The following is a 57143-nucleotide window of genomic DNA, read 5'->3' as shown; positions in this document are numbered from 1 at the left end:
CGATCCTGCCCTTCCAGCGCGCGCAGCACGTCGAGGTCGTGCATCTGCCGCTGGTCGGCGTCGAAGCTGGACGACATCACGTCTTCGTAATCGATCAGCCCCGACATGTGGCTGAGGATCTGCCGGATCGTGATCGCATCGGCCGACTTGGGCAACGAAGGCAGCCAACGCTTGATCGGATCGTCCAGGCTCAGCTTGCCGTCCTGCGCCAACAGCAGCACCGCCGCGGCGGTGAACTGCTTGGTCACCGAGGCCAGACGATAATTAGTCCGCGGCGTCGCCGCCTCGCCGGTTTCCAGCACCGCCAGGCCGTAACCCTTGCGCAACAACGGCTGGCCGTCGCGCAGCACCAGCACGCTGGCGCCGGGCGCCTTGCCCTGGTAGTCGGCCATCAGCGCGTCCACGCGCGCCTCGCCGCTGGCGGCCGGCGGTTGCGCGGCAGGCGGCGCGCTCGCGCAGCCGCTCAAGCCCATCGACACCGCCAGCACGAACACGCCCATCGTCGGCCGCCGTGGTGATCGCTTACCGGCCATCGTCGTCATCGCCTGCCTCCTGGGTCGAATGCTGCGGCCGGTCGCGCGCGTCGCGATTCACTCGACCGGGAAATCGAAAGCCGTCGCCGGGGTGGGTTCGGGCTTGTAGGTGTAGTGCCACCACTCCAGCGGATAATTCTCGAAACCTTCGCGCTGCATCGCCGCGCGCAGGCGCTGGCGATTGGCCCGCTGCGCCGCGGTGATGTCGGGCGAATCGGTATGCGCGCGTTTGTCGAAGTAGTCGAAGCCGGTGCCCATCTCGACGATGCGATCGCCGCCGGCGTGCGACTCCATCAATCCCAGGTCCACAGTCGCGCCGCGACTGTGGCCGGAGGTCGGCGAGATGTAGTCGCCCAGCAGCACGCGCTTGTCCAGCGCCGGGTAATAACGCGCCTTGGTCTTCTGATCGCTCAAGTCGCCGGCCCAGCGGACGAAATCGCGAACCGCGCGCACCGGTCGGTAGCAATCGTAGATATGCAGGCGCAGCCCCTGCGGCCGCAGTTCGCGCTCCACCCGCGCCAGGGCCTGGGCGACGTTGCGGTGCAGATAGCAACCGGCGCCGCGGTAGCCGTCCACCGGCCGGCCGACGAAGTTGTCGCTGCCGGCGTAGCGGATGTCCATCGACATGTCCGCCACCAGCGAGCGGATCTCGACCATTCCGGCCGAGGCCGCATCGGCGGCGTTCGACACCTGTGGCGCGGCCGGCGTCTGCGCGTCGGGCGAGCGCACCGCGGCGACGCAACCGATCAATACCAGCAGCGCGCAGGCCTCAACCGCAATCGCCGACGCGCGTGAACGCCAGGTCTTCGAAGTCGTAGCTGAAATCGGCATCGGGATCGACCTTGCTCATGACGAAGGTAGCGGCCTGGTCCGAGGCGGCGAAGTCGATCCAGGCCGGCGTATCGACTTCCTCGGCGTCCCAGTCGATCCGCAGGCGCGGGCCGGCCCGGACGATAGTACCCGTCAGCAACGGCGACTTGCGCGCGGACCAGCGCACCGACTGGCCGCGCGCGCACACGCTGACCTCGCCGAACCACGGGTCGCGATACACGCCCAGCCGCGCGCGCAGTTCAGCCGGCGTCGCGGCCTTGCGCCGCGAGGTGTCGGGCGCGCGCCCCGCGACCGGCGCCTGCGCGTCGGCGGCCAGCGCATCGGCATACCACGCCACTCCACGCTCGCGGTCGCGCTCGGCTTGCGCCGCAGTGAATTGCCGGGTCAGCATCTGATCGAACACGCTGCGCGCGTCGCCGGCATCGCCGTTGATCAACACCACGAAGCCGCTGCGGCGGTCGGGCAACAGCGTCACCAGCGAATACATGCCCATCAGCGTGCCGGTGTGCGAAACCTTGAACGCGCCGTCGGCGTCGGTCAGCCGCCAGCCGTAGCCGTAGGCGGCGAAATGGGTGTTGGCCCAATCGCGTTGCCGCGGCGAGACGTTCATCGGCATCTGCGCGCGCCACAACGCCTCGCGCTGCTCGCGCGACAGCCACGGTTTGCCGTCAGCGCCGCGGCGGTCGGGCGTCAGCCACGCGCGCAGCCAGATGATCATGTCGTTCAAACTGCAACGCACGCCACCGGCCGGGTCCATGGTGCTGGCGGCGATCCGCGCTTCGTCCTGGCGCACCGGCAGGTAACGGCCATCGCGGCGCGCGTGCGGCTGGGCGACATCGCCGACCGCGTCGCGATCCCAGGCGCCGATCTGGCAGCGCGACAAACCCAACGGCGCGAACACTTCGCGCTTGAGCACGTCCTCGTAAGGCGCGCCGCCGGCCTTGGCCGCCACTTCGCCGGCGACGATGTACAGCAGGTTGTCGTAGTCGTAGCGCGAACGGAAGCTGTGCACCGGCTTGAGATAACGCAGCCCGTGCAGGATGTCGGCGCGGGTGAACGTGTTCGGTTCCGGCCACAGCATCAGGTCGCCGGCGCCGGCGCGCAGGCCGCTGTTGTGGATGAGCAGATCGCGCACCTGCATCTCGCGCGTGACCCAGTCTTCGTGCATGCGGAAATCCGGCAAGTACTTCGTCACCGGGTCATCCCAGCGCAGCTTGCCGGCATCGACCAATCGCGCCAGCGCGGCGGTGGTCATGGATTTGCTGTTGGAGGCGATCTTGAACAGGCTGTCGGCGCCGATCTTGCGGCCGCTGCCGGCGATCAGCTCGCCTTCGCTGCGCCGGTACACCACCTCGCCGTTTTCGACCACGCCGACGGCGAAACCCGGCAAGCGATAGCGCGCCTGCACTTCATCGACGATGCGGTCCAGCGCCGCCGTGCGCGATTGATGCGCGCCGGTATTGCCGGTCGCCGCGAGCGCGGCGAAAAAAAGCAGGGCCGGCCACCGTGGAGAGTCGTGTCGCATCGGTGGAAAGCCCTGTCGAGGTAGACAAAGGGCGGCCCGTGTCGCCGGGCCGCCAAGGGGTCGAGGGAATGGCCGCGGTCAGAAATCCACGGACACGGTCAGCTGGGCGTAGCGCGGGGTTTGATAGCCGGTGCCGTAGCCGTAGAACTCGTTGACCACGCCGATGCCGGTTTCGTATTCGTCGTCCACTTCCATCTTGCGCTGCTGATTGAGCAGGTTGTAGACCGCGAGTTTGACCCGCAGATCGGCGCCGGTGAACTTGTGCTGATAGGTCACGCTGGCGCCGATGTCGAAGATCCACGGCAGGCGCCCGCCCGAACCGCGGCGTCGCAGCTCGTACACGCGCTGCGACGGCTCGCCGGTGCAATTGGCCACGCAGGTATAGAAGCTGTGATAGTTGGTGCTGTCGAACGGGTTGCCCTTGCCGAAAGCGTTGACCGGCCGGCCCGACTGCGCATTCAAGGTCGCGCCGACCGACCAGCTGTCGTTGAAGGCATACGCGCCGCGCAGCTTGATCTGATGACGGCGGTCGTTCGGCAGCGGGCCGTAACCGTTGAAGTTCACGAACGGGTCGTCGAAGGACTCGGTACGGCCGGTGTTGTCGAAGCCGAAGTCGGAGTTCGACGGCCCCTCGGCGTTGCCCTCGCTCTTGGACCAGGTATACGAGGCGTTGAACGCCCACTTGTCGTCCCAGGCGCGGTCGAGCATGAATTCCAGGGCGCGATAGGTGCGCTTGGGCTTTACCCAGCCGCGTTCGCCGACGTAATTGCCGTCGTCGTCGTACATCGCCCAACCGGCGCGCGAAGTGTCGATGTTGACGTAAGCGTCGTTGACGCCGTCGCAGTTGGTGTCGGTGTACAGCTTGACGCTCTTGCCCGGGTTGCCCATCACATAACCGATCTCGCCCGGCGTTCCGCCGCACAAAATGCCGTTGGAGGTGATGTTCATGTCGTCGATGGCATTGTGCAGACGGCGATAGATGCCGCGCACGCCCCACGACCAAGTCTCGTCGATCATGCTCTGGAAGCCGAGGATGGCTTCGTCCTGGTACACCGGATCGATATCGGCATCGACCTCGCTGCGCAGATCGCCGACGCTGCCGTCGCCCTGGCTGTTGTCCACCGGACCGATCTGCGGCCCCAGGATCGGACGCATATAGGTCTGGCCGTTGTAGACGAACGGCTCCAGGCCGTTGAATACGTAGAAGGTGCGCTCATCGAGGAAGGCGCCGGCCTGCTTGACGTTGATCTGGTTCACGATCGGCAGGAAATAGCGGCCGATGTTGCCGAAGATCTTCGAACGCCCGTCGCCTCGGAAATCCCACGAGAAGCCCAGGCGCGGCGCGATCATGTCGTCGATCTTGATGTAGGTGTTGCCCTCGCCGTTCTTGTTGTTGAAGCCTTCCACGCGCACGCCGGCGTTGAGCATGAAGTCCGGAGTGATCTGCCAGTTGTCTTCGATGTAATAGGCCGAGTTGATCGACTCGAAGCTGCCGCTGACTTCCTGCTGGCGCGCGCGCACGTAAGCGTTGACGCCGGCCGGCACGATGCCACCGTTCTCCAGCTGCGAGCCGGGGACGGTCGGATAGATCTGATAGAACTTGCGCGACGGGCCCGGATAGAAGCTCTCGTTGTCGGAGGTGTTGACCTCGCGGTCCAGGCCGAAGCGCAGCAGGTGATTGCCGAGTTGCCATTCGAAGTCCAGACGCGCGGCCTCGCGCTTGTCCAGGCCCTTTTCGATCTGCGCCGAGGACACGCAGCCGATCTGCGGCAGGCCGGCCACGCGCCGGTCCTGGACCGCGTCGCAGGCGATGTCGTTGAGGCTGCTGTTGATGCGGTCGCGCTTGTTCTGGCCGTACAGGGCCTTCATCGAGAAGTTCTCGGTGAGGTAGCCGGTGTAGGTCAGCGCCCAGTTGGTGCCGCCGGCCTCGCTGAACTGCGTGTTGGTGCGGTCGCCGCGACGGTCGGCGTCGAGGTCGTATTTGTAGTTGTCGGTGGTGGTGTCGTTCTTGTCCGAGAAGGCCAGGAATTCCAGCAGGTGCTGGTCGTTGATCTGCCAGTCCAGCTTGGTGCCCCAGAAGCCCTTGTCCGACTTGCCCTTGAAGAAGGTGCTGCCGCTGTCGTTGGTGCTTTCCGGACGGTAGTCGCGGAACTCGTACATCGCATAGAAGAACAGCTTGTCCTTGACGATCGGGCCGGACGCGTAGACGTTGAGGTTGGTGCGGTCGTACTTGTCCTTGCTGGAGATGCGGAACGGGTCGCCGTTGCGATCGTAGTGGTTCTTGCCGTCGGACTGCAGCGACGACGGCTCCCATACCAGTTCGGCGCCGTACTTGAATTCGTTCGTGCCCGACTGGGTCACCGCGTTGATCACACCGCCCGTGGTGCGTCCGAATTCCACCGAGTAGCCGCCGGTCTTGACCTGGAATTCCTTGAAGAACCCGAACGGCACCGAGGAGAAGCCCACGCGCTTGTAGAAGTCGGTGACATTCAGGCCGTTGATATAGACCGCGTTCTCGGACACCGACGAACCGCCGAAGGAGGCGCCGCCGTACTGGCCCTGGATCACGCCCGGCGCCAGCAAGGCCACCGATTGGGCATCGCGCCCGACCGGCACGCGTTCCAGCTCGGCCTTGGTGACGTTGGTCGCCGACTCGGTCGAGCGCACGTCCACCGGCGTGATCACGCGCGAGCCGATCACCTGTACCGCGGCCAGATCGGTCGCCCCACCGGCGCCGAGATTGACGTTGGCTTCGTTGCCCAGGCTGACCACGACATTGATCGGCGATCCGATCGCCGCGCCGTCCTTGCTGGCCTGCAATTGATAGGTTCCGATCGGCAGGAACGGGAAACGGTAGTTGCCGTTGGCGTCGGCTTTCACGGTGCGGGTGAAACCGGTATCGGCGCTGCGCACCGTCACCTGCGCGCCGGCGGCCACCCGCCCGGCGAGCGAGCCGTCGGTATTGGCCGCCAACGCCGGCATCACCATCGATGCAAGGCAGATCCCCATCGCCATGCACAGTCCGGACTTACGCAAGGTCTTGCCTTTCATGCCGCACATCCTCCCCAAAGTAGTGTTGAGCGGTGTCGCGCGCGCTTACTGCTTCGCCGCCTGCACCTGCGCGCTGTAGTGGTAGTCCCATTGGTCGAAGTAGAGATTTCCCCCTTCCCACTCGACCTCGCCGCGTTGCGAATCCACGGTCTCGGAGCGATCGAAACGCTTGGCCGGGACGAAGTCGCGGCCGTAGTCGTCGTTGTACGCGATGCGATAAGCGTCCAGGCCGCTGAAATAGAAATCGGCCAGTTGCGGATCGGGCGAATCCAGGCGCCCGCTGGTGACATCGACCGGCATCCAGCCGTAGGGGGCCAGATACATCCAGGCCCAGTCGTGCATGTTGGTGTAGCCGTCGTCGCCGTAGACCCAGCCCGACTGCCAGCGCGCCGGAATGCCGTTGAGGCGCAGCAGCGTCATCAACAGCAAGGTCTGCTGGCCGCAGTCGGCGTGGCCGGCGTGCAGGGCGTAGTCGGAGATGTTCGTGATCGTCGAGTACTCGCGCGCGCCGGCCCAGGGGATGCGATCGACCGCGGCGTAAAGCTTCTTCGCGATGCGGTACGGATTGGTTTCATCGCCCACCACCGCGCGCGAGAACTTGCGCAGGGCGTCGGTGTAGACGATGTGCGGCGGGCGTTCGCCCAGGTAGGGCCGGGTTTCGCTGTCGGCCGGCGCGGCCACTACCTTGTCCGGATCGATGCTGCGGTACTGGCCGAACACGGTCAGCTCATAGCTCACTTCGAATTTTGTCGCCTGTCCGGCTTTCGCGCTGCGCTCGAAGTAGACCGTGCGCTGCATCGCCGATGCCGGCGCGATGCGATGGGCCGCCGGGGTGCTGGCGATGAAACGAATGCCTTCCTGCTGATGCGGCAGTTCGCGCGGATACGGCAGCCACGCGCGCAAGGTCTTGCCGGCCGGCACCGCGTCGGCGTCGACGGTCAGCGACTGGGTGATGCGCACGCGCCGCGGCGCGCCGTAGCCGCTCGCGAGCGCGGCGTCGCGCACTTGCGCGTGATGGGCGTTGAAGCGCTCCATCGGCCCTTGGCTGAGCGGCTTGGCGTCGGCGCGGCGGCGCTTGAGCGCGGCGGCGTCGAGCCGGAACAGATTCGACGGCGCGCGCTGGAAATAGCGCTTGTCGCCGTCGATGGTCATCGATTCGAGCAGGCCGCGCCGGTCCCAGTCGTCGAATTCGTCCTCGCGCAGATCCGGAATCTGCACGCGCAGCTTGGCCTGGGCCTGGGCGCGGTCGAGGGTGAAGTCCAGGCCGATGCGGCGCATGCGTTCGCTCTGGAACTGCAGATCGCGGCGTTGGCTCTCGCTCAATTCCGGCTGCGCCAAGGCTTGCGCGATGCGCGCCTGCGCCTGCTTGAAACGGCCGCTGTCGATCATCGCCACGACCGCGGCCAGATGTTCGCCGGCTTCGCGCGTGCGCTGCTGGGCCTGCGCATAAGCCGGGCCCATCGATACGTTGACGCCCAGCATCAGCGCCGGCATCGAGAACATCATCCCCAACGCCAGCGCACGCACTCGCCAGCGCGCCGCGCAGGAGACGATGGCCCTCGCGCGGGGAGCGATAAACAGCAGGTCAGTCACGGGATCCATACCTGGTGTCACCCACGCGGGGCCATCGGTTCATGGCTGTGTAACATGAGCGGAGTACCCGGTCAATAAATTATTCTCTATCTATTTTCTCAAGGAAGTATGTATTCTGCGGTTCGACCCGACGGCGCCGCGGCGTGGCCGGGTCGGTGCCGGACGACCGGCATCGGGCCTGTGACCTCGCGCGGCCGAACCGCGCGCGTGCCGGAGCAAGATGCGATGCGAACCGCTAACCGCCGCCACCGCGCAGCAGCCCCTCGCGCCCGCCTTCGCGGCGCGCCCGTCGCCGCGTCGGCGCGCTGCATCGCAACATGCTTATTCGCCGTCGCCTTGGCGTGTTCGACGCCGGCAGCGGCGCGTAGCGCCGACGCCGCGCGTCCGGGTACACCGTCAACCGGCGTGGTTGGCATCGAGGAGGGGCAATTGAACGCCGACTACTGGGTCCGCCAGCAGGCCAGGCCCGACGCGACGATTCTGGATGCGAAGGCGATCGCGGCGCAGAACCGGCGCCTGCACGAACTCGACGCATCGGTGCACGACATCGAACACCTGCCGGCGCAGCTCACCCAGGCGCAGGTGCGCGGCTGGATCGAAGCGATGTCGCAGCCGCGCGAGGAAACCCTGTACGACGAACGCGGCGAGGAAATCGCCGCGGCGACGCTCACCGGGCTGAGCGCAGACCTCGCGCTGGACAACATCCCGGCGCGCCAGGACACCCGCTACGGCATGGTCGTACGCCGCGCCGATCTGCGCACCTTCCCGACCCGCCTGCGTGTGTTCAACTCGCGCGGCGACACCGACATCGACCGTTATCAGGAAAGCGCGCTGTTCCCGGGCACGCCGGTGGCGATCGCGCATGAAAGCCGCGACGGCAAGTACTGGTTCGTGGTCAGCCCGCTGTACGCGGCCTGGGTCGAGAAAGACCGCATCGCCGAAGGCGCCAAGGCGCCGATCTTCGCCTACACCCGCAAGACGCCGTACCTGGTGGTGACCGGCGCCAGCGCGCGCACCGTGCACACGCCCGAGCAGGCCGGCGTGTCGGACGTGCAACTGGAGATGGGCGTGCGCGTGCCGCTGCTGGCGGACTGGCCCAGCGACAAGCCGGTCAACGGCCAGCATCACTATGCTTCGCATGTGATCGAACTGCCGTATCGCGACGATAAAGGCCGCTTGCAGTTTTCGCCTGCGCTATTGCCGCGCAACGCGGATACCAGCGCGGATTATCTGCCGCTGACGCAGGCCAACCTGGTGCGCCAGGGCTTCAAGTTCTTCGGCGAGCGCTACGGCTGGGGCCACTCGTACAACACCCGCGATTGCAGCGGCTTCGTCTCGGAAATCTACCGCAGCTTCGGCGTGCAACTGCCGCGCAACACCCGCGACCAGGCGGTCAGCCCGGCCTACAACCGCATCGATCTGGCCGAAAGCCTGAGCCACGAAGAACGGCTGAAGATCGTCAAGAGTCTGGAAGTCGGCGACCTGATCTACATCCCCGGCCACGTGATGATGGTGGTCGGGCATGAGGACGGCTGGCCGTATGTGATCCACGACACCACCGGCATCACCTTCCGCGACCGCACCGGCGATCTCACCCGCGTTCACCTCAACGGGGTCTCGGTGACGCCGCTGGTGCCGCTGCTGTTCAACCGCGAACAGCCGACGGTGGACCGGATCACCAGCATTCAACGTATACGTCCATGAGGCGAGACTGCATGAGGTCTGTTGTGGGAGGGCCTTCAGGCCCGATGCTTTTGTTTCCGGTCGCCGCGATCGGAAACAAAAGCATCGGGCCTGAAGGCCCTCCCACAAAAGACTTCGCCGCTTTCGCCTCATCGGGCTGATTGAACTTAGCCCGCGCCGCGCACTCCCATCCTCGAACCACGACGAAACAAGCCAAGCCAACGACCACATGAAGATCACCGACATCCGATTCGGCATGCTGCGGGTACCGCTCAAGACCCCATTCAAGACCGCGCTGCGCACCGTCGATACGGTCGAGGACATCGTCGTCACCGTCCACACCGACACCGGCCACATCGGCTACGGCGAGGCGCCGGCGACCGCGGTGATCACCGGCGACACCCACGGCTCGATCGTCGAGGCGATCCGCAAGTTCATCTCGCCGCGCCTGATCGGCCAGGAGATCGCCAACCTCAACCGCATCACCGGCCTGATCCAGGGCGCGATCGAGAAGAACTCCAGCGCCAAGGCCGCGGTCGAGATCGCGGTCTACGACCTGTGGGGCCAGCTCTACGGCGCGCCGCTGTACAAGATGCTCGGCGGCGGCGATCCGGTCATCACCACCGACCTCACCATCAGCGTGGACTACATCGAGAAAATGGTCGCCGACTCGATCGCCGCGGTCGATCGCGGCTTCGAATCGCTGAAGATCAAGGTCGGCAAGGACATCGGCGTGGACATCGAGCGGGTCAAGGCCATCTATGCCGCGGTCGAAGGCCGCGCGCTGCTGCGCCTGGACGCCAACCAGGGCTGGACCGCCAAGCAGGCGGTGTACGCGCTGCAAACCCTGGAAGACGCCGGCGTGCGCCTGGAGCTGGTCGAGCAACCGGTGAAGGCGCAGGACCTGGACGGCATGAAGTACGTCACCGACCGCGTCCACACCCCGATCATGGCCGACGAAAGCGTGTTCGGCCCGGCCGAGGTCATCGACCTGATCCGCATGCGCGCGGCCGACATCATCAACATCAAGCTGATGAAGACCGGCGGGCTGTCCAAGGCCATCCAGATCGCGGACATCTGCGCCATGTACGGGGTCGAGTGCATGATCGGCTGCATGATCGAGACCTCCATCTCGGTCGCCGCCGCGGTGCACCTGGCGGTGGCCAAGTCCAACGTCATCACCAAGGTCGATCTGGACGGGCCCTCGCTGTGCGCGTTCAATCCGGTCGATGGCGGGGTGATCTTCAACGAGTCCGAGATCACCGTGACCGACGCCCCGGGCCTGGGCATCCGCGAAATCCGCGGCCTGGAGCCGTTGCACGCCTGAGCGCGCGGCCGGCCGCGAAGCCGGCTACGCTGTAGTCATCCGCCGTGCCCGGGATTGGACCCCTGCCGATGTCGCCACTGCTCAAGATCCGCTCCGAACGCGACCAGATGTCGGCGATCGAACGCCGCATCGCCGACTATCTGCTGGAGAACGCGCACCTGCTGCGCGACTACTCCTCGCAGCAGTTGGCCAACGCGCTGGGGATCAGCCAGTCCAGCGTGGTCAAGTTCAGCCAGAAGCTCGGCTTCAAGGGCTATCCGGACCTCAAGTATTCGATCGGCGAGGCGGTCGCGCGCGGCGACGGCCACGACGACGGCGCCGCCGCGGTGGCCGCGCCGACCGATCCGCACGCCGCCCTGGCCGACCGCCTGTGGCACGGCAAGGCCCGCGCCGAGGAAGAAACCCGGCTGATCAACCCGCGCGATCGCATCGACGCGATCGCCGAGCGCATCCAGGGCGCGCGCCGGGTCTTCATCATCGGCCTGGGCGAGGACGGCATTCCGGCGCGCGCGCTGGCGATGAAGCTGGCGATGATCGGCATCCTGAGCGTCCACCACTTCGACCCGGTGCTGATGGCCGCGAGCACCGCCACCGCGACCCAGGACGACGTGCTGCTGGTGTTTTCCGAACAGGGCAAGCAGACCGCGCTGTGCCATCTGGCGCGGACCTTCCGCGAAACCGGCGGCAAGGTGGTCTCGGTCACCCGCCACACGCCCAATCCGCTGCGCGCGCACGCGGATTTCTCGCTGCTGGTGTCGGCGCACGACGAGCGCGCGCACGTCGAGCCGCTGCTGTACCAGTCGGCGCTGCAGCATCTGCTGGACCTGATCTTCATTCTGCTGTGCGAACGCGGCCAGGGCCGGCTCAGCCAGCTCGACAGCAATGCCGAACGCATCCAGGACATGCTCGATACTTGAGCCCCGGCGGATCGGATGGACAGCGAGGGATGCATATGGGTGGGCAGTATGCGGTGGGATGTGGGAGCGATGCGGTCTGGGCGGAAAGCGTCGGGGCTGAAGCCCCTCCCACAAAAGACATCGGCGCTGCGGCCTGTGCTGGTGGAGCGGCCCGTTGGCCGCGCCGGGCGAAATCTGTTGTGGGAGGGGCTTCAGCCCCGACGCTCTCCGCCAAGATCGCGGCATGGCTTCGTTGCGCGGCCTTCACCATGATCGCCATCACTCTGACCGGCTGCGCCAGCACCCGCGCCGACCGCGCCGGCGACGGCACCACCCAGCTGCAGTTGGTGCTGGTCACCACCGCCGATTGGAACGCGACCCAGGGCCAACTGCGGCGTTACCTGTTCGACGGCCATCGCTGGCTGGCGGTCGGCGATCCGGCGCAGGTCACCATCGGCCGCAACGGCTCGGCCTGGGGCCGCGGCCTGCGCGCGGCGCCCGACGACGGCGGCCCGGTCAAGCGCGAAGGCGACGGTCGCGCGCCGGCGGGCATGTTCGGCATCGGCACCGCCTTCGGTTACGCGCAACGCGCCAGCACCGCCCTGCCCTATGCGGCGATGACGGCCTCGGACTACTGCATCGACGTCAGCGATTCGCCGCTGTACAACCAGATCGTCGATGCCCGCAAGGCCGATCCCGAAGCGGTGAAGGGCACGACCGAACCGATGCGTCGCGATCTGCATGCCGGCGGCGATCAGCGTTATCGCCAGGGCTTCGTGATCGAACACAACCCGGGCCGTCTTGCCGGCGCGGGCAGTTGCATCTTCGCCCATCTGTGGAAGGCGCCCGGGGAAACCACCGCGGGCTGCACGGCGATGGACGATGCCGCGATGACCGAGCTGCTGGCGTGGCTGCGGCCGCAGGCGCGGCCGGTGTTCGTGCTGTTGCCGCGGGCGCAGTACGCGCGGGTCTGGCGCGAGTGGGGGTTGCCTGCGCCTGAGAGTGCTCGCTAAAGGCAAATCCCCCCTGCCCCCCTTTTTCAAAGGGGGGAACGGCAACGGCAAAGGCAGAAACCCCAAGACGGGTTCCCCCCTTTGAAAAAGGGGGGCCAGGGGGGATTCGCTTTTGCTTCACCCAACCAAGCAGTCCCCTAAGACTTAGCCTTAGCCTTGGCCTTCTTCTCCGCCGCCTTACCCCGACTCTCCTCGATAAACCGATCCACCCGCTGCTCCAGCACCGGCAGCGGCACCGAGCCCAGCGCCAGGATCGCGTCGTGGAAAGCGCGGATGTCGAAATCCTCTCCCAGCGCCTGCTCGGCCTTCGCGCGCGAACGCACGATGCTCATCTCGCCCAGGTAATACGACAACGCCTGCCCCGGCCAGCCGATGTAGCGATCGACTTCGGTTTCGATCTCGTGATCGCTCAACGCCGTGTTGTCGTGCAAAAACGCCTGCGCCTGCTCGCGCGTCCAGCCCAGGTGATGGATGCCGGTATCCACGACCAACCGGCTCGCGCGCCACATCTGATAGGTCAGATAGCCGAAGTAGTCGTAGGGCGTGTCGTACATCCCCATCTCGATGCCGAGCTTCTCCGAGTACAAGGCCCAACCTTCGCCATACGCCGAGATATAGGTGTAACGACGGAAATCCGGCAGCCCCTCCTGCTCGGCCGCGAGCGAACCCTGCAGCGAATGGCCGGGCGAGGATTCGTGCAAGGTCAGCGCCGGCAGATTGAACAACGGACGCGAAGGCAGATCGTAGGTATTGAGCAGATACACATCGCGGCCGCCGCGGCCGGCGGTGTAGAACGGCGCCAGATCCGGCGGCACCGGACGGATCGCGAAACGCTGGCGCGGCAGCAGGCCGATGTAGTTGCCGATCTCGCCGTCCACGCGCTTGGCCAGCCACGACGCGCGCATCATCAGTTCGTCCGCGGTCTTGGGATAGAACTTCGGATCGGTGCGCAGGTAGTGCAGGAATTCGGGGAAGCTGCCCTTGAATCCGGTCTTGACGATGGTCTCGTCCATCTGCGCGCGGATCTTGGCCACTTCCTCCACGCCGATCTGATGAATCTGCGCCGGGGTCAGGTCCAGCGTGGTGAATTCGCGGATCTTCGCCTGGTACAGCGCTTCGCCGCCGGGCATGGATTCGGCCGCCAAGGTGGTGCGGGCCTGTTTCATGTATTCGTTGCGCATGAACGCCAACAGCTTGCGATACGCCGGCAGCACCGATTCGTCGATGGCCTTGGCCGCCTCGGCGCGCAGGCGCGTCTGCTCGGCGGCGGGAATGTTCGCCGGCATCTGCTTGAACGGCGTGTACAGCAGATTGTCTTCGAGCTTGGCGTCGGCGACTTCCTGGATCGACACGTCGCGCCCGGTCAGCGTCACCTGCGGCACGCTGAAACCGCGCTTGAGGCCGGCGCGCATGTTGCCGATCTGCTCGTCGAAGTACCGCGGAATATCGCGCAGCTGGCCGAGATAGCGCTGATAGCCGACGACATCGCGGATCGGCCGGCGCGCGGTGAAGCCCAGGTTGGTCCAGAACGCGCTGTCGCTGTTGAACGGCATCTCCCACTGGCGCACGCGCTGATTGGCCAGCAGGCTCTGGATCTGCTGGCGGAAGACTTCGTAGTTGACCGGGTCTTCGCCGCTGAGCTGCGACTTGTCGATCGCCGCAAGCTCGGTCGTCACCTGCGTCCAGTAACGCTCGCGCGCGGCCTGACTGGCCGGATCGACCCGCGGCAGATGCGCGGCGGGCTGGCCCTGCACGTCTTCATCGTCGCCGCCGGCGAACTGCGCCTGGCGCCACTTCCATTCGCGGGTGTACAGCGCCTTGAAGCGCTCACCGGTCGCGTTGGTCGCGGCGCGGGTGGCGGCGGCAGCGGCCGGTTCGGCGGCGAACGCCGGCGCCAGGCTCAGGCCGATCGACAGCGCGGCGGTCAACGCGGCCAGGGGCGCGCGCACGGACAAGGAACGGTTCGAAATCATCGCAAGGCTCGGATGGGTCGCGGACGGTGCCGGCCATCATGGGGCAAACCCCGGGCCGGGCCATGTGCCTGAAGTGTCTGTCGCCCGCATCGCGGCGGCCGATTCTTTGCCGCGGACCGCCTTTTTGCCGCAAGCAGCCGCTGAGCCGCGAGGTCTTTTGTAGGAGGGGCTTCAGCCCCGATGCTTTTCGATCAGACGTCGCGACCTGAGACAAGAGCATCGGGGCTGAAGCCCCTCCTACAACAGCTCCCGCCGCGGCTCAATCCGCGAACGGCCGATCGATCGCCACCGACGGCGGCGTGAACCACGCCGCGCCGTCGTCGGTGACATGGAAATGATCTTCCAGGCGCACGCCGAACTGCCGCGGTACCACGATCATCGGCTCGTTCGAACAGCAATTGCCGCTGTCCAATCCGAGCCGGTTGCCGCGCACCAGGTACGGCGCTTCGTGCACGCTCATGCCGCAGCCGTGGCCGGTGCGATGCGGCAAGCCGGGCAAACGGTAGTCCGGCCCCAGGCCGCCGCGTTCGAGCACCTCGCGCGCGGCGCGATCGACCGCTTCGCCGCTGACGCCGGGACGCACCGCGTCGAACGCGGCTTTCTGCGCGGCCAGCTCCAGGTCCCAGATGCGCGTCTGCGCATCGCTGGCGCGGCCGCAGATGTAGGTGCGGGTGATGTCGGACTGATAGCCCTGCACCGAGCAACCGGTGTCGATCAACACCAGTTCGCCTTCGCGCAGCGTCTGCTCGCCGGGAATGCCGTGCGGATACGCGGTGGCTTCGCCGAACTGGACGATGCAGAAGGTCGAGCCGTTGTCGGCGCCGAGCGCGCGATGGGCTTCGTCGATGAAACGGCGCAGCACGCCGGTGGTGACGCCCTCCTCGGCCAGCCCGGCGGCGAGGCGGTGCACGTGCAGGGTCATCGCCGTGGCCTGCTTCATCAACGCCAGCTCCGCCGCCGATTTGCGCGCGCGGCAGCCATCGACGATCGTACCGGCATCGCTCAGGTCCAGCCCCGGCGCGGCCGCGCGCAAGCCGGTGAAGATCGCGAACGCCGCGCCTGGGTCCAGCGCCAGCCGGCTGGCGCCGCGCGCGCGCAAGGTGTCGATCACCAGCGCGCAGGGATCTTCGTGTTCTTCCCACAGCCGCGTCTGGCTGGGAATGTTCACTACATGCGACAGCGATCCGGCCTCGAACGCCGGGCAGATCAGGGCCGGGTCGCCGTCCAGGGTCAGCAGCATCGCCACCAGCCGCTCGCTCGCTCCCCACGGCACGCCGGTGAAATAGCGCAGCGACGTGCCGGCGGTGATCAGCAACGCATCGCGTCCAGCCGCGCGCATGCATTCGCGCGCGCGTTCGATCCGGCGCTGGTATTCGGCCGCGTCGATCGCCGCGGCGCGCTCGCGCCACGGCGCCAGCTGTGCGCGCGCCTGCTCCAGGCTCACGCCGCCGATCTGTCGGGTGGAATAGTTCATGGCTGCGCTCCGATATCGTCCGTCGTCCAACGCCCGTCGATGCAACGCGCGATCCCGCCGGGATTGCGGTCGCGCAGTTCCGCCGGCAGCAGATTTTCTTCGATCTGATCGTAGCAATGCAGTGCGGCGAAGCGGCGGATCGCCGCCGGCAGGCCGACCGAGGTGAAGCCCGGATGGCCGGTGCTCGGGTACGGCCCGCCGTGGTTCATCGCCGCGCTTACCGCCACGCCGGTCGGCATGCGGTTGCCGATCAGCCGGCCGACCCGTGGCCGCAGTTGCGCGGCCAAAGCGCCCTGCGCATGGGCGTCGTCGGCCGCGGCGTAGATCGTCGCGGTCAGATTGCCTTCCAGCGCGCGCGCGATCGCGATCGTGTCGTGGTGGTCGTCGCGCGTGCGCACGATCAGGCTGGCCGGCCCGAACACTTCGCCGCGCAAACGCGCATCGGCGATGAACGGCTCGGCATCGACCGACCACAGCGCCGGCCGCACCCGATAACCTTCGCCGCTGGCGGCTTCGCCACCGCCGACCAACGTCGCGCCGGCTTCGCGCCAGCGCGCCGATGCATTTTGATAGTGATCGCGCCCGCCTTGCGAGAACAGCACGCCCTCGCCCGCCTGGGCGAACAACGCCGCCGCCGTTTCGACGAAGGCATCGCCGTGCGCGCTGCGCGGCACCACCACCACGCCGGGATTGGTGCAGAACTGGCCGGCGCCCATCGTGCACGAGGCGAAGAACTCCTGCGCCAGCGCCGCGCCGCGCTCGCGCAAGGCGCCGTCGAGCATGAACACCGGGTTGATGCTCGACAGTTCCAGATACGCCGGCACGCCCGCCGCATCGGCGGCCGCCTTCAGCGCCAGACCGGCGTTGCGACTGCCGGTGAACGCCAGCGCGCCCAATCGCGCATCGCCGGCCAGACTCAGGCCGAGCGCTGGATCGAGGTGATACAGCACCTGCAGCGCCGTCGCCGGCAGACCGGCCTCGACCAGCGCGCGATGCGCCAGTTCGGCCAGACGCTGACTGGTCGCTGGGTGCGAGGGATGGACCTTGGCGATCACCGGATTGCGCGCGGCGATCGCCGAAGCGAAATCGCTGCCGGCCACCGCGTTGAAGGCGAACGGGAAATTGTTCGGCCCGAAGATCAGCACCGGTTTGTGCAACGGCGCCAGATGCGAACGCAGCCCGGCGGCGGTGTCGATCACCGGCTGCGTCCACGAACGCTCGCGCACCGCGCGCGCGGCCTGGCGCAACTGGCCGGTGGTGCGCGGCAGCTCAACTTTGGCTAGCCGCGGCTCGATCGCCAGCGCGGTTTCCAGATGCGCCAGCGCGACCAGATCCGGCGCATCGTGCTCGATGCCCAGCGCGTAGGCATCGAGGAAATCCGCGATGCGCTCGGGGTCGCACGCCGCCAGCAGGTCGGCGGCCGCGCAGGCCGATGCCTGCGCGGCCTCGACGTCGCGCGCGCCGCTGATCGGAAACGCCGGGCCGAACGCGACCGCGCGGGTCGGATCGAAAGCGCGGAATTCGCCGCCCGAGTCGTGCGAGGCCTGCCAGCGGCCTTCGATCAATACCGGTTCGCGCGCGCCCATGTCAGCGGCCCGGACGCAGCGCGTTGGCGCGTTCGATCACCGCCAGCGCCGCTTCGCGCTCGCCGCCCTGCAGGCTCAGGCGCGGCGCGCGCACGTGCTCGCTGCCCAGATTCACCTGCGCCTGCACCAGCTTGATCAGCTGCACGAACTTGGGAACCGTGTCCAGGCGCAGCAGCGGCAGGAACCATGCGTACAGCTCGGCCGCGGCCGGCGCGCCGCCGTCGCGCGCGAGTTCGAACAAACGCACCGACTCGACCGGATACGCGTTGACCAGTCCGGCGATCCAGCCGGTGGCGCCCATCGCGACGCCTTCGACGATGGCGTCGTCCATGCCGACCAGCAGGTCCAGGCGCTCGCCGAGCAGCGCGCGGATCGCGGCGAAGCGGCGCACGTCGGCGGAGGATTCCTTGACCGCCTGCAGATTGGCGTGCTCGCCGGCGAGTTCGGCGATCTGTTCCGGCACGAAGTCGGTCTTGTACGCCACCGGGTTGTTGTAGAGCATGCACGGCAGCGAAGTCGCGGCGATCACCGCGCTCACGTGCGCCTTCATTTCGCGCCAGTCGGTGGAGTACACATACGGCGGCAGCACCATCAGGCCGGCGCAGCCGATCTTTTCCGCTTCTTGCGCCAGACGCACCGCTTCGGCGGTGGACAGCGCGGCGATGCCCGGGATCACCGGCGCGCGGCCTTTCAGCGCGGCGACCAGGGTGCGCAGGATCGCCAGCTTGTCCTCGAAGCTCAGCGTCGCCGCTTCGCCGAGCGAGCCGAGCGGAACGATGCCGATGCAGCCGGCGTCGATCAGGGTGTTGGCGTGGCGGGCCAGGAAGTCGTGATCGATCGATCCGTCGGCGTTGAACGGCGTGGTGATGGCGGGAACGACGCCGCGCCAGAATGAAGCATTGCTCATGGGTGATCCTTGGTTTGGGATGTGTAGATGTCTTGAGCCGGGACTCGGGACTCGGGACTCGGGACTCGCAAAGCGGGGGACGTGGGCTCAGGGCTCTCTCCGGATAGGGAGTCCGAGTCCCGAGTCCCCAGTCCCGAGTCCCGAACCGCGAAAGCGCCGAGGCGCATCGGAAACACGGGCGGCCGCGCGCCATTGCCGGCGGATGCGAAGCCGCGCAGCTCGGTCAGCGCCGCGCCGCAGATGCGGCCCTGGCAACTGCCCATGCCGCAGCGGGTGGCGAGCTTGGCCGCGCGCCAGTCGGCGTGTTCGTCCAGTTGGCCCAGGCGCACGTCTTCGCAGCGGCAGATCACGGTCTGCGCCGTCGGCGCGCTGCGCACTTGCGCCCGCAGCGCGAAATGACGCGGCAGCAGATCGGCGAAGGCGCGCGCATGCGCGCGGCGCGCGCGCAGGGCGCGCGCGGCGTCGAGCGCGCCGGCCGCCGCGTGCCCGGCCATTTCGCCTTCGATCCGCGCCGCGTCCACGCCGCCGATGCCGCAGGCTTCGCCGGCGGCGTAGATGCCGGCGACGCTGGTGGCCAGATCGTCATCGACGCGCACCCGCGCATGCGCGCTGTCGCTGTCGAGCGCGCAGCCCAGTTGCGCGGCCAGTTCGGTGTTGGGCACCAGGCCGTAGCCGACCGCCAGATGCTCGACGGCGATGCGGCGGCGACCACGCGGCGTCTCCAGTTCGACTTCGCGCACGCGATCGTCGCCGTGCGCGGCGCAAACCCAACTGGCGCCGCGATACGGCACGCCGGCCAGCCGCGCGCGCAGCGCCGCGGCCTGCGCGAGTTTGTCCGGCCAACGCCACAGCCGCGCCGCGAATCGCGCCAGTTCGGCGGCCGGCGCCTGCTCGTGGATGCCGATCAGCTTCGCGCCGTGAGCGCGCGTGGTCGCCGCCGCGGCCAGCAGCAACGGCCCGCTGCCGGCGATCAACACGCGCCGGCCGGCGATCGGCCAGCCTTGCTTGACCAGCGCCTGCAATCCGCCCGCGCCGGTCACGCCGGGCAAGGTCCAGCCGGGAAACGGCAACAGCAGTTCGCGCGCGCCGGTCGCCAGCACCAGCGCGCGATAGCCCAACTCGCGCGCCAGCCCGGCTTCTTCGATCAACACCTGCCCGGGCGAGGCGGCGACCACTTGCGCCTGACCGAGCCAGCGCAGGTTGGCGCGCGCCTGCAGCGCCTGGAATTTTTTCCGCGCCGGCGAAAGCTCGGGTTTACGCACGTCCTGGCGCCAGACCTGGCCGCCGGCGCGCGCCTGCATGTCCACCAGCACCACGTTCACGCCGTGCATCGCGGCCGCGCGCGCCGCCGCCAGTCCGGCCGGGCCGGCGCCGATCACCAGCACGTCGCAGACCTCAGTCATCGCAATGCACCTGCATGCCTTCGCGGGCCAGCGTCATGCATGCGCGCTGGTGGGCGACGCCGTCGATGCTGACCCGGCATTCGAAACACACGCCCATCCCGCACAGCGGCGCGCGCGGCTCGCCGTCGCGCGAACGCCGGAAGCGCAATGACGCCAGCGCCACCGCCGCGGCGACGTTGGCGCCGGCGGGGACTTCCACCGCGGCGCCGTCGATCAGCAAGCGCACCGGCACGGATTTCATCGCAGCACCCGTTCGGGCAGGAACGGCGCCGGATCGATCGTCGGCGCGCGCCGCAGGATCTGATCGATCAGCAACTGCGCCGTCGCCAGCGCGGTGGTCACGCCCAGGCCTTCGTGACCGGCCGCGACCCAGGTGTCGGCGCGCATGCCCGCCGCGCCGATGTAAGGCCGGCCGTCGGCGGTGGTCGGACGGAAGCCTGTCCACACGCGCAAGGCTTGCAGCTCGCGCAGCATCGGCAGGAACGCGAAGGCGCGTTCGAGCATGCGCCGCAACATCGGCATCGAGACCGCGCGGTCTTCGACGCCGAACTCGCGCGACGAACCGATCAGGATCTGCCCGGTCGGCCGCGGCTGCACGTTGAAAGCGACGCTGCTGTCGGCATCGCCGTGAGCGCTGTCGGCGTAACCCAGTTCCAGCAGTTGATGACGCACACGCCCGGGATAGCGTTCGGTGATGACCAGATGGCCTTTGCGCGCGCGCATCGGCAACTGCGGCAGCAATTGCGGTAAGGCGCAGCCGGTGGCGAGCAGCACCGGGCCGCTCAGTTCGCTGCCGTCGTCCAGGCGCGCGCCGTTCGCGGTCAAGGCGACGACGCGACGGCCGAGATAACAATGGGCGCCGCCGTCGCGCGCCAGATCGAGCAGATGCATGGCGACGCGCGGCGGATACACCACCGCCTCGTCCGGCACCCGCATGCCGCCGCACAGGCCGGGCACGAGTTCGGGTTCCAGGCGATACAACTCCTCGGCCTCGATGCGCTGCGCGCGCACGCCGACCGCGGCCAGGCGCGCGACCTTGGCCGCGACGCCGTCGAGCTCGCGCGGCTCGCGCGCCACCCACAAGGTGCCGCAGCGGCTGAATTCGGCCTGCGGCAGATCGGCGAAGCGTTGCCACAGGCGCAGCGAGTAATTCGACAGCGCCAGTTCGGCCGGATCGTCGTCCATCGCCACCAGATGGCCCATCGCCGCTGCGGTCGCGCCGCCGCCGACCGGGCCGGGTTCGACCACCGCCACGCGCAGGCCTTCGCGCACCGCGCACTCGGCGCAGGCCGCGCCGACGATGCCGGCGCCGATGACGATGAGGTCGTAACCGGTCATGGCGAGGCCGCGCGCGCTCAGCGCGCCGCGATGCCCCAGGCGAAGGGATCGCGTTCGTCGATCAACAACCGCGACACCGCGGTGATATGCGCGCTGCCGGTGATGGTGGGCAGCACGCCGCGCTCGCCGTGAACGTAGGAGCCTTCGAACACGCTGCCCAGCACGCTCTCCTGCCGCCACGGTGCGCCCGGCGCGAGTTTGCCGTCGGCGGCCAGGCAGGCGAGTTTCGCGCTGGTGCCGGTGCCGCAGGGCGAACGGTCGTAGGCCAGCCCCGGACACAGCACGAAGTTGCGGCCGTGGTTGTTGGCCGCCGCGGCGCTGGTTTCCAGTTCGATGTGATCGATCTGCGCGCCGTCGGCGCCGGTGATGTCGGCCGCTTCCAACGCGTGGCGGATGGCTTCGGCGTGCGCGGTCAGCTCGCGCTGATGGGCCAGGGAAATCTCGCGATCGGTCTTGGCGATGAAGAACCAGTTGCCGCCCCAGGCGACATCGCCGCTGACTTCACCCAGGCCCGGTACCTGGATGCGCACCTGCGCGGCGTGGCGCCAGCTCTCGACGTTGTCGATCGATACGCGGCCGTCTTCGTGCAGATGCGCGCCGACGGTGCCCACCGGGGTGTCGATGCGATGCAGGCCGGGACCGATCCGGCCCAGATGCTGCAAGGTCCGCACCAGCCCGATCGTGCCGTGGCCGCACATGCCCAGGTAGCCGACATTGTTGAAGAAGATCACCCCGGCGCAGGCGTCGGCCGATCGCGGCGGCAGCAGCAGCGCGCCGACCACCGTGTCCGAGCCGCGCGGCTCGCAGGCGATGGCGCTGCGCCAATGGTCGAATTCGGCACGGAAGCGGTCGCGCTGTGCGGCCAGGGTGCCGGCGCCCAGATCGGGGAATCCGGAGACCACCACGCGGGTCGGTTCGCCGCCGGTGTGCGAGTCGATGATGTCTAGGCTATGCATCCCGCCATGCTCGCGGCCCGGGCCGTCCGGGTCTAGCGGTCCTTGCCGGCATCGGATGCGGAATTCGGCATAATCGCTGCGACCCTATTCCGCCGGTTCCGCACCGGCCGCGAGCCGCGCATGCCCACTGCCCTTTCCAGCCCGCCCACCGCCGCGGTGGCGATCGACGCCGAGCTCATGCAGACGCTGTGTGACGCGTTGCCCGACGTGGTGTTCTTCGTCAAGGACGGCGCCGGCCGCTACACCCACGCCAACCTGACCCTGGTGCGGCGGCTGGGGCTCAAGCGTCGCGAGGACGTGATCGGGCGCGCGGTGACCGAAGTGTTTCCGGCGCGGCTGGGCGGGCGTTACGCGCTGCAGGACCGGCGCGTGCTGGCCGGCGAGATCATCGAGAACCAACTCGAAGTGCATCTGTATCCGAACCGGCAACCGGGCTGGTGCCTGACCGGCAAGCGGCCGTTGCCGCTGGCCAGCGGTGTCGGCGGACTGGTGGGTCTGTCGCGCGATCTGGGTTCGCCCGACGGCCGCGATCCCACCTACGAACGCCTGCGCCGCGTCACCGAGCACATGCAGCAGCACTACGCCGGGCCGCTGCGGGTGACCGCGCTGGCGCAGGTGGCGAAATTGTCGGTCGCGCAACTGGAGCGGCATTTCCAGAAGGTGTTCCAGCTTACGCCGCAGCAGGCGATCACCAAGATGCGGATCGAAGCGGCGATGCGCGAGTTGCGCGGCGAGGCCAGCATCGCGCAGGTCGGCTTGGCGTGCGGGTTTTCGGACCAGAGCGCGTTCGCGCGGCAGTTCAAGGCGACGGTGGGCATGGCGCCGCGCGATTATCGGGCTTCGCATCGGGATTTTGGTGGGGGCGATTGAGGGGGTGGCAGTTCACAGCCAAAGCAAATCCCCCGGCGCAGCTGTATTCGTCTGAAGCGGGTTACACAGGCGCCAGCCCCCTTTTTCAAAGGGGGCAAATTGACGCGCGCTGCCGCCCTGCGCGGAGAGCCGCCTTTGCTGTTCCCCCCTTTGAAAAAGGGGGGCAGGGGGGATTCGCTTCACCCCGCCAACGCAATCGCCTCGATTTCAATCCGCCAAGCCTCATCATAAATCCCGGTCACCACCACACTGACCGACGGCTGCGCCACGCCGGCCAGACGTTCGCTCCGCAATTCGCGTTCGAGCCGACGATCCCCGGATCGAGCAAGAAACACCGTCACCTTCACCAAATGTCGCAGTTGCATATCGGCAGCGGCCAATTGAGCTTCGAGATTCCGCCACGCCAACCGGCATTGCCCGCAGAAGCGCGCCGGCGTGTTGCCCTCGGCATCGGTCGGCACCTGTCCGCTGATGAACAACAAGCGCGAGCCGGCGTTGATCGGATGCGCGATCGCCGCTTCGGACCCGGCCGGTGCAAGGGCGGCCGCACGCCCCGCCACCAGCAACACCGCCGCGCTGCCGCCTGCAAGAAAGTCGCGTCGGCGCATACCGGCCTCAGCGCGCCGATGCCGCGACGGACGACGGCCAGCGCCCGCTGTCTTCGAACGCGCCCGCCACCGCCTCGGCCAATTGCTTCGCCAAACGCCGGTCCGGGTCCAGGTCGGGATCGAAGATCGTCAACTCCACGCCCACCGCCTTCGGGTTCGCCAGCAATTGCGCGAGCAAGGCGCGGAACTGTTCGAAATCCAGGCCGCCGGGATTCGGCGAATCCACCGCCGGCATCACCCGTTCGGCCAGCACGAAGGCCGCGCCGTTACGGAAGCCGATGGTGCGATCGGGTTCGGGCGAGTACGCCTGCGCTTCGACCCGGCCCGCGTCGCGCGCGCGCAAGCGCTGCACCAGGCCGGTCGCGCGCAACGCGTCGGGCATGCGGCGCACGCCCGGCTCCACGCCCGGCCTGGGCGGTCGCAGGCCCAGATTGCTGGGCGCATCGATGACGGCGATGGCGGCGCGGCGCGGGAACGTCGACGTGGCGGAGCGGGACATCGCGATTCCAGAGGCCGGAGCCGAGGGTTGCGCGCACGCGGCCAAGGCCGGCAGCAACCAGGCGATCAGCGACATCCGCAGGGACCAAGACCGCATGAACATAACCTTTTAAAATCAAATTAAAGGTTATGTATGACGCGCAAACCTGTCAATCAAGATTTGCCGGTTACCGACGGACGGGCCCCGCCGCGCCGCCGATTCCAGCAGGATCGAGCCGATATGCTCATCCCGTCAAAGAGAGCAACGAGATCGCGCCGGCAACCATGCCGGCGCGATCGAACCCTCAGAACTTGTAGCCGACGGTGAAGCTATAGCTGCGCCCGAAGATGCTGGCGTAGTCGCTCGAATCGCCGAGGAAGCTGTTCGGATCGTAGAACGGCATCCGGTCGAACAGATTCTTGACGGTGATACCGACGTTGAGCTTGTCGGTCGGACGCCAGGTCACGCTCAGGTTGGCCGTCCACCACGACGGCACGCCGTCGCACTGGGCCTTGGGCAGCGCAAGGAATCCTGCGGTGCAGGTTTCCGGGTTGTTGTCCTGCTCGTCGATGCGCTCGTACGCCCACTTGGTCTTGCCGACGTAGTTGACGAAGAAGCTGGAGGTCACCTGGCGGTAGTTCCAGTCGGCGTTGATCGTGGCGCGCAGGCGCGGGTTGCCGTAGTAGCCCACGGTGTTGCCGTAGTACCAGCCGTTTTCGTCGTCCAGATAGGCCTGGTTGCGACGCGCGATGGTGGCGGCCAGTCCGATGTTCAAGTTGCCCCACTCGCCCAGCGAGAAGTGGCTGCGCGCATCGATGTCGAAGCCATCGACCAGGGTGCGGCCCTTGTTCTTGTACTGGCCGACGACGCTGGCCACGTTGCCGACGCTGTAGCCCGGCAGCGTGCCTGGGCAGGCCACGCCGCTGGCCGGATCGGCGCACATCGCCGCCAGCGCGGCGAGCGCGGCGCGGTCGGAATCGGTGATCGGCGAACGGGTCGAGGACTGGATGTCTTCTTGCTTGCTGAAATCCGGCGCGGCGATTTCGTTGCGGCGATAGATGAACCAGTAATCGGCCGACACCGACAGCCAGTCCAGCGGTTCGAACACGAAGCCCAGGGTGGCGATCTTCGCCTTCTCCGGCTTGAGATCCTGGTTGGGCTGGGTCATGCGCGCCACGGTGCGGCCGCAGTCGGCATTGAGCAGCGAATTGCCCAGGTCCACGTCGCCGCCGCGGCGCGATTGGCGCAGCAGGTTGGCGATGGCGTTGGTCTCGTTGCAGCGGATTTCGTCGCGATAGCCGCCGAGCTGGGCGAACACGCCGCCGGTGCCGGCCTCGGCCAGGCTGGGCGCGCGGAAGCCTTCCGAATATGTACCGCGCAACAGCAGCTGCGGCAGCATCTGGTATTTCAGGCCGATCTTCGGCGCGAGGTTGGCGCTGAAGTTCGGGTACTTGTCCACGCGCAGCGCGGCGTCGAGCTCGAGCTTGTCGGTCAGCGGCGCGACCGCCTCGGAGAACAACGCGTAGGTGTTGCGCTTGCCGTCGAACCACGAACCGCCCTGCTGGGTGATCAGGCCGTTGGCGGCGTCTTCGTTGCCCGGGGTGTAGAAGGTTTCGCGGCTGATGTTGAAGCCGAACGCGGCGCGCACTTCGCCGGCCGGCAAGTTGAACAGCGGGCCTTCGATCTTGCCGTCCAGAGTGTGCAGGCGGGTCCACGACTGGATGTCGAAGGTCGGATAGGCCGCGCGCAACAAGGCGCTGTTGGCCTCGCTGATCTCGCCGAACTTGTACGCCGGATGATCGGAGATGATCACCCGGCCGCTGCCCGGATCGACGGTGAACGGGCCGAAGGCCTTGCGGAAACCTTCCAGGTTGACGTTGACGGTCTGGTAGGTAACCGAGTGCGTGCCGGCGGTGGCGAACGCGGTTTCCCAGCTCCAGTCGCCGATGCTGCCGCGCAGGCCGCCCAGCGCGCGATAGCTCTGGTCGGTGTTGCGTTGGCCGAAGTAGTCGTCGCCGGCGTCCTGCATCAGGTAGTTCAGGCCGACCACGCCGCCCATCATCGCCTTGAGCTCGGGACTGGCGTGGTTGTATTCGTTGTTCGGGCCCAGGAACGGATAGCGGAACTGGTTGACGGTGGTACCGGTATTGCGCGAGAACCAGCTGGTCGGGTTGCCGGTGGTGCTGCCGAACGCGCGCGGCGTGCCGCCGTTGGCGCGCAGGTCGATGTCGGTGTAGGTCAGCTCGGCGAAGGCTTCGGTGGTTTCGCCGATCAGGAAGTGCGCGTTGACGTAGCCGGTCATGCGCTCGGTCTGCGCGCCGGCGTCGATCTCGTTGTTCATCCAGGTCTGCCAGATGCAACGCGGGCCGGCGGCTTCGCCAGTGAGCACGTTGTCGCAGCCCGGCGCGGCTTCCTGCCGGCGCGCGCCGGTGGCCGGATCGAAGGCGAAGTAACTGCCGGGATTGAACACGCCCGGCTTGCTGCCGGTGCCCAGGCGCAGGTTCTTGAGGTAGTTGGGGTTGTTGACGTAGTACTGCTTCGGACGCTTGTCGTAGAAATCGCTCAGCGGGATCGCGTCGCGGCGGTACAGGTTGACCGAGGCGTAGACGTTATAGCGGTCCTCGTCGAGATCGCCGAAGCCGGCGGTGATGCTGGCCTGGTGCTCGCCGTAGGAATCGATACGCGAGGACTTGTCCGTGGTCAGGCTGACTTCCGCGCCCTGGTAATTGCGCTTGGTGATGACGTTGATCACGCCGGCCACCGCGTCGGTGCCGTACACGGCCGAGGCGCCGTCGGTCAGCACTTCCATGCGTTCGATCGCCGCGGCGGGAATGGCGTCGATGTTGACGAACTGGGTCTGGAAACCGGCCGGCGCGCCGTAGTACGACAGGCGGCGGCCGTTCAACAACACCAGCGTGCCTTGCGCGCCGAGGCCGCGCAGATTGGCCTGCGAGGCGCCGTCGGAACCGGTGAACAGCGAGCGCGAATCCTGCTGCGCCGGACGCGCGGCCGGCAGGTTGTCGAGCACCTGCAACAAGGTGCGCGCACCCATGTTCTCGATGTCCTGCTTGCTGATGACCTGCACCGGCGAAGCGGTTTCCACATCGGTGCGGCGGATGTTGGAACCGGTGACTTCCACGCGCGACAGCTCGGTGGTCTTGTCCTTGCTGTCGGTGCTTTCGGCGCCATCCTGTGCGGCCGCGATGGAAACATGGCCCAGCAGCGCGGCCGCCAGGGCCAACGACAGCGGGGTGACGGGAATGCGGTTTGCGCGGTGACGGCGCGGACGGCGGCTTGCGGGCAACATCGGAACTCTCCTGGCAGGACTGCGGCGCGAATGGCGGACGAAAGGCAACAGCGATCCCGGGCCGCGGCCGGAAGGCCGCAGTCGGTGTGGGCGGGGGGAGGAGCGGTGTTACGGGTTCAGTGGGGTCATGGCGCGAGGATGCTGGCGGTATCGCCCTCCTGGCCGATCAGTACGGCGTTGGCCCAGTTCGCGCAGACCTGGGCGGGTTGGCTGCCCTGCGCGCCCAGCGTGCGCAGGCTCAGGGACGACAGACCGCGGATGTCCAGCTCCGGCTTGACCACGCCGGGCGCCTTCACCAGACCGCTGTCGTAAAGCAGTCGGCTGCCGCTCCAGACCTGGAACTGCAGGCCGCCGGCGGCGCGGCAGGCGTCGTCGATGCCGAGATCGGCGCGCAGCAAACGCCACTGGCCTTGCAGGCGCAGATCGATGCGGCTGGCCGCGCCGACGCCGAGGCCGCGGCGGAACAGCAGGCCGTTCATGCGCAGCGCTTGCTCGCCGCGGAAGGCGCGATCGGTGCGCACCTGAGCGGCCAGCGCGGCCGGCAACGGCAGCTCGGAGAGATAGCGTTGCTGCGCCGGCCGCTCTGGTTGCTGGTGTTCGAGGATGTGGAAGCTCGACAGCGCGATCGGGCCGACGTCGCGCGGCTGCAGCGCATCGACCGCGCGCGCCGCGCCGGCCTGCGCGGCGGTGACCATCGGATCGGTGGCGGATGCGCCGTCGCCTTCCGGGTTCTGCACGCTGAGCGCGCGGAAGCGCAACAGACGGCCGGCGCGCGCCGGGAAGTCGATGCGCTGCATCTCCTGTTTGAGCTGCAACTGGCCGCGCGCGATCGGCTCGCCCCATTCGCCGTTGCTGTCGCCCAGGTACACCTCGTAGTCGCGGATCTGGCCGTGCTTCCAGTTCTTGTCGTTGCGCGGCGCCAACTCGATGCCGTCGATCAACTTGCGTTCGCCGAAGCCGATCGTCCATTCGTGCGCGCCGGTGCGCACGGCCTGATTGCGCACGCTGCGGAACCATGTGTTCGCGTCGTCGTCGAACGCTTTTTCCAAGGCATGGCCGGGCTCTTCGGCCGGACGGTTGACCACCAGCAGACTGTCGGCTGGCAGCGCGCGGCCCAGCGCCGGCGCGGCCGGATAGGCGTCGTCGGCGTCGGCCTTGGCGACCGCGATGTCGAGCGTCAACTGCAGCGGCGCGCGGATGTCGATGGCGGCGGTGCGCACGTGCACGCTGCCCTTGCGCTGCTCCGGATCGAAATACCAGCCTTCGCCCGCCCCCTGCAGCGCGGCCGCATCGGCCAGCTTGGGCAGCGCGCGGCCGTCGAGCGAAACCGCGCGCGGCGCTTGCCGGCTGAGGACGCGCAAGGCGTAGCGGCGCTGCGGCAGCTGGCCCTGGTACTGGCCCTGCACCGCATCGATTCGCACCGACACCGGGCCGCTGCCCTGCCCCGGCGCGCTCATCCGCACTTGCTGCGTGCTCGACTCGCCCTGCTCGTAGCGACGCGTAGTGCCGTCGTCTTCGTACAGCGTGTACTGCGAATCGCCCTGCGGATAGAGGTCGAAGGTGATTTCGTCGAGCGGTTTTTCGCCGTCGAACAACATCGACGGATGCATCGGCACGATCGCGCCGGCGCGCACGAACAGCGGCAGCGTGGCGAGATCGACCTGACGATCGAGTTCGCGGCCGGCGGCGCCGGCCTGGACGCTGCGGCCGTCCCAGTAATCGATCCAGCGTCCGGCCGGCAGATGGATGCCGCGGCGCCAGCCGCGGCTCGCGGCCTGGCTGCGATACACCGGCGCCACCAGCAGGTCGCGGCCGAGCAGGAACTGGTACTTGTAGGCCTCGTCGCGCGCATGCGGGTCTTGCGGGTAATCCCACATCAGCCCGCGCACCGGCGGCGCGCCGGTCTGCGCGGCCTCGTAGGTCAAGCCGTACATGTACGGCGTCAGCCGCATCTTCAACTTCAGATAGTCGCGATTGATGCTGCGGTACGGCTCGTCGAACCACCACGGATGCTTGCGCGCGTTCGACGACCAGCCCGACATGCCCATCAGCACCGGAGTGAAGGCTTTCCACTGCAGATCGCGGGTGTAGGTTTCGGCGGCTGCCGCCGAAGATCGCATCGACGTCGCCGGTGGCGTAGGCCATGCCCGACAGGCCCGAGCCGATCAAGGTCGGCACGTGCCAGCGGATGTAATCCCAACTCGCGCTCTGATCGCCGGTCCAGGCCACCGCATAGCGCTGGATGCCGGCCCAGCCCATCACCGTCCACAGGAACGGGCGCGAATCGGAGTTGTGCACGATGCCGTTGAACGCGGATTGATTCGCGTCCATCGCGAACTGATAGCCCTTGCCGGTCCAGGCCACGTCGAGCTTCTGCACCCGGCTGCCGGCGGTGCCGACTTCCCACGCGATCTTGTCGACGCCGTTCTCGGTCCACAGGCCGGTGCGGAAGCCGTATTTCGCCAGCCCTTTCACCGTTTCGGGCAACTGCTTGTAGCCGCAGCCGTAGCCGTCGTTGGGCAGAATCCAGCCGCCGGGCATGTCGTGTTCGCGGTACTGGCGGGCGACGGCGTCGACCACGTCCGGCGTGGTGCCGGTGGGGCCGTCGTGCCAGCCTTCGGGCACGGTGCCGGGCTTCTTGTTGTTGTCGCCGTCGTTGTAGCAATCCGCGTCGCCGTAAGACAGCGCCCAACGCGGCAACAGGCCGGGGCGGCCGGTCAGTTGCGTGTAGCGTTCGAGCAGGCGCGGCAGTTCGCCGACGAAGTAATAGACGTCGAAGCGGTCTTCGCGATGCAGCAATGTGGATTGATCGGGCTGGCGCAAATCATAATTGCCGTCGCTCCAGGTGTTGCGCAACATGCCCCAGCCGCGCGAGCTCAGCAGCATCGGCGCCGGGCTGGGACGGTCGCCCTCTTCCCAGCCGCCGGAGTAGGACACCTCCAGCTCGCGGCCCTTGAACTGATAGCGGCCGTTCTGCTGGCCGCCGCCGTAGAACGCCTCATCGTTCTGCGAGGACAGCACTTGCACGCTCTGCGCCGCGTCCAGATCCAGCGGCTGCAGTTCCTGCCACAGCGGCGTGCGGCGCTCGCCGTCGATCCGCTCCAGGCGCAGTTTCAGCGGTTGCCGTTGCACATGCAGCATCAGCGCGGCGGTGCGCACGCGCACTTCGGCGTCGTCTTCTTCCAGGGTGGCGGCGACCTTCGCCGCCGGTTGCGGCAACACGATCGGCGCGGCCTTGTCGCCGGCGGGCGTCAGCTTGCCGCGGCGTCCGGCCTGCACCCGCACGATGTCGTCGGCGAGCACGTCGATGCGCAGCACGCTGCCGGTATCGGTGCTCAGCTCCCAGCCCGAACTCGCGCCGGCATCGGCGCGGACCGCGCGCAGGTTGCCGACCGGCTCGGCCGACGCCGGCAACGCCGACGCCATCAGGGCGGCCAGGATCGCGATCGACAGTCGCGGACGACGCATGCTCAATTCCACCTTACCCCCGGGCCCGCTGGGCGGGCATTTCTAAACCGATTGCGGCTGACTGGATGGGAGGCGGGCCTTCGGGCCGGCGCTCTTTTGTTTGGTTCGCGGTGTCGGAGAGGAAAGCATCGGGGCTGAAGCCCCTCCCACAAAAGCCGCCTCCCACAAAAGCTGCCTCGCACAGAAGCCGCGCCTCCCACAAAAGCCGCCTCCCCAAAGGCGGCGCTGGATCAGTAGCGGTCGTTCAAGGCGAAGATCGGCTTGCGGTCTTTCCACTTGCCGCCGGTGAAATCCGGGAATTCCAGGGTCTTGTGCTCGGCGATGGATTGCTCCGACAGCGGCGTGATCGCGCTCCAGGCGATCGCGTCGAAGATGTCGATCGGCATCGGCGCGTCGGCCTTGAGCGCTTCGACGAACGCGTTGATGACGAAGAAGTCCATGCCGCCGTGACCGGCATCGGCGGCGGCGGCGGCGAAGCGCTTCCACAGCGGATGGTCGTACTTGGCGAACCAGTCGTCGGCCTTGTCCCACTTGTGCGGCTGGCTCTTGCCTTCGATGTGGATCGATTCGTTGACGTCCATCCACAATCCGTTGGTGCCCTGCACGCGGAAGCCCAGCGAATACGGGCGCGGCAGCGAAGTGTCGTGCTGCAGCACGATGGTTTCGCCGTTCTCGCACAGGATCTGGGTGGTGACCAGATCGCCGAGCTTGAACTTCACCTTCGCGTTGGGATGATCCGGCCCGGCCTTCTTGACGATGTAGTCGTGCAGGCCGCGCGGCTTGCTCGCGAACGCGCTCAGATGGGTGAAGCGGTTGCCGCGATGGATGTCGATCGCCATCGCGCACGGGCCGATGCCGTGGCTGGGATACAGGTCGGCGTCGCGCTTGATCGAGTGCTCGGTGCGCCAGCGCGCTTCCGACCACGCCTTCGGGCCGAATTCCACGCCGCTGCCGTAGGGCTGGTCGGGATTGCCGCTGTTGAACTTCACTCCGCGCAGATCGTGCTGGTAGCCGCCCTGCAAGTGCACGATCTCGCCGAACAGGCCCTGGCGCACCATGTTGAGCGCGGCCAGCACGTCGCGGCGATAGCACACGTTCTCCAGCAGCATGTACGGCGTGCCGGTGCTTTGCTGGGCGCGCAGCACCTGCCAGTGATCCTCCAGGCTCAGGCCGGCGACCACTTCGCAGCCGACCGCGATGCGCGCCTGCATCGCCGCGATCGCCTGCTCGGCGTGGAATTCCCACGGCGTGGCGATGATCACCGCGTCCAGGCCGCCCTTGGCCAGCATCTTGCGATAGGCCTCGTTGTCGCGGTCGGCGCCGTAGACCGCCGGTTTGGATTTTCCGGCCTTGGCGATCAGCGCCAGCGAGCGGTCGAGCATGATCGGCTCGACATCGCACAGCGCGGTCACTTCCACGTCGTCGCGGCGCAGCAGTTCGGTCAGGTGCATCTGACCGCGCATGCCCACGCCGATCAGGCCCAGGCGCAGCTTGGAACCGCGTTTGCGCGCGAACGCCTGCGTGAACGCGCTGCTGGCCAGCAGCGTGCTCGCGGTGGCGGAGGTGGCGAGAAAATCGCGTCGGTTCATGCAGGTGCCTCGATCGGATGCGTGGTTGAAGGACGGGCCCGCGCGCGGCGCGGCGGGCGCGGCGGCGCTCAGCGCGGCAAGGGTTTGTACGCGGTCGCTTCGATCTCGATCTTGCAATCGACCATCATCTGCGAGCGCACGCACGAGCGCGCCGGCGGCTGTTCGCCGAAGTACTCGCGGTAGACGCGGTTGAAGGTCCAGAAGTCGCGCGTGTCGTCGAGCCAGACGGTGATCTTGACCACGTCGCTCAGGCCGCAGCCGGCCAGGCCCAGCACTTTCTTGACGTTCTCCATCGTGCGCCGGGTCTGCGCTTCGATGCCGCCTTGTTCGATCTCGCCGCGCTCGTTCATCGCCACCTGGCCGGAGATGTACACGAAGTCGCCGGCGCGCACCGCCGGAGAGAACGGCAGTTGCTGGCCGCCGGCGCCTCTGGGTTCCAGGCCGTATCGAATGATGGTGTCGTGATCGCTCATTGAGGTTCTCGTAAGTGAAGGGCCGGTCGCCATTACGCCCGATCCCCGCGGCGCTTGCCGCCGGGCCGGATCGGCCGGGTCGCGGTCGGGCCCGAATCGGCCCGGCTCCGCCCCCGGGAGCGCCGGAGGTGACAGACCGCCAGCGTCGTGAAATTATCTTACATGGCCGTCCGATGCATTTTGCAGTGCACAATGGCGGTTTATAAGGGCATTTGTTAGCTTTAGCGTCGGGGACCGCCCCGACGTGTTTGTAAATTACAAGGATTTCGGATGACCGCAGGCCGTTCCGCCCCCGTGCGCTCGATCTACGCCTACCCCTGGGACGTGGCTTCGCGCGGCGCGCGCGAGTTCGCCGCCCAGGCGGTCGAGCTGGGCCTGAACTCGGTGACCCTGGCGCTGGCCTACCACGCGGGCAAATTCATCAGCCCGCACCATCGCGGCCAGCGCGTGGTGTTTCCGGAAGATGGCGTGGTCTATTTCGAACCCGACCTGCGCGGCTATGGCGAGATCGCGCCGAGCGCGCACTCTGATCCGGCCCTGCGCCACGTCGCCGCCGATCTGGCCGAAGACGGCCGCCTGCAAGTGCGCGCCTGGACCGTGCTGCTGCACAACAGCCGCCTGGGCGAGCGCCATCCGCAGCACGTCGCGCGCAACGCCTGGGGCGATGCCTACCTGTACAGCCTGTGCCCGTCGTCGCCGGCGGTGTTCGCCTATGCGCAGGCGCTGTGCGCCGACGTCGCCCGCCAGCCGGTGCGCGGGCTGGTGCTGGAAACGCCGAACTGGCTGCCGTACGCGCACGGCTATCACCACGAGTTCGCCCAGGTGCGCGGCAATCTGTGGCTGGAAACCCTGCTGGGCCTGTGCTTCTGCTCGCATTGCCGGCGTCTGGCCGCGCAGGCCGACATCGACGCCGATGCATTGGCCGCGCAAGTGCGCGCGCGCGTCGATGCCTATCTGGCCGCGCCGGTCGATGCGGCGCCGGATCAGGCCGCCGCGTGGTTGCTGGCCGATCTGCTGGACATGGCGCAACTGGCCGCGTATCTGAAGCTGCGGCAAAAACGCGTCGCCGAACTGGTCGCGGCGATCCGCGACACCGTGCCGCGCGATCGCGAGGTCTGGGTGATCCCGACCGTGCAGCGGCCGACCGCCAACACCTGGCTCGAAGGCAGCCATCTGGCCGCGCTGGCGCGCGCCTGCGACGGTATCGAAGTGCCGTTCTACGAGCCCAGCGCCGCGCGCGTTGCGGCCGATGTGTTCGATACCGCGCAACGCGTCGGCGATGCGACGCGGCTGCGTGCGATCCTGCGCCCGGGCCCGCCCGATCTGGGCGACGGCGCCGAACTGGGCGCCGCGATGGCCGCTGTCAAAGCCGCCGGCATCGGCGATATTTCGTTCTACAACTACGGACTGCTGCGTAACGACCGCCTGCAAGCGCTCTCACGCACCCTGCAGTCGGACCGATGAAGGAATGACCCGATCATGAGCCAAAGCCGATTGACCCTGATTACCGGCGCCGCGGGCGGCATCGGCCGCGGACTGCTCGCGCGCTTCATCGCCGGCGGCGATCGCGTGCTCGCCCACGATCGCGACGCGCAGGCGCTGCAGGCGCTCGCCGCGCAGTTCGAACCCGGACAAGTGCTGACCGCGGTCAGCGAGTTGTCGGACCTGGAGGCCTTGCGCGCGGCGCTGGCGCCGGCCATCGCCGCGCACGGGCCGATCGGCGCGGTCGTCGCCAACGCCGGCAGCGCCGAGAGCCTGAGCCTGGCCGGCACCGCGCCGGGCGCGTGGCAGCGCGACATCGACGTCAACCTGCACGCCGGTTATTGCACGGTCGAGGCCGCGCTCGACGGCCTCAAGGCCACCCGCGGCAACGTCGTCTTCATCGGCTCGGTCAACGGCCTGGCCGCGCTCGGCCATCCGGCCTACAGCGCGGCCAAGGCGGCGTTGATCAGCTACGCCAAGGCCATCGCGATCGAATACGGCCGGTTGGGGCTGCGCGCCAACGTGATCTGCCCGGGCACGGTGAAGACCCAGGCCTGGCAAGCACGCGCGGACAAGAACCCGCAAGTGTTCGAAGACTTGAAGAAGTGGTATCCGCTCGGCGATTTCGCCACCCCGCAGGACATCGCCGACGCGGCCTGGTTCCTCGCATCGGATCAGGCGCGCATGATCAGCGGCGCGGTGTTGCCGGTGGACGGCGGCCTGATGGCCGGCAACCGGGTGATGGCGGCGGAATTGACCTTGGAGCAGTTTTGATGAACGACGCGCTGCGCGGGCTTGAGCGACAGCTGATCCACCCCGGCGCCAAAGGCCTGGCCCTGCAACAACCGCTGCGCCAGGACGAAATCGCCGCGCTCGGCCTCAACGTGCTCGACGGACGCCTGTCGTATCCGGTCGCGGTGCTGCGCCAATCCACCCTGGATCACAACATCGCCTGGATGCGCGAGTTCGTCGAACGCGCCGACGCGCTGCTGGCGCCGCACGGCAAGACCACGATGAGCCCGCAGTTGTTCCAGGCCCAGCTCGACGCCGGCGCCTGGGCGATCACCCTGGCGACGATTCCGCAATTGCGCGTCGCGCATCGCTTCGGCGTGAAGCGGGTGCTGCTGGCCAACCAGCCGGTGGCGATGGCCGACATCGAAAGCCTGGCCGCGCTGTTGCGCGACGAGGCGGATTTCCAGGCCTGGGTGCTGGTCGATTCCAGCGCCGGCGCGGCGCGATTGAATCAGGTCATGCAACAGCTGGCGCCGCAGCGGCGATTGCCGGTGCTGGTCGAACTGGGCGCGCAAGGCGGCCGCAGCGGCGTGCGCGGCGCCGATGCCGCGCTGGAACTGGCGCGAGAAATCCATGCCGCCTCGCATCTGTCGCTGGCCGGCATCGAAGGCTACGAAGGCCTGTGGGTCGGCGCCGATCGCGCCGACGATCTGCGGCGGGTGCAGGACTTGCTCGCGCAGATGGTCGAACTGACCCGGCGCTGCGACGCGCAAGGCCTGTTCGACGGCGAGGAAATCCTGCTCAGCGCCGGCGGCTCGGCCTATTTCGACTTCGTCGCCCGCGCCTTCGCCGGCCTGCGCGACACTTCGCGACCGCTGCGCCGGGTGCTGCGCTCGGGCTGCTATCTGACTTCCGACCACGGCTTCTATCACGGCCTGCAACAGGAGATGCGCACGCGCCACGACGCTTCGTTCCGCCACGGCCTGCAGCCGGCGCTGGAAGTGTGGGCGATGGTGCAGTCGCGTCCGGAACCGGGGCTGGCGCTGCTGACTCTGGGCAAGCGCGATGCGTCCTACGACATCGATCTGCCGCGCCCGTTGAGCTGGCACCGCCCGGGCGAAACCGCGCCGCGGCCGATGCGCGGCACCCGCATCGTCAAGATGAACGATCAACACGCCTACCTGGAGCTGCCGCCCGAGCATCCGCTGCAGGTCGGCGATCTGGTCGCCACCGGCATCTCGCATCCGTGCACCACCTTCGACAAGTGGCCGCTGATGCTGCTGACCGACGACCACTACCGCGTCACCGGCGCGATCAACACTTTCTTCTGAGGTACGACGTGTCCGACAACCTGATTCCGGTGATCCGCGGCGCGCTCGATCAGTTGCGCCCGGCCGAGCGCAAGGTCGGCGAAGTGGTGCTGGCCGACCTGGATTTCTCCATCCACGCCAGCATCAGCGAATTGGCCGCGCGCGCCGGCGTGTCCGAGCCCAGCGTGACCCGCTTCTGCCGCGCGGTCGGCTGCGAAAGCCTGCGCCAGTTCAAGGTGCAGCTGGCGCACAGCCTGGCCGCGGGCGTGCCCTACCAGGCCGTCACCATCGACAAGGACGACGACGCGGCGACCTTGGTGCACAAGGTCTGCGACAGCATCGCCGTGGCCTTGCAGGACGTGCGCGAACGCATCGACCCGGCCGCGCTCGACGCCGCCGCGGCCTTGATCGCCGGCGCGCGACGGGTCTGCTGCATCGGCGTGGGCTCAGGCTCCGGCGTGGTCGCGCAGGACGCGTTCCTGCGCTTCCTGCGCCTGGACATCGCCGCCAGCGCGCACAGCGACGGCCATCTGCAGCGGCTGGCCGCGGGCATGCTCGACAGCCGCGACGTGCTGCTGGCGATCTCGCTGTCCGGACGCAGCCCGGAGATCAACGACAGCGTGCGCATCGCCAAGGAGCGCGGCGCGCGGGTGATCGCGCTGACCCACATGGGCACGCCGCTGGGCTGGGACGCGCAGGTGCCGCTGCTGTTGCCGCCGTCGAGCGCGGCCACGCCGTATTCGCCGGGCGTGTCGCGGCTGATGCAACTGACGGTGATCGACATGCTGGCGATCGCGGTGGCGCTGCGGCAGGAACCGGAAGTGCTGGAAAAAGCCCGGCGGGCGAAAGCCGAGCTGGAACGCATGCAATCGCCGAGGCGCGCATGAGCGTCGCCGGCGACACGGTGCAATACGATCGGGTCATCGCCGACGCGCAGGTCTTCGACGGCAGCGGCGGCCCGGCTTACCGCGCCGATGTGGCGATCGACGGCGAGCGCATCGCCGCGATCAGCGCGCCGCACACGCTGCGCGGCCGCGCGATCGAAGACGCGCAAGGCCTGGCGCTGGCGCCGGGTTTCATCGACGTGCACACCCACGACGATCGCGCCGTGCTCGACGATCCGGGCGTGTTCAACAAACTCAGCCAGGGCGTGACCACGGTGATCGCCGGCAACTGCGGCATCAGCCTGGCGCCGTGGCGCGCTGATCGCGATCCGCCGGCGCCCTTGTCGCTGATCGGCCGCCGGCAGGATTTCCGCTTCGAACGCTTCGCCGATTACCTCGACGCGGTCGATGCGGCGCGGCCGGCGGTCAACGTCGCGGCGATGGTCGGCCATTCGACCCTGCGCATCGCCGAAGTCGCCGACCTGGAGCGCGGCGCCGACGACGCCGAGATCGAACGCATGCGCGCGCATCTGCGCGAAGCCATGCGCGCCGGCGCGATCGGTTTTTCCAGCGGCCTGTTCTACAAGCCCAGCCAGGCCGCGCCGAACAGCGAGGTGATCGCGCTGGCGGCCGAAAGCGGCGCCCATGGCGGCGTCTACGCCTCGCACATCCGCAACGAATACGACGGCGTGCTAGACGCGCTGGACGAGGCCATCGATGCCGGCGTCGCCGCGCGCACGCCGGTGATCTTGTCGCATCACAAATGCGCCGGGCCGGCCAACTGGGGCCGCACGGTCGAAACGCTGGCGCGCATCGACGAGCGCCGGCGCCGGCATTGGGTCGGGCTCGACGCGTATCCCTACACCGCCGGTTCGACCGTGCTCGATCCGGATTACGTCGACGGCGTGATCGGGATCATGGTGAGTTGGTCGCAGCCGCATCCGGAACACGCCGGGCGCGATCTGAGCGACATCGCCGCCGACTGGAACGTCGATCAAAAAGAAGCCGCGCGCCGCCTGCATCCGGCCGGCGCGGTGTATTTCCAGATGCGCGAGGACGACGTGCGCCGCGTGCTCAGCCACGACCGCACCATGATCGGCTCCGACGGCCTGCCGCACGACGCGCATCCGCATCCGCGCCTGTGGGGCGCCTTCCCGCGCGTGCTCGGCCACTACTGCCGCGACGAAGGCCTGTTCCATCTGGCCGAAGCGATCCGGCGCATGACCTCGCTGTCGGCGGACACCTTCGGGCTGAAGCGGCGCGGGCGCATCGCGGTGGGCCTCGCCGCCGATCTGGTGTTGTTCGATCCGGCCACCATCGCCGACCGCGCCAGTTTCGCCGAACCCAAGCAGGCCGCCGCCGGCATCCGCGCGGTCTGGGTCGCCGGCGCCTGCGCGCTGCGCGACGCCCAGGCCACCGGCGAACGCCGCGGCTGCGCCCTGCGCCGCGAGGAAGAACGCCATGGCCAGTGACGCCATCGCCGCGCACAGCGCCGGCAAGATCGCGCTGATCGGCGTGGACTGGGGCTCCACGCATCTGCGCGTGCATGCCTTCGACACGCTCGGCGGCATCATCGCCACGCGCCAGAGCGCGCGCGGCATGGCCACGCTGGCGGCGCCGGAGGAATTCGCCGCGGCGCTGGACGAATTGCTCAGCGTCGATCTCGACGACGGCGATGCGCCGATCCTGCTCGCCGGCATGGTCGGCGCGCGCAGCGGCTGGCAGGAAGCGCCGTACGCGCCGCTGCCGGCGGACGCGGCGACGCTCGCCGCGGCGCTGCAGCCGCTGCGCTTCAAGCACCGGCGCGCGGCGATCGTGCCCGGCGTCAGCGGCCCCAGCGACGGTTTCGACGATGTGATGCGCGGCGAAGAGACGCAGGTGCTGGGCGTTCCGCCGGGCACGCGGCGCGCGGTCGCGCCGGGCACGCACAGCAAGTGGCTGCGTCTGGACAGCGGCGCCGTGGTCGGGTTTTCCACCTATCCGACCGGGGAGCTTTATTCGCTGTTGCTGGAACGCAGTTTGATCGGCCGCGGCTTGCCGGCCGGTGCCTGGTCCGAGCGCGGTTTTCTGCAGGGGCTGGACACCGCGCGAGAGCGGCCGGACTGGCTGCATCAGTTGTTCGGGGTGCGGGCGCGCAATGTGCGCGATGCCGCTCCGATCGAAGAACTGCCGGCTTTTCTGTCCGGCCTGCTGGTCGGCTATGAAGTGATCGGCGCCAACGCCGCGGCCGACGACGGCGGCGGCGAAGTGGCGATCATCGGCGGCGCCCAGCTCGCCGCGACCTATGCCCTGGCACTGCGCCGCTTCGGCATCGACCACTACATCATCGAAGGCGACACCGCGTTCTGCCGCGGTCTGTGGCGCATCGCTCAAGCAGCCGGATACGTATGACGATTCCTCTTACTCCCGCCGTGCTGCAGGCATGGCTCGCCCGTTCCCCGTTCGTCGCCATTCTGCGCGGCATCACCCCCGATGAGGCGGTGCCGGTCGGCGAAGCGCTGTGGAGCGCGGGCTGGCGCATCATCGAGGTGCCGCTGAATTCGCCCGACGCCTTCGATAGCATCGCCCGTCTGCAACAACGCTTCGGCGATTCGATCCTGCTCGGCGCCGGCACCGTGCGGCGCGCGGAGGAAGTCGCCGAACTCGCCCGCATCGGCGCGCGGCTCATGGTCTGTCCGCACACCGATCCGGACCTGATCATCGAGGCCAAGCGCGCCGGACTGCTCGCCCTGCCCGGCGTGGCGACGCCGAGCGAGTGCCTGGAAGCGCTGGCGGCCGGCGCCGACGCCTTGAAGCTGTTTCCGGCCGACGCGCTGGGCCCGGTGATGCTCGGCGCCTTGCGCGCGGTGTTGCCCGCGGATGTCGCGGTGCTGCCGGTCGGCGGCATCCACAGCGACAATCTCGCGCCGTGGCGCAAGGCCGGCGCGAACGGTTTCGGCATCGGCGGCACCTTGTACAAGCCCGGCTACACGCCGCAGCAAGTCGCGCAGACCGCGCGCGCCTTCAACGCCGCCTGGGATCAGCCATGACCGGATTTCATCGCCATGCCGCCGCTTGCGCGCTTGCCGTCGCGTTGTCGCTGGCGATGCTGGGCACGCCGGCAAACCGCACCTGATCCGCTCCGGCATGCGTATTCAATTCGAGGCCGCGTTCAGCGGAGTAAATCGGCAACGCACCGGACGCAGCACTCACGCACGCACGAACACGCCGCACATGCATGCGCGACACGCGAACACATGCCGCGCGACCCACCGACGCGCATGCGCGCTGCGTCACCGGCGTTGGACGCAGTCTTATTCCGGCGCCGGCGTCTCGCTCGCCGGCGCCGTCACCAGATGCAGCATCCCCGCCGCGCGCGGATTCGCCGCCGGCGGTTGCGCCGCTGCTTCCGCCGGCTCGGGCTCGGGCTCGGGCTCGGCGATGATCGCCTTGCGCACGTCGGCCAGCATCGGCAGCAGGTTGTAGAACGAATTGGCGACGGCCTTGCGGCCCTGCGCGGTGTAGCGATCGCCTTCGCACAACGCGAACCAGGTGGCGGCGTGCAAGGCCTGCATCGCCCGGCGCAGCTGCGCGTTCTGGGTGGAACGGGTGTCCGTGCTCATCGTGGCCTCCGATCGCTCCGGCAAGGATCGACACGTGCAGCGTAACCAACTCGCAAATCAGATCCTGCGACGCACGCCGGCATCGCGCCGGCGATTCAGCGCCGGTGCGATTTGCGTTGTGCTGGCGATCAGTTTCGTCCTGTGCGACGAGGCGATGGAACGCTGTGCTCCTGCTTCACGGCAGGCGCGACGCGGCGGCGTGGCGCCGCCTTCACCGATGCGACCACCCAGGATGCGGCCCGCGCCATGAGCGATCTGATCGACCAAGCCCAGTACTTCGAGGAAATCAACCTCGCCCAATCCCTGCAGGCCCGCAAGCTGATGGCCGAGGCGACCGCGCGGCCGGCGGCGGCCGGCTACTGCCTCAACCAGCACTGCCTGGAACCGTTCGACGGCGAACCCGCCCGCCTGTACTGCGGCCCGGCCTGCGCCGAATCCCATCATCGGCAGATGCAGCGCGACCGCCACCGGCGCGGCGGCGCGTGACCGCCGCGGCCGGCTGTCATATGGCTCAGGCATAAGGGCTGACCCGCGCCGGGGAGCGTGGCCATCTCGGTGAAACCGGGGCGGCCGGTCCGGGAGGGCAATCCGGCGATCGGCACGAACGATGAGCCGGTCCGCCTCGCTTTCCCGAGTACTGGGTCGCCGGCCACCTGCCGCCGCCTGCACAGATTCTGCGCAGATTGGGCACAAAGCTCCTTCCCAGCTTCTCCCCGGATCGGGGCGCTGGGTTTAGGCCTTAAGTGAACGGCAAATAAACGACTGCGCGGCAGCCATGGGGGATCGCGGCTGCAACGTATTGATACAAAACGGGAACAACTGAGAACTACGACCAATGGAAATCAGAGATGAATCACACTCTCTCGATCCAAAAAGTTACGATAGCGTCAAGACGTTGCGACTTAACCTTTTGTTCATGATTGTGAAATTTAGTACAGGGACGCACTAAGCAATGAACGCAGCCAGTCACTTCACGACCCTCGCGGCGCGGCATCAGCGTCTGCAACAGTTTCTTCAGGCCGACCCGGACAACCTCAGCCTGATCGCCGACACGGCATCGGCGGCGTTCGACGCCCACCACTTCGACGACTGCGAAGCCTTGCTGGCGCGCTACGCGCAGCAGGCCGAACTCACGCCCGCGCTGCGCAATCTGGCCGGCCTGTCGGCGATGTCGCAAAGCCGCTTCGACGCCGCCGAGCACGTGTTCGCCGGCCTGCTGGCCGAACACGACGACGTCCACCTGCGCTTCAACCTCGCCTACGCCATCGCGATGCAGGAGCGCTACGCCGAAGCCTTGCCGCTGCTGAGCGAACAAGTGCTGGCCGAAGTCGCCGAGTCGATCCGCCTGAAGATGCTGTGCCTGTATCACCAGGGCGACCTCGATGCGGTCATCGCCCTGGGCGAGCAGCACGCCGATCATCCGGTCGCCGGCGAACAGATCTGCGGCCTGCTGGCGACGGCCTTGTTCGATGCCGATCAATTCGAGCGCGCGCAGCGCTACGCCGCGCGCGCCCCCGACTCGGTCGGCGGACTCACCGTGCAGGGTTTGCTCGCGCTGCAAGACGACGACATCGGCCGCGCTCAGCAACGCTTCGAACAAGCGCTGGAAACCGATCCGGCCAGCGGCCGCGCGCAGTTGGGCCAGGGCCTGGCCTATCTGTCGCAGCACGATTTCGCCAACGCCGCACCGCGCCTGGATCGCGCCGCCACCTTGCTGCGCAGCCACGCCGGTTCCTGGCTCTCGGCCGGTTGGGCGTATCTGATGGGCGGCAAGCTGCCCGAGGCGCGCGAGCGTTTCGAACGCAGCCTGCAGGCCGACCGCGGCTTCGCGGAGGCCACCGGCGCGCTGGCGGTGGTGGACGTGTACGAAGGCCACGACGACGACGCCCGGCATCGCGCCGAAGCGGCGCTGCGCCTGGACCCGAACTGCCTGTCGGCGACTTACGCCCGCAGCCTGCTGTTGGCCAAGGCCGGCCAGAACGAACAAGGCGCTGCTTTGTACCAGGACATGGTGCAGCGTCCGCTCGGCGAAAACGGCCCGAGCATCGCCCAGCTGATCGCCCGCCGTGCCTCGCACGGCACGCGCGGCTGAGCCCGCGCGCCGCGCCACCGAGACCCTACTCATGTCGGCCGACCAAGCGCTGCAGCTCATGGAGCAGCTGTTCTGGAACAGCTTCCTGATCGCTTCGCCGATCCTGATCGCCACGCTGGTGATCGGCGTGTTGATCAGCATCCTGCAAGTGGTCACCCAGTTGCAGGAAATGAGCCTGAGCTACGTGCCCAAGCTCGGCATGGCGGTGCTGATCATCGTCGTGCTGGGCTCGTGGATGCTCGGCCGGCTGACCGGGTTCGCGACCGAGTTGTTCAAGAGCATCGCGAACCTGGGGTGATGGCATGAACGCCTACGTCACCGCGATCGCGCTGCTGTCCCTGCGCCTGGGCCCGGTATTCGTGCTGTCGCCGCCGTTTTCGCTGATCCGGGTGCCACAGCGCGTGCGCGTGTGCCTGGTGCTGGCGCTGTCGGCGCTGCTCGCGCCGGTGCTGCCGATGCAATTGCCGGCCACCGAAGGCGCGTTCGTGGTCTCGGCCTTGTCGGAAGTGCTGATCGGGCTGACCTTCGCGCTGGCGCTGCAACTGGCGTTCGCGGCGCTGTCGTTCGCCGGACGCGTGCTCGACGTGCAGGCCGGCTACGGCCTGGCGATGGTGATCGACCCGGGCACGCGCGCGCAGTCGCCGCTGTTCGGCACCATCTTCGTCATGGCCGCGGCGGTGATCTTCTTCGCCAACAACGGCCATCTGGAACTGGTGCGCGTGCTCGCCGCCAGCGCCCACGCGATGCCGATCGGCCTGCCGATGCTGGCCGGCAGCCCGCAGGCGCTGATCGGCTATCTGAGTCTGGTGATCAGCACCGGCTTCGGCGCGATCGCGGCGGTAACGGTGACCTTGTTCCTGATCGATCTGACCATCGCCTTGCTGTCGCGCGCGTTGCCGCAGATGAACGCGTTGATGCTGGGCCTGCAGGTCAAGACCATCGCCACCCTGGTGATGCTGACGCTGTCGGCGGGGCTGCTGGCGCCGGTGGCGCTGCGGCTGATCCGCTACTCGCTGGATTTCATGACCTCGGTGAGCGTGAGTTCGGGGAGCGTGCCATGAGCGGCGACACCGATCTCAACAAGTCCGAGCAGGCGACACCGTACAAGCTCGAACAGGCGCGCAAGAAAGGCATCATCGCCAAGAGCCAGGAACTGGGCATGGTGGTCAGCCTGGCCTGCGCCGGCGGCTATATCTACGCGCGCGGCGACGTAATGTTCGCGCGCCTGGGCGCCTTGAGCGAACGCGCGCTGAGCGAATCGGCGGCGATCAACGGCGGCGGCCAGGCGCTGCTGCAATGGCTGCAGCGGCTGGTGGTGGAAACCGTCGATGTGATCGCGCCGCTGATCGGCGTGGTCCTGCTCGGCGCGCTGCTGGCGACGCTGGCCCAGACCGGCGTGCTGTTCGCGCCGGCGGCGATGAAGCCGGACTTTTCCAAGATCAATCCGATGCAGGGCCTCAAGCGGGTGTTCTCGCTGCAGACCCTGATCGAAGCGGCCAAGGCCTGCTTCAAGATGGCGGTGTACAGCGGCATCTGCCTGCTGTTGATCTACCAGGTCGCGCGCACCCTCACCCACGCCGGCCGCGGCGCGCCCGGCATCGCCCTGTCGCTGTCGTCGCTGGGCATGAAGCTGCTGATGTTCTTCCTGCTGGCCGCCGCGGTCTTCGCCGCGATCGACCAGATCCTGGTGCGGCGCATGTTCGCCCGGCGCATGCGCATGAGCAAGCACGAGCAGAAACAGGAAATCAAGCAGCGCGAAGGCGATCCGCGGATCAAGCAGCGGCGCAAGCAGCTGCAGCGCGAACTGCTGCAGCGCGCGCAGAGCATGCGCAACGTCCGCGGCGCCGACGTCCTGGTCACCAACCCCACGCATTACGCGATCGCGTTGAAATACGAGTCCAAGAAGATGCTTGCTCCGACCATCGTGGCGAAAGGTTCCGGCGAATTCGCCCTGCGCCTGCGCAAGCTGGCCTTCGTCTACGGCGTGCCGGTGATCGAATCGCGCCTGCTGGCGCGGCAGCTGTTCCATAAGGTGCCGATCGAGCGCGAAGTGCCCGAAACGCTGTACCGCGACATCGCCGCGATCTACCTGCGCCTGCGCGGCCGCGGCGCACAGGCGGCGGCATGAACGCGATCGTGTCCAAGAGCTGGTTCTCGCGCCTGGGCAAGCACGCCGACCTGGCCCTGGTCGGCGCGGTGCTCGGCATCCTGCTGATCCTGTTCATCCCGATTCCGCCGGCGCTGCTGGACCTGCTGATCCTGGTCAACTTCGCCTTCGCCCTGTCGATCCTGCTGATGACGTTCTACGTCGCCCGGCCGGTGGATTTCTCGACCTTCCCGTCGTTGTTGCTGATCGCGACCTTGTTCCGGCTCGCGCTCAACATCGCCGCGACCCGCCTGATCATGTCCGGCGCCGAGGCCGGCAACGTGATCCGCTCGATCGGCGAGTTCGTGGTACAGGGCAATTTCGTCATCGGCCTGATCGTGTTCTTCATCCTGATCGTCGTGCAGTACGTGGTGGTCACCGCCGGCGCCCAGCGCGTGTCGGAAGTGGCCGCGCGCTTCGTGCTCGACGCCATGCCCGGCCAGCAGATGAGCATCGACGCCGACCTCAACATGGGTCTGATCGATCAGGAAGAAGCCAAGCGCCGGCGCAAGGAACTGGAAAAGGAAGCCGGCTTCTACGGCTCGATGGACGGCGCGAGCAAGTTCGTCAAGGGCGACGCGATCGCCGGCATCGTGATCCTGCTGATCGACATCCTCGGCGGCTGGGCGGTCGGCGTGGCGCAGATGGGCATGGCCTGGCACGACGCGCTGCGCACCTTCACCCTGCTGACCATCGGCGACGGCATCGTCACCCAGGTGCCGGCGCTGGTGATCTCGGTCGCCACCGGCATCATCGTGACGCGTTCGGCCTCGGACAACGAGCTCAGCGCCGAAGTCGTGCGGCAGATGGTGCGCTTCCCCAAGATCCAGCTGATGGTGGTGCTGGCGCTGATGGGCCTGCTGACCCTGCCGGGCATGCCGAAGTGGCCGCTGCTGATCCTGGCGGCGCTGGCGGCGGTGATCTTCCTGATCATCCGCCGGCAGAAACGCGAATTGCCGGCGCTGACTGAAGAAACGCAGGACAAGACCGATGCCGCCGCGGCGACCGCGGTGCCGCCGATCGAGATCGCGTTCGGCCCGGCGCTGGCGGCGGCGTGGCTGCCGATGCAGAGCGTGCTGACCGATCGCATCGCCTCGTTCCGCAAGCATTACTCCAAGGACATGGGCGTGATGGTGCCGGCGGTGGTGTTCCGCGACGAGCCCATGTCCGGCGCCAACGACTACCGCATCTATCTGTTCGGCGATCGCTTCGCCGAGGCCACCATCCACGCCGACATGACCCTGGCGATCCACGCCTCCGACAAGGCCGGCAAGCTCGCCGGCATCGCCACCAAGGACCCGGCTTTCGGCCTGCCGGCGGTGTGGATCGACAACGAACTCGGCGCGCAGGCGCGGCAGTTGGGCTATACGCCGGTCGATTCGGTGACGGTGCTGGTCACCCATGCGATCGAAGTGGTCAAGGCCAACATCGCCATGCTGCTGTTGCGCTCGGAAGTGATGACCCTGCTCGAGGGCGTGCGCACGCGCCAGCCGGGGCTGGTCGAGGAACTGGTGCCCAACGTGCTGGCGATCAGCGACGTGCAGCACGTGCTGCAGGGCCTGCTGGAAGAAAACGTGTCGATCCGCAACATCGACCTGATCGTGGAAGTGCTGGCCGACAGCGGCCGCCACGAGAAAGATCCGGCCAAGCTGGTGGAAGTGATCCGCCGCCGCCTCGGCCACAGCATCTGCCGCGCCATCCAGGGCGACAAGGAGGCGCTGTCGGTGCTGACCCTGGACCCGGCGGTCGAGAACCGCATGCTGCAGAACCTGCTCGAAGCGCAGGACGCCAGCAACAGCTTCGTCCTCGATCCGCGCATGGCCGAGAGCTTCCTCGGCCGCCTGATCAAGCTCAACGAATCGATGATGCGCAAGAACCTGTCGCCGGCGCTGCTGTGCCGTCCGGAGATTCGCCGCGCGCTGCGCCTGTTCACCCGCCGCGTCGCGCCGCGCCTGTCGGTGCTGTCGATGAACGAGATTCCGCATTCGATCAGCCTGACTTCGTTCGGCACCGTCAGCGCCGATCTGCCGGCGGTCGAAACCGCCGCGACCGCGAACGTTTTCAAACCCTTCGCCGCCAGTTCCTGAAAGGACGCAATGCATGGATAACCTGATGCTCGTGGCGACCCAGTTGATCTCGCGCGAATCCCAGCGCGTGGAGGTCAGTGCCAACAACATCTCCAACGTCGCCACGCCCGGCTACAAGCGCCAGGTCGCGTTCCAGAGCGTGCTCGGCGCCGAAGCGGCGCAGCAGTTGCTGGAACAGGCCACGCAAACGCCCGCCGCCGCCCAGGCGATGAGCCGCGCGACCGATTTCTCCGCCGGCAAGCTGCAGCACACCGGCAATCCCTACGACCTCAGCGTCACCGGGCCGGGCTTTCTGCAGCTGGCGACCGATCAGGGCTCGGTGTACGCGCGCACCGCCTCGCTGCACCGCGACGCCGACGGCCGTCTGCTCACCGCGCAAGGCTGGCGCCTGCAAGCGGCCGGCGGCGGCGACGTGGTCGTCTCGGGCGAGAACTGGAAGCTGGAGCGCGACGGCACCGTGGTCGATGCCGGCAATCCGGTCAGCGCGGTGCGCCTGGTCGAGTTCGAAGACCTGAGCAAGCTCACCCGCGCCGGCAGCAATTACTTCGCCGCCGCCAACGACGCGCGCAGCAGCGAGAACCGGCCCGGCGCCGCCGGCACGCTGGCCAGCAGCGTGCAGCAAGGCTATGTCGAGGCGGCAAACGTCTCGGTCGGCAACGACATGATCCAGATCATGGAAGCGATGCGGCGCATCGAGTCCGGACAAAAACTCGTCCATGTCTACGACGACATGGTCGGCACCGCACTGCAACGCTTAGGGGGCATGTAAGCAATGAACGGAATCTTCTATATCGGCGCGACCGGTCTGGACGCGCAGGGCAAGGCGGTGGAAACCGTCGCCAACAACGTCGCCAACATCAACACCGCCGCCTACAAGCGCGGCACGGTGTCGTTCTCGGAACTGCTCAGCACCGATCCGGCCAACGCCGGCGCGGCGCCGGGCGATGCCGCGCAGCGCGTCGCCGCCGGCGTGATGGCCAATCCGACCCTGCACGTGTTCACCCAGGGCGAACTGCGTCCGACCGGCAACACCCTCGACATCGCCATCCAGGGCGAAGGCTTCCTGGAACTGGCCGCCGCCGACGGCCAGACCACGCTGTGGCGCGGCGGCACTTTGCGCATCGGCAGCGACGGTTATCTGGCCGCGGCCAACGGCACGCCGCTGGCGGCGATGATTTCGGTGCCGGCCGATGCCGAAGGCGTGCAGATTTCCAAGACCGGCCAAGTCATGGCGACCATTCGCAACGAACGCACGCCGGTGGAAATCGGCCAGCTCGACCTGGTGATTCCGGCCGATCTGCAGCGCATGGAATCGCTCGGCGACGGCTTGTACCAGTTGCCCGACGATCAGTTGTCGGTGAGCCGCGCCACGCCCGGCGAGGACAAGGCCGGACAATTGGTGCAGGGCTTCAGCGAAGCGTCCAACATCAAGCTCGCCGATGAAATGGTCAGCCTGATGATCTATCAGCGCGCCTACGCCTCCAACGCCCGGCTGGTGCAGATCGGCGACGAGCTGATGGGCATCGCCAACGGGCTCAAGCGCTGAACATGATCGCTTCGGCGCCCGCTCCGGTTTCGGTTTCGGCTCGCATGGGCTTGCGCGCGCTCGCGTGCGCGGCGCTGATCGCGCTGGCCTCGCCGCTGGCCGCTGCGGCCGCGGTGAAAGTCGACAGCGCAGTCGAGGGCCCGACCTCGGCCGACAGCGCACCCGCACAGACCGCCAGCCACGCCGCCGTCGCCGAGCGCGCCTGCCTGCGCGTGCTGGGTCCGGTCGCGCGCGGGCAAGCCCTGCGCGCCGCCGACGTGCGCGGCGAGCGCTGCGGCGCCGACACGGTCGTGCAACGCGCGCACTACGACCGCGATTCCGGCCTGGTGCGCGCGCCGGTCGATCTCGTCGCCGGCGACGCCATCGCACCGGTCGCGGCGAGTCTGTTCGCCGACGTGCGCCAGGGCGACAAGCTCGCGCTCATCTACCGCGACGGCCCCATCGCAATATCGCGCAACGGCGTCGCCGCGCGCGACGCCAAGGCCGGCGCGCCGGTGCGCGTGGCGATGGGCGACGGCGCCATCGTTACCGCGCCGGTCTCGCCGCGGCCTTCGTCTTCGTCCATCCCGTCTTCATCCCTCGCAGGGGAAACGCCATGATCCGCCCCACCCGCCCGCCGCGCGCGCGCATGCCGCTGGCCGGCCTGCTGCTCGCCGGGCTGACTGCGCTGAGCGCGCTCGCGCCCGCCGCCGCGGCCGATCTGTATCGCGAAGAATCGTTCCAGGCCCTGACCTCCGATCGGCGGGCGCAGCGCGTCGGCGATCTGATCACCATCTTGGTCTACGAAAACTCCAGCGCGCGCAACACCGCCGACACCACCACCAAGACCAACGTCGGCATCGGCGGCAACATCAAGACGCTCGGCGACACCAGTTCCGACTTCACCGTCGGCCTGGGCGACAACTACGGCGGCCGCGGCCAGATCCAGCGCAGCGGCAACCTGCTCGCGCAGATCAGCGCCACCGTCACCGGCACCTATCCCAACGGCGATCTGGCGGTCTCCGGCGAGCAGCGCATCAACGTCAACGGCGAAAAGACCCAGATCCGCCTCAGCGGCAAGATCCGTCCGGTCGATATCGCCCAGAACAACACCATCCTGTCGAGCCGCATCGCCGACGCCAGGATCGACTACACCGGGGACGGCTACATCACCGATCGCACGCGCCCCGGCCTGATTCCGAAAATTCTCGCCTGGTTGGGGCTGTGGTGATGTCCATGCGTTGCTTACTCGCCCTGTGCGTCGGCGCCGCCGTGTGTTTCGGCGCGATCGACAACGCCCGCGCCGCCGAAACCGCGTCCGGCTCGGTGCGGCTCAAAGACCTCGGCCGCTTCCTCGGCCGCCGCGACAACATGCTGGTCGGCTACGGCATCGTCACCGGCCTGTCCGGTTCCGGCGACGCGCCGCGCAACCAGGCCACGCGCCAGGCCATGCAGAACCTGCTGTCGCAGTTCGATCTGGTGGTGCCGGTGGAACAGATCCAAAGCCGCAACGTGGCGATGGTGATGATCACCGCGACCCTGCCGGCCACCTCCAACGTCGGCGACAAGATCGACGTCAACGTGACCTCCACGGGCGATGCGCGCAGCATCGCCGGCGGCACCTTGATCATGAGCCCGCTGCGCGGCCCGGATAAGCGCGTGTATGCGCTGGCCCAGGGCCCGGTCACCGTCGGCGGCTTCCGCTTCGACGGCAACGGCAATCTGCGCCAGAAGAACCATCCCACCGTCGGCGTGGTGTCCGAAGGCGGCACCGTGGAAGTTCCGGTGCGCGCCGAGCTGGTCGCCGACAACGGCCATCTGGACTACATCCTCAAGAACGCCGACGCGGTCACCTCCGAGCGCATCGCCGCGCGCATCAACGAATCGATGGGCTCGGGCGCGGCCACCTCGCTGGACCCGGAAACCGTGCGCATCCGCGCGCCGCAGAACCCGGGCCGGCTCAACGCCTTCGTCGCTTCGATCGAAGGCCTGTCGGTGATTCCGGACGTGGCATCGCGGGTGATCATCAACGAACGCACCGGCACCATCGCCGCCGGCGGCGACACGCGCATCTCGCCGATCACCATCTCGCACGGCGATCTGCGCGTGTCCATCGACACCGAGTACACCGCTTCGCAGCCGAACTTCATCGGCATCGCCGACGACTCGGTGCGCAGCCTGATCGTCGGCAACAGCCGCCTGGGCGTCGAGGAAGGCGACCAGCACGTGGCCATGTCCTACAAGCAGACCACCGTGGCCGAACTGGTCGCCAGTCTGGCCAAGGCGCGGGTCAACACCCGCGACGTGATTTCCATTCTTCAAGCGATCAAGGCCGCCGGCGCGTTGCACGCCGACCTGGTCGTCCAATAACCGCCGCACCGCACTCAGGGGAAAGCACCATGACATCGCCGGTCATCGAAGCGATCGTAAGCAAGGCCCTGGACGGCCTGCATCTGCGCGAAATCGCCACCGCCCACAACGTCGCCAACGCCTCCTCGCCCGGTTTCGTGCCGGTGCGGGTGAGCTTCGAGGGCGAACTGCAGCGCCTGGCCGCGGCCACCGCCGATCTGGCGCCGGAACTGCGCGCGGCCGAGTTGTCCTCGCTGCAGCCCGGCGTCGCCGCGGCGACCGATCCGTCCGAGCGCAGCGTCAAGATCGATCAGGAAATCGCCATCGCCTCGGAAACTTCCGCGCGCTACGCCATGCTGATCGGCATGCTCAACCGCAGCCTGCAGATGCAGCAGCTGGCGATCCGGGGGAGCTGAGCATGAGCGACTCATTGTTCGCCATCGCCCGCTCGGGCATGGACGTGGAACGCCTGCGCATGGAAGTCGTCGCGCAGAACCTGGCCAACGCCGGCGCCGTGCGCGGTCCCAACGGCGAGAACTACCAGCCGATGCGATTGATCTCCGGCCCGGGCTCGACGCCGTCGTTCCAGCAAGTGCTGGGCCAGTCGGCGCAGAGCTATTCGCTGCACGCGCCGGGCGATCTGAGCGGCACCCGCAGCTACGGCGTGCAGGCCACCGCGACGCCGCCGCGGATCGTCCACGACCCGGCCAATCCCATGGCCGACAAGGACGGCAACGTCGCCTACCCCGGCGTCGATCATGCCGGCGAGATGGCGCTGATGGTGCAGACCCAGCGCGTCTACGAGGCCAACGTCGTCATGTACAACTCCGCGCGCTCGATGTACATGCGCGCGATGGATATCGGAGGCAACAACCCATGAGCATCGACGCACTCGCCGCATTGATGTCGGCGCAATCGGCCGGCGCCGCCGCGCCGTCGCTGGCGGCCGCGACCGCCGCCCCGCCCGCGCAGAGCTTCGGCTCGATGCTGCTGGCCAACGTGATGCACGCCGACAACTCCGTGCAGGCCGCCGAGAAAGCGGTCGAAAGCTTCGCGCTCGACGGCCGCACGCCGCCGCACCAGGTCATGATCGCGCTGGAAGAAGCGCGCATGTCCCTGCATTACGCCCTCCAGGTCCGCAACCGGCTGGTCGAGGGTTACCAAGAACTGATGCGCATGCAGCTCTGACATGAACGCCGAAACCGTACCCTCGGGCTGGATCTCCCGTCTCAGCACCGATTCGCGCAGCCGCCAGATCGCCATCGCGATCGGGCTGTCGCTGCTGTTCTTCGCCCTGCTGCTCGGCGGCTATCTGCTGCTGCGGCCGCACTACATCGTGCTGTTCCGCGACCTCAAGCCGCAGGACGCCGCGGCGGTGGTCAAGGAACTGGAAAAGGAAAAGATTCCCTACCGCTACGACGAAGCCAGCAACGCCATCCTGGTGCCCGAAGGCGAGTCCAAGGCCGCGCGCATCAAGCTGGGCAGCGGCGATCTGCGCCTGCAGGACGTGGTCGGACTGGAGTTGTTCAAGGACTCCGACCTGGGCCTGACCGAATTCGCGCAGAAGGTGAACTACCAGCGCGCCTTGCAGGGCGAAGTCGCGCGCACGCTGATGTCGCTGGAAGAAGTGGACATGGCGCGGGTGCACCTGACCTTGCCGGAGTCGTCGATCTTCCGCCGCGAGCAGGTCAAGCCCAAGGCGTCGGTGACGATCTTCCCGAAGGGCAAGGACGCGCTCGGCGAAGACAGCATCCGCGGCATCCAGAAGCTGGTCGCCGCCTCGGTGCCGGGGATGACGCCGGCCGACGTGATCGTGCTGGATCAGCGCGGCGCCGCCGCCACCGCGGACGAAACCGGCGACGTGTCCGACCCGAAGTTCGCGCTCAAGCAGTCGATCGAGCGCAGCTACGAGAAGAAGATCTCCGAACAGCTCGCGCGCGTGCTGCGCGAGGGCAGCGCCAACGTCAGCGTCAACGCCGACATCAACTTCGACCAGATCCAGACCACGCGCGAAACCGGCACCGCGCCGGCGCCGGCCGCCGAGGCCGGATCGCGCGCGCTGCCGCCGTTGCCGACGGTGGCCGGCGGCAACGCCGCGCCGGCCGCGTCCGATCCCCTGCCGCCGCTGCCGGGCATCGCCATCGGCGCGCCGGCGGCGGCGCCGGTCAAGACCAATCGCGTGCTCGAACAGATCGTCTCCGCGCCGGGCACGGTCCGCCGCCTCAGCGTCGGTATCGTGCTCGACCGCGAGCAGCCGCCGGCGGTGATGGCCAAGATCGAGTCGCTGGTCGCGGCCACCATCGGCCTGGACAGCAAGCGCGGCGACGTGATCTCCACGGTGGTGCGCGATCCGGCGCTGCCGATCGCCGCGGCGTTGCCGGCGACCGGCCCGCTCGCGGGCGATTCGCTCGCCGTCGCCGACCACGCCGCAGCAAAGTCGCGTCCGCAGACCGCCGCCAGCAACACGGGTTGGGCCGGTTTCAACCTGGGCAGCGCGGTGTTGATCGCCGTGGCCGCTGCGCTGCTGCTGATCGGTTGGCTGGCCCTGCGCGCTCTGCGCGGCAACGCCCGCCGCGAGCAGCGTTCACTCACCCAGCAAGAGCGCCAGCAATTCGCCGCGCGCTTGAGGCTGCTGCTGGAAGCACAGGGGAATGCGCATGCCAAGTCCGAAACCTGAGCGAGAACTGCGCCGCGCGGTCAGCCAGCTGAGCCAGTACTCGATCGAAGACATCGAGGCGATCTGGTCGCAGCTCGATCCGCGCGAACAAGAACAACTGCGGCCGATGCTGGCCCAGGCCAGCGAACTGCTGCCGGGCACGCAACTGCCGGGGCTGCAACCGGTGCCGTCGCCGGCGCAGAACGATGCGATTGAACGGGTGCCGGCGGGCATGGCGGTTTACCTCGGCCGCCTGCCCGAAGCGGTCGCCGCGAGCGTGCTGTCCAGCTTCGAGCCGGCGGCGCGCGAATCGTTGTTGGCGGCGCTGCCGGACAAGGCCGCGCGCGAGCCGCTACGCGCTTCGGCGGGCAATGTTGCGCTGATGCCGGCGGCGCGGCGCGCGCTGCAGGCGGCGGCGATCGCGGCATCGCATGAGGTCGAACTCAGCGCGATCGAAACTCCCGCGCCGGCCGCCGCGCCGCGCCGCGGCCTGGCCGGCTTGCTGCGCCGGAGCCCGCGCGCATGAGCGTGATCAAGGCCGGCACCGTCCTGGTCAGCGGCGAGCGGCGTTCGACGCTGCAGACCGCGGTCGCGGGCGAAGCGCCGGCGGCGTTCGTCGATACCCAGGCGTTGCGCATCGCCGAGCTGGAAAAAGCCCTGGCCGACGCCAACGCGCGTCTGGCCGCGCTGGCCAAGTCGGCCGACGCGCGCGAAAAGCAGGCCCAGGAACGCGGCCACGCGGACGGCATGGAGGCCGGAAAGACTCAGGCGCAACAGCGCCACGACGAACAACTCGAAGCGCTGGCGCACGGCATCGCCGACGCGCAGGAAAGTTTTCAGCGCGAACTCATCGAAACCGCGCAGCAGTGGTCGGTCGATCTGGCCCAGGCCGCGCTCGGCCGGGTGATCGGCGACACCGCGCTTTACGCCGAACTGATCGCGCGCACGGTGGCCCATCATCTGCGCTCGCTCGCCCACGACAGCGTGCTGGCGATCGAAGTGGCCAGCGTCGATTTTCCGGACGACGCCGCGCTGCGCGCGGCCTTCGCCGAACAAGGCGCGATGCCGTCCTATCAGGTCAGCGCGCAGACCGGCCGCGCCGCCGGCAGCTGCGTGATCAAGCTCAAGCTCGGTCGCCTGGACCTGAGTCTGCCTTCGCAGCGCCAGCGCCTGGACGCCGCGTTCGACTCCGCGCAGGGACGCGACTGACATGACCGCGCACGCGCTGATCGACGCCATCCGCCAAGTCGATACCATCGCCCGCCTGGGCACGGTCACGCGCATCATGCCGACCTTCATCGAGGCCGACGGCCCCGGCGTGCCGCTGGGTTCGCTGTGCCGCATCCGCCTCAACGCGCACGGCGGCGACAGCGCTTCGACCTTGCTGGCCGAAGTGGCCAAGGTCGAAACCGGCCGCATCACCCTGGCGCCGTACGGGCCGGTGTCGGCCGCGCACATCGGCGACACGGTCGAAGCGTTGCGGGTGGGCGCGAGCTTTCCGGTCGGGCCGAATTATCTCGGCCGCATCGTCGATCCGATGGGCGTGCCGCTCGACGGCGGCGAAGCCATCGACGGCCCGCTGGAATCGTGGCCGCTGGCCGGTGCGCAGACGCCGGCGCTCGACCGCCTGTCGCCGCGCGCGCCGCTGGAAACCGGCCTGCGCAGCATCGACGCCTTGCTGACCCTCGGCATCGGCCAGCGCGTGGGCATCTTCGCCGGCAGCGGCGTGGGCAAGACCACTCTGCTCGCCGATCTGGCCAGCCACGTGCAGGCCGATGTCTGCGTGCTGTGCCTGGTCGGCGAACGCGGCCGCGAGGCCGACGACTTCTGGCAGCACGCACTGACCGAACAGGCGCGGCAGCGCTCGGTGATGGTGGTGGCGACTTCCGACCAGCCGGCGATCCTGCGCGCGCGCAGCGTGCTGGTCGCGCTGTCGCTGGCGGAATACTTCCGCGCCCAGGGCAAGCACGTGCTGTTGCTGCTCGATTCGATCACCCGCTACGCCCTGGCGCTGCGCGAGATCGGCCTGGCCGCCGGCGAGCCGCCGACCTTGCGCGCCTACACCCCGAGCGTGTTCTCGGCGCTGCCGAAGGTGATCGAGCGCTGCGGCGCGCTGCGCCAGGGCGGCGCGATCACCGCGTTGATGACGGTGCTGGCCGAGACCGACGACATCGACGACCCGATGACCGAAACCCTGCGCGCGCTGCTCGACGGCCATATCGTGCTGACCCGCGCGCTGGCCGAACAAGGCCACTATCCGGCGATCGACGTGCCGCGCAGCATCAGCCGCGTGTTCGGCCAGGTCACCAGCGCCGAACACCGCGCCGCGGCCAAGACCGCGATCGCCCAGCTGTCGCTGTACGAGACCTCGCGCACGCTGGTCGAATCGGGCCTGTACTCGGGCGGCTCCAACGCCCAGCTGGACCGCGCGCTGCGCACGCGTCCTGCGCTGATCGATTTCCTGCGCCAGGAGAGCGGACAAAGCCACACCGGCGCGCAGAGCATCGCCCGCCTGCACGAACTGGTCGGCGGAGCCAAGCCATGAGCCGCGAACGCCTGCACCAGCTCGACGAAGTCGCGCAGCTGCTGCGCCTGCGCCTGCAGAACGCGCAGATGCGCGCGGCGATGCTGCGCCGCGATGTCGATGCCGCGCAGCGCGCGTTCGACACCGCCGGCGCGCAACGCGACGAGATCGAAGCCGGCTGGCGGCGTTCGTTGAGCGACGGCGCGGGCCTGGATCTGAATTCGCTTTCGGCCTGGCGGGCGATGGCGCACGCCGCGCAATCGCGCTGCGGCGCCGCCGAGCAGTCCTTGCGCAACGCGCGCGAAGCGCTCGACGACTTCGGCCGCGAACTGATCCGCCACCAGAACCTGTCCGAGCGCGGCGACGAACTGGCCGATCGCGAGCGTACCGCGGTGGCGCGCAAGCACGACGACAAAGTCAGCAACGCCATCCTGGAACGGCACAACGCGATGGAAGTGCAAGCATGAAAGTAAGCGGACCGATCCTGCCGCCGCCCTCGCCGCCCGCGCCGTCCGGCGCCGGCGCCGCCAAGGGCCAGGCGCGCGGACAGTTTCAGAACATGATCCAGCGCCTGGAAAGCGACATGTGGGCGGGCGCCGACGCCGGCGCTTCGGCGGTCGCGCCGGCGCCGCCGCGCGCACCGGTGCGCGGCGGCGGCCCGGTCGCCGCGCCGGCGAAGCTGACGCCGGCCAGCACCCTGCGCGACCCCTCGCTGCCGGCCGAAACCGAAACGCCCGCGCCCAAGCGTTACGACATCCGCGACATCGTCGCCGCGCAGGCACCGCTGGCCGCGCCGGTCGCGAGCGAGCGCGCCCGGCCGGGCGAACCGCTGGCCGCGTTCGCGCCGATGCAAGCGCCGCGCGCCCGCGCCG

Annotated in this window: 49 protein-coding genes and 3 pseudogenes (1 of these 52 running past the window's edge); 32 read left to right on the top strand and 20 right to left on the bottom strand. The window is 68.2% G+C overall.

The genetic code is table 11. The features are described 5' to 3' along the window. From J7J50_RS16110 to J7J50_RS16090, 5 genes are all read right to left on the bottom strand, one after another. A protein-coding gene (locus J7J50_RS16110) for a serine hydrolase domain-containing protein (protein WP_215057493.1) crosses the window boundary here: on the bottom strand, positions 1-473 show its 5' end (the start). 592 nt of this gene lie to the left of the window's left edge; only the first 473 of its 1065 coding nucleotides appear in the window; the start codon lies at positions 471-473; its stop codon lies beyond the left edge, outside the window. 117 nt (positions 474-590) lie between these two features. Then, positions 591-1364 carry a M15 family metallopeptidase gene (locus tag J7J50_RS16105; protein WP_215057487.1) on the bottom strand — a complete coding sequence of 258 codons (774 nt, stop codon included), beginning with the start codon at positions 1362-1364 and terminating at the stop codon, positions 591-593. Continuing rightward, on the bottom strand, positions 1303-2889 hold the full coding sequence (locus J7J50_RS16100; protein ID WP_215057486.1) for a serine hydrolase domain-containing protein: 1587 nt from the start codon (positions 2887-2889) through the stop codon (positions 1303-1305). The genes J7J50_RS16105 and J7J50_RS16100 overlap by 62 nt, the downstream gene beginning before the upstream one ends. A gap of 78 nt (positions 2890-2967) precedes the next feature. Then, the gene (locus J7J50_RS16095) at positions 2968-5940 is read right to left on the bottom strand and encodes a carboxypeptidase regulatory-like domain-containing protein (RefSeq protein WP_215057485.1); all 2973 of its coding nucleotides are present in this window, start codon (positions 5938-5940) and stop codon (positions 2968-2970) included. Positions 5941-5985: 45 nt separating this feature from the next. Continuing rightward, positions 5986-7329: a transglutaminase-like domain-containing protein gene (locus tag J7J50_RS16090; protein WP_251044571.1), complete on the bottom strand. Its 1344-nt coding sequence runs from the start codon at positions 7327-7329 to the stop codon at positions 5986-5988. A 633-nt stretch (positions 7330-7962) separates the two neighbouring features. On the opposite strand from J7J50_RS16090, the gene J7J50_RS16085 reads away from it, so the two are divergent. The 4 genes from J7J50_RS16085 to J7J50_RS16070 all read left to right on the top strand — a co-directional run bounded on the left by J7J50_RS16085 (position 7963) and on the right by J7J50_RS16070 (position 12452). Then, entirely contained in the window at positions 7963-9237 is a 1275-nt protein-coding gene (locus J7J50_RS16085; protein ID WP_251044567.1) for an SH3 domain-containing protein, read from the top strand. A 208-nt stretch (positions 9238-9445) separates the two neighbouring features. Further along, positions 9446-10543: a dipeptide epimerase gene (locus tag J7J50_RS16080; RefSeq protein ID WP_057944466.1), complete on the top strand. Its 1098-nt coding sequence runs from the start codon at positions 9446-9448 to the stop codon at positions 10541-10543. A gap of 68 nt (positions 10544-10611) precedes the next feature. Then, positions 10612-11460 (top strand): MurR/RpiR family transcriptional regulator, encoded by an 849-nt coding sequence (locus J7J50_RS16075; protein ID WP_215057483.1) that lies wholly within the window; start codon positions 10612-10614, stop codon positions 11458-11460. A 248-nt stretch (positions 11461-11708) separates the two neighbouring features. Then, positions 11709-12452, top strand: coding sequence for a hypothetical protein (locus J7J50_RS16070; RefSeq protein WP_215057482.1), 744 nt, complete (start codon positions 11709-11711; stop codon positions 12450-12452). A 137-nt stretch (positions 12453-12589) separates the two neighbouring features. On the opposite strand, the gene J7J50_RS16065 is transcribed toward J7J50_RS16070, so the two are convergent. The 8 genes and pseudogenes from J7J50_RS16065 to J7J50_RS16030 all read right to left on the bottom strand — a co-directional run bounded on the left by J7J50_RS16065 (position 12590) and on the right by J7J50_RS16030 (position 22089). Continuing rightward, positions 12590-14425 (bottom strand): DUF885 family protein, encoded by a 1836-nt coding sequence (locus tag J7J50_RS16065; RefSeq protein WP_215057481.1) that lies wholly within the window; start codon positions 14423-14425, stop codon positions 12590-12592. A 259-nt stretch (positions 14426-14684) separates the two neighbouring features. After that, a complete protein-coding gene (locus J7J50_RS16060) occupies positions 14685-15899 on the bottom strand; it encodes a Xaa-Pro peptidase family protein (RefSeq protein WP_215057480.1) in 1215 nt (404 codons plus the stop codon). Continuing rightward, positions 15896-17485: an aldehyde dehydrogenase family protein gene (locus J7J50_RS16055; RefSeq protein WP_215057479.1), complete on the bottom strand. Its 1590-nt coding sequence runs from the start codon at positions 17483-17485 to the stop codon at positions 15896-15898. The genes J7J50_RS16060 and J7J50_RS16055 overlap by 4 nt, the downstream gene beginning before the upstream one ends. Position 17486: 1 nt before the next feature. Then, a complete protein-coding gene (locus tag J7J50_RS16050; RefSeq protein ID WP_215057478.1) occupies positions 17487-18392 on the bottom strand; it encodes a dihydrodipicolinate synthase family protein in 906 nt (301 codons plus the stop codon). Between the two features lie 146 nt (positions 18393-18538). Beyond that, positions 18539-19795: pseudogene (locus J7J50_RS16045) on the bottom strand (FAD-dependent oxidoreductase); the annotation flags it as partial. After that, the gene (locus J7J50_RS16040; protein WP_215057476.1) at positions 19788-20036 is read right to left on the bottom strand and encodes a 2Fe-2S iron-sulfur cluster-binding protein; all 249 of its coding nucleotides are present in this window, start codon (positions 20034-20036) and stop codon (positions 19788-19790) included. The pseudogene J7J50_RS16045 and the gene J7J50_RS16040, both read right to left, overlap by 8 nt. Beyond that, the gene (locus J7J50_RS16035; RefSeq protein WP_215057475.1) at positions 20033-21133 is read right to left on the bottom strand and encodes an FAD-dependent oxidoreductase; all 1101 of its coding nucleotides are present in this window, start codon (positions 21131-21133) and stop codon (positions 20033-20035) included. The genes J7J50_RS16040 and J7J50_RS16035 overlap by 4 nt, the downstream gene beginning before the upstream one ends. A gap of 17 nt (positions 21134-21150) precedes the next feature. Further along, positions 21151-22089 (bottom strand): 4-hydroxyproline epimerase, encoded by a 939-nt coding sequence (locus J7J50_RS16030; RefSeq protein WP_215057474.1) that lies wholly within the window; start codon positions 22087-22089, stop codon positions 21151-21153. 177 nt (positions 22090-22266) lie between these two features. Between J7J50_RS16030 and J7J50_RS16025 the strand changes: the two genes are divergently transcribed. Beyond that, positions 22267-22959 (top strand): AraC family transcriptional regulator, encoded by a 693-nt coding sequence (locus J7J50_RS16025; RefSeq protein WP_215057491.1) that lies wholly within the window; start codon positions 22267-22269, stop codon positions 22957-22959. A gap of 179 nt (positions 22960-23138) precedes the next feature. On the opposite strand, the gene J7J50_RS16020 is transcribed toward J7J50_RS16025, so the two are convergent. The 6 genes and pseudogenes from J7J50_RS16020 to J7J50_RS15995 form a co-directional block, all read right to left on the bottom strand. Then, positions 23139-23567: a RidA family protein gene (locus J7J50_RS16020; protein WP_215057473.1), complete on the bottom strand. Its 429-nt coding sequence runs from the start codon at positions 23565-23567 to the stop codon at positions 23139-23141. A 7-nt stretch (positions 23568-23574) separates the two neighbouring features. Further along, positions 23575-24066, bottom strand: a complete 492-nt coding sequence (locus J7J50_RS16015) for an arginase family protein (protein WP_215057472.1) — start codon at positions 24064-24066, stop codon at positions 23575-23577. Between the two features lie 283 nt (positions 24067-24349). Next, positions 24350-27352, bottom strand: a complete 3003-nt coding sequence (locus J7J50_RS16010) for a TonB-dependent receptor (protein WP_215057471.1) — start codon at positions 27350-27352, stop codon at positions 24350-24352. A gap of 125 nt (positions 27353-27477) precedes the next feature. Then, positions 27478-30832 (bottom strand): annotated as a pseudogene (locus J7J50_RS16005) (TIM-barrel domain-containing protein). A gap of 218 nt (positions 30833-31050) precedes the next feature. Further along, positions 31051-32409 (bottom strand): Gfo/Idh/MocA family oxidoreductase, encoded by a 1359-nt coding sequence (locus tag J7J50_RS16000; RefSeq protein WP_215057470.1) that lies wholly within the window; start codon positions 32407-32409, stop codon positions 31051-31053. A 68-nt stretch (positions 32410-32477) separates the two neighbouring features. Next, positions 32478-32882, bottom strand: coding sequence for a RidA family protein (locus J7J50_RS15995; RefSeq protein WP_215057469.1), 405 nt, complete (start codon positions 32880-32882; stop codon positions 32478-32480). A 270-nt stretch (positions 32883-33152) separates the two neighbouring features. Between J7J50_RS15995 and J7J50_RS15990 the strand changes: the two genes are divergently transcribed. From J7J50_RS15990 to J7J50_RS15960, 7 genes are read left to right on the top strand one after another with little or no spacing between them, the layout of a single operon-like run. After that, positions 33153-34346: a hypothetical protein gene (locus J7J50_RS15990; RefSeq protein ID WP_215057468.1), complete on the top strand. Its 1194-nt coding sequence runs from the start codon at positions 33153-33155 to the stop codon at positions 34344-34346. A 15-nt stretch (positions 34347-34361) separates the two neighbouring features. Next, complete coding sequence (locus tag J7J50_RS15985) at positions 34362-35138, top strand: SDR family oxidoreductase (RefSeq protein WP_215057467.1); 777 nt, start codon at positions 34362-34364, stop codon at positions 35136-35138. Beyond that, the gene (locus J7J50_RS15980; RefSeq protein WP_215057466.1) at positions 35138-36427 is read left to right on the top strand and encodes an amino acid deaminase; all 1290 of its coding nucleotides are present in this window, start codon (positions 35138-35140) and stop codon (positions 36425-36427) included. The genes J7J50_RS15985 and J7J50_RS15980 overlap by 1 nt, the downstream gene beginning before the upstream one ends. 8 nt (positions 36428-36435) lie before the next feature. Then, positions 36436-37293: a MurR/RpiR family transcriptional regulator gene (locus J7J50_RS15975; protein WP_215057465.1), complete on the top strand. Its 858-nt coding sequence runs from the start codon at positions 36436-36438 to the stop codon at positions 37291-37293. Further along, positions 37290-38762 carry a D-aminoacylase gene (locus J7J50_RS15970; RefSeq protein WP_215057464.1) on the top strand — a complete coding sequence of 491 codons (1473 nt, stop codon included), beginning with the start codon at positions 37290-37292 and terminating at the stop codon, positions 38760-38762. Before J7J50_RS15975 ends, J7J50_RS15970 begins: the two co-directional genes overlap by 4 nt. After that, complete coding sequence (locus J7J50_RS15965; protein ID WP_215057463.1) at positions 38752-39681, top strand: 2-dehydro-3-deoxygalactonokinase; 930 nt, start codon at positions 38752-38754, stop codon at positions 39679-39681. The genes J7J50_RS15970 and J7J50_RS15965 overlap by 11 nt, the downstream gene beginning before the upstream one ends. Continuing rightward, positions 39678-40319 (top strand): 2-dehydro-3-deoxy-6-phosphogalactonate aldolase, encoded by a 642-nt coding sequence (locus tag J7J50_RS15960; protein ID WP_215057462.1) that lies wholly within the window; start codon positions 39678-39680, stop codon positions 40317-40319. Before J7J50_RS15965 ends, J7J50_RS15960 begins: the two co-directional genes overlap by 4 nt. A gap of 264 nt (positions 40320-40583) precedes the next feature. On the opposite strand, the gene J7J50_RS15955 is transcribed toward J7J50_RS15960, so the two are convergent. Further along, the gene (locus tag J7J50_RS15955) at positions 40584-40892 is read right to left on the bottom strand and encodes a hypothetical protein (RefSeq protein WP_215057461.1); all 309 of its coding nucleotides are present in this window, start codon (positions 40890-40892) and stop codon (positions 40584-40586) included. A gap of 246 nt (positions 40893-41138) precedes the next feature. Between J7J50_RS15955 and J7J50_RS15950 the strand changes: the two genes are divergently transcribed. The 20 genes and pseudogenes from J7J50_RS15950 to J7J50_RS15855 all read left to right on the top strand — a co-directional run. Next, a complete protein-coding gene (locus tag J7J50_RS15950) occupies positions 41139-41378 on the top strand; it encodes a hypothetical protein (RefSeq protein WP_215057459.1) in 240 nt (79 codons plus the stop codon). Positions 41379-41844: 466 nt separating this feature from the next. After that, positions 41845-42984 (top strand): tetratricopeptide repeat protein, encoded by a 1140-nt coding sequence (locus J7J50_RS15945; RefSeq protein ID WP_215057458.1) that lies wholly within the window; start codon positions 41845-41847, stop codon positions 42982-42984. A 31-nt stretch (positions 42985-43015) separates the two neighbouring features. Then, positions 43016-43282: a flagellar biosynthetic protein FliQ gene (locus J7J50_RS15940; protein ID WP_057944492.1), complete on the top strand. Its 267-nt coding sequence runs from the start codon at positions 43016-43018 to the stop codon at positions 43280-43282. A gap of 4 nt (positions 43283-43286) precedes the next feature. Next, positions 43287-44045, top strand: coding sequence for a flagellar biosynthetic protein FliR (locus tag J7J50_RS15935; protein WP_215057457.1), 759 nt, complete (start codon positions 43287-43289; stop codon positions 44043-44045). Further along, the gene (locus J7J50_RS15930; RefSeq protein WP_215057456.1) at positions 44042-45112 is read left to right on the top strand and encodes an EscU/YscU/HrcU family type III secretion system export apparatus switch protein; all 1071 of its coding nucleotides are present in this window, start codon (positions 44042-44044) and stop codon (positions 45110-45112) included. The genes J7J50_RS15935 and J7J50_RS15930 overlap by 4 nt, the downstream gene beginning before the upstream one ends. After that, on the top strand, positions 45109-47217 hold the full coding sequence (locus tag J7J50_RS15925) for a flagellar biosynthesis protein FlhA (RefSeq protein ID WP_215057455.1): 2109 nt from the start codon (positions 45109-45111) through the stop codon (positions 47215-47217). Before J7J50_RS15930 ends, J7J50_RS15925 begins: the two co-directional genes overlap by 4 nt. A gap of 13 nt (positions 47218-47230) precedes the next feature. Beyond that, complete coding sequence (locus J7J50_RS15920; protein ID WP_215057454.1) at positions 47231-47986, top strand: flagellar hook basal-body protein; 756 nt, start codon at positions 47231-47233, stop codon at positions 47984-47986. A 3-nt stretch (positions 47987-47989) separates the two neighbouring features. After that, entirely contained in the window at positions 47990-48763 is a 774-nt protein-coding gene (locus J7J50_RS15915; RefSeq protein WP_215057453.1) for a flagellar hook-basal body protein, read from the top strand. A gap of 50 nt (positions 48764-48813) precedes the next feature. Continuing rightward, positions 48814-49362, top strand: coding sequence for a flagella basal body P-ring formation protein FlgA (locus tag J7J50_RS15910; protein WP_215057452.1), 549 nt, complete (start codon positions 48814-48816; stop codon positions 49360-49362). Next, on the top strand, positions 49359-49973 hold the full coding sequence (locus tag J7J50_RS15905) for a flagellar basal body L-ring protein FlgH (RefSeq protein ID WP_215057451.1): 615 nt from the start codon (positions 49359-49361) through the stop codon (positions 49971-49973). The genes J7J50_RS15910 and J7J50_RS15905 overlap by 4 nt, the downstream gene beginning before the upstream one ends. 5 nt (positions 49974-49978) lie before the next feature. Further along, on the top strand, positions 49979-51112 hold the full coding sequence (locus J7J50_RS15900; protein WP_215057450.1) for a flagellar basal body P-ring protein FlgI: 1134 nt from the start codon (positions 49979-49981) through the stop codon (positions 51110-51112). Positions 51113-51141: 29 nt separating this feature from the next. After that, complete coding sequence (locus J7J50_RS15895; protein ID WP_215057449.1) at positions 51142-51507, top strand: hypothetical protein; 366 nt, start codon at positions 51142-51144, stop codon at positions 51505-51507. Positions 51508-51509: 2 nt separating this feature from the next. Next, positions 51510-51971, top strand: a complete 462-nt coding sequence (gene flgC, locus J7J50_RS15890; RefSeq protein WP_215057448.1) for a flagellar basal body rod protein FlgC — start codon at positions 51510-51512, stop codon at positions 51969-51971. Further along, the gene (fliE, locus tag J7J50_RS15885; protein WP_215057447.1) at positions 51968-52279 is read left to right on the top strand and encodes a flagellar hook-basal body complex protein FliE; all 312 of its coding nucleotides are present in this window, start codon (positions 51968-51970) and stop codon (positions 52277-52279) included. The genes flgC and fliE overlap by 4 nt, the downstream gene beginning before the upstream one ends. A 1-nt stretch (position 52280) precedes the next feature. Then, positions 52281-53768 (top strand): flagellar basal-body MS-ring/collar protein FliF, encoded by a 1488-nt coding sequence (fliF, locus tag J7J50_RS15880; RefSeq protein ID WP_215057446.1) that lies wholly within the window; start codon positions 52281-52283, stop codon positions 53766-53768. Next, positions 53749-54273: a hypothetical protein gene (locus tag J7J50_RS15875; protein WP_215057445.1), complete on the top strand. Its 525-nt coding sequence runs from the start codon at positions 53749-53751 to the stop codon at positions 54271-54273. The genes fliF and J7J50_RS15875 overlap by 20 nt, the downstream gene beginning before the upstream one ends. Further along, the gene (locus J7J50_RS15870; RefSeq protein ID WP_215057444.1) at positions 54270-54956 is read left to right on the top strand and encodes a hypothetical protein; all 687 of its coding nucleotides are present in this window, start codon (positions 54270-54272) and stop codon (positions 54954-54956) included. The genes J7J50_RS15875 and J7J50_RS15870 overlap by 4 nt, the downstream gene beginning before the upstream one ends. 1 nt (position 54957) lies before the next feature. Then, positions 54958-56292 (top strand): FliI/YscN family ATPase, encoded by a 1335-nt coding sequence (locus tag J7J50_RS15865; protein ID WP_215057443.1) that lies wholly within the window; start codon positions 54958-54960, stop codon positions 56290-56292. Then, on the top strand, positions 56289-56738 hold the full coding sequence (locus tag J7J50_RS15860; RefSeq protein ID WP_215057442.1) for a hypothetical protein: 450 nt from the start codon (positions 56289-56291) through the stop codon (positions 56736-56738). Before J7J50_RS15865 ends, J7J50_RS15860 begins: the two co-directional genes overlap by 4 nt. Further along, positions 56735-57143, top strand: a pseudogene (locus tag J7J50_RS15855) (hypothetical protein); the annotation flags it as partial. The gene J7J50_RS15860 and the pseudogene J7J50_RS15855, both read left to right, overlap by 4 nt.

The sequence above is a fragment of the Lysobacter sp. ISL-50 genome, assembly GCF_018612875.1.
In the GTDB taxonomy this organism is placed as follows: domain Bacteria; phylum Pseudomonadota; class Gammaproteobacteria; order Xanthomonadales; family Xanthomonadaceae; genus Lysobacter.
Note: the sequence above shows the minus strand (reverse complement) of the source record. Positions and strands in the feature narration are given on the sequence as shown.

Excerpts from the sequence above, each read along its gene's own strand:
- J7J50_RS15905 (WP_215057451.1), top strand. The coding sequence starts at position 49,359 with ATGATCCGCCCCACCCGCCCGCCGCGCGCGCGCATGCCGCTGGCCGGC.
- J7J50_RS16015 (WP_215057472.1), bottom strand. The coding sequence starts at position 24,066 with ATGTCCCGCTCCGCCACGTCGACGTTCCCGCGCCGCGCCGCCATCGCC.
- J7J50_RS15965 (WP_215057463.1), top strand. The coding sequence starts at position 38,752 with ATGGCCAGTGACGCCATCGCCGCGCACAGCGCCGGCAAGATCGCGCTG.
- J7J50_RS15945 (WP_215057458.1), top strand. The coding sequence starts at position 41,845 with ATGAACGCAGCCAGTCACTTCACGACCCTCGCGGCGCGGCATCAGCGT.
- J7J50_RS15875 (WP_215057445.1), top strand. The coding sequence starts at position 53,749 with ATGCCAAGTCCGAAACCTGAGCGAGAACTGCGCCGCGCGGTCAGCCAG.
- J7J50_RS15900 (WP_215057450.1), top strand. The coding sequence starts at position 49,979 with ATGCGTTGCTTACTCGCCCTGTGCGTCGGCGCCGCCGTGTGTTTCGGC.
- J7J50_RS16065 (WP_215057481.1), bottom strand. The coding sequence starts at position 14,425 with ATGATTTCGAACCGTTCCTTGTCCGTGCGCGCGCCCCTGGCCGCGTTG.
- flgC (WP_215057448.1), top strand. The coding sequence starts at position 51,510 with ATGAGCGACTCATTGTTCGCCATCGCCCGCTCGGGCATGGACGTGGAA.
- J7J50_RS15935 (WP_215057457.1), top strand. The coding sequence starts at position 43,287 with ATGAACGCCTACGTCACCGCGATCGCGCTGCTGTCCCTGCGCCTGGGC.
- J7J50_RS16090 (WP_251044571.1), bottom strand. The coding sequence starts at position 7,329 with ATGATCGACAGCGGCCGTTTCAAGCAGGCGCAGGCGCGCATCGCGCAA.
- J7J50_RS15895 (WP_215057449.1), top strand. The coding sequence starts at position 51,142 with ATGACATCGCCGGTCATCGAAGCGATCGTAAGCAAGGCCCTGGACGGC.
- J7J50_RS15930 (WP_215057456.1), top strand. The coding sequence starts at position 44,042 with ATGAGCGGCGACACCGATCTCAACAAGTCCGAGCAGGCGACACCGTAC.
- J7J50_RS16025 (WP_215057491.1), top strand. The coding sequence starts at position 22,267 with ATGCAGACGCTGTGTGACGCGTTGCCCGACGTGGTGTTCTTCGTCAAG.
- J7J50_RS16100 (WP_215057486.1), bottom strand. The coding sequence starts at position 2,889 with ATGCGACACGACTCTCCACGGTGGCCGGCCCTGCTTTTTTTCGCCGCG.
- J7J50_RS16075 (WP_215057483.1), top strand. The coding sequence starts at position 10,612 with ATGTCGCCACTGCTCAAGATCCGCTCCGAACGCGACCAGATGTCGGCG.
- J7J50_RS15985 (WP_215057467.1), top strand. The coding sequence starts at position 34,362 with ATGAGCCAAAGCCGATTGACCCTGATTACCGGCGCCGCGGGCGGCATC.
- fliE (WP_215057447.1), top strand. The coding sequence starts at position 51,968 with ATGAGCATCGACGCACTCGCCGCATTGATGTCGGCGCAATCGGCCGGC.
- J7J50_RS15925 (WP_215057455.1), top strand. The coding sequence starts at position 45,109 with ATGAACGCGATCGTGTCCAAGAGCTGGTTCTCGCGCCTGGGCAAGCAC.
- J7J50_RS15865 (WP_215057443.1), top strand. The coding sequence starts at position 54,958 with ATGACCGCGCACGCGCTGATCGACGCCATCCGCCAAGTCGATACCATC.
- J7J50_RS16030 (WP_215057474.1), bottom strand. The coding sequence starts at position 22,089 with ATGCATAGCCTAGACATCATCGACTCGCACACCGGCGGCGAACCGACC.
- J7J50_RS15995 (WP_215057469.1), bottom strand. The coding sequence starts at position 32,882 with ATGAGCGATCACGACACCATCATTCGATACGGCCTGGAACCCAGAGGC.
- J7J50_RS15990 (WP_215057468.1), top strand. The coding sequence starts at position 33,153 with ATGACCGCAGGCCGTTCCGCCCCCGTGCGCTCGATCTACGCCTACCCC.
- J7J50_RS16060 (WP_215057480.1), bottom strand. The coding sequence starts at position 15,899 with ATGAACTATTCCACCCGACAGATCGGCGGCGTGAGCCTGGAGCAGGCG.
- J7J50_RS16050 (WP_215057478.1), bottom strand. The coding sequence starts at position 18,392 with ATGAGCAATGCTTCATTCTGGCGCGGCGTCGTTCCCGCCATCACCACG.
- J7J50_RS15970 (WP_215057464.1), top strand. The coding sequence starts at position 37,290 with ATGAGCGTCGCCGGCGACACGGTGCAATACGATCGGGTCATCGCCGAC.
- J7J50_RS15955 (WP_215057461.1), bottom strand. The coding sequence starts at position 40,892 with ATGAGCACGGACACCCGTTCCACCCAGAACGCGCAGCTGCGCCGGGCG.
- J7J50_RS16080 (WP_057944466.1), top strand. The coding sequence starts at position 9,446 with ATGAAGATCACCGACATCCGATTCGGCATGCTGCGGGTACCGCTCAAG.
- J7J50_RS16095 (WP_215057485.1), bottom strand. The coding sequence starts at position 5,940 with ATGAAAGGCAAGACCTTGCGTAAGTCCGGACTGTGCATGGCGATGGGG.
- J7J50_RS16040 (WP_215057476.1), bottom strand. The coding sequence starts at position 20,036 with ATGAAATCCGTGCCGGTGCGCTTGCTGATCGACGGCGCCGCGGTGGAA.
- J7J50_RS16020 (WP_215057473.1), bottom strand. The coding sequence starts at position 23,567 with ATGCGCCGACGCGACTTTCTTGCAGGCGGCAGCGCGGCGGTGTTGCTG.
- J7J50_RS15950 (WP_215057459.1), top strand. The coding sequence starts at position 41,139 with ATGAGCGATCTGATCGACCAAGCCCAGTACTTCGAGGAAATCAACCTC.
- J7J50_RS16070 (WP_215057482.1), top strand. The coding sequence starts at position 11,709 with ATGATCGCCATCACTCTGACCGGCTGCGCCAGCACCCGCGCCGACCGC.
- J7J50_RS15920 (WP_215057454.1), top strand. The coding sequence starts at position 47,231 with ATGGATAACCTGATGCTCGTGGCGACCCAGTTGATCTCGCGCGAATCC.
- J7J50_RS15860 (WP_215057442.1), top strand. The coding sequence starts at position 56,289 with ATGAGCCGCGAACGCCTGCACCAGCTCGACGAAGTCGCGCAGCTGCTG.
- J7J50_RS16035 (WP_215057475.1), bottom strand. The coding sequence starts at position 21,133 with ATGACCGGTTACGACCTCATCGTCATCGGCGCCGGCATCGTCGGCGCG.
- J7J50_RS15940 (WP_057944492.1), top strand. The coding sequence starts at position 43,016 with ATGTCGGCCGACCAAGCGCTGCAGCTCATGGAGCAGCTGTTCTGGAAC.
- J7J50_RS16000 (WP_215057470.1), bottom strand. The coding sequence starts at position 32,409 with ATGAACCGACGCGATTTTCTCGCCACCTCCGCCACCGCGAGCACGCTG.
- J7J50_RS15870 (WP_215057444.1), top strand. The coding sequence starts at position 54,270 with ATGAGCGTGATCAAGGCCGGCACCGTCCTGGTCAGCGGCGAGCGGCGT.
- J7J50_RS15980 (WP_215057466.1), top strand. The coding sequence starts at position 35,138 with ATGAACGACGCGCTGCGCGGGCTTGAGCGACAGCTGATCCACCCCGGC.
- J7J50_RS16105 (WP_215057487.1), bottom strand. The coding sequence starts at position 1,364 with ATGCCGATTTCAGCTACGACTTCGAAGACCTGGCGTTCACGCGCGTCG.
- J7J50_RS15960 (WP_215057462.1), top strand. The coding sequence starts at position 39,678 with ATGACGATTCCTCTTACTCCCGCCGTGCTGCAGGCATGGCTCGCCCGT.
- J7J50_RS15915 (WP_215057453.1), top strand. The coding sequence starts at position 47,990 with ATGAACGGAATCTTCTATATCGGCGCGACCGGTCTGGACGCGCAGGGC.
- fliF (WP_215057446.1), top strand. The coding sequence starts at position 52,281 with ATGAACGCCGAAACCGTACCCTCGGGCTGGATCTCCCGTCTCAGCACC.
- J7J50_RS16010 (WP_215057471.1), bottom strand. The coding sequence starts at position 27,352 with ATGTTGCCCGCAAGCCGCCGTCCGCGCCGTCACCGCGCAAACCGCATT.
- J7J50_RS16055 (WP_215057479.1), bottom strand. The coding sequence starts at position 17,485 with ATGGGCGCGCGCGAACCGGTATTGATCGAAGGCCGCTGGCAGGCCTCG.